The following is a 53311-nucleotide window of genomic DNA, read 5'->3' as shown; positions in this document are numbered from 1 at the left end:
CTGGCGTGATCCAGAACCATCCGAACCGCTCGGGTCCGGACCTCGGGTGAAAACTTGTTCGTCGTCTTGCTCGTCATGGCTCCATTCTCTCAGGAGTTGGAGCCTCCGGCAAACCCGGGGCGGTTCACCTCGTTGATGAGGTCGTTAGTCGCATGATTATCGCCGCGGCCTCCGATTGTCGGTTTGGCGTGGCCGCCACTGCAATTGGTTGAGAGCCCGCGCCTAAATTCCTCGACTTTCGTTCATGAATGATGGTGAGCTTGCGGGCGAACGCCTTGCTCCCGTTCCAGCGATCCGTGACTTCCATGTATCGCTGCAAAGTCGCAGCAGTGTTATGCGCTCGGCTATACGTTGTCCTATGCCTCTTAGGGAGAACTCACCTACCCATTTCGGGGTAGGCTGCGAACCCGCCAGCCTCAAGAGACATGTTCCGCGTCTCCATCCTTTGGACTCAAGGTTCGCGTTCGGGACTGTTTGCTAGGATGTCCCTTCCGCGTCGCTATGGAAGCTGCGGCACGATGTACGGCAGCACTGCTGCGGGCATGGGGATCATAGAATGAAGCGGCGCGAATTCATCACTCTGATTGGAGCGTCAGCGGATCGATCGAGGGCCGCAACGTCCCCGTCGACTGGCCAAGGGCGAGGCTGCCGGCCTCGTCCAGCTCGCCGGAGAAGTCAGTAAGGGCGGATACGATGAGATCGCAGAGACCGCACCAGTGAACGCAAACCGAACACAATCGGTACTGCATAAGATGTTCAGTCTAGCGGGGACGAAGTCCCCTATAGGAACGTGACAGCGAAACTCGCGGTCTCCCTCGCTCCGCTCGGTCGCTTCGCTCCTGGGGGGCTGCCGCCCCCAAACCCCCGCCGGCCTGCGGCCAGCTTTTTATGATCTCGCTCCCGGAGATGAATGCTTCCGGTCGTGAAGTATCTCCGACTTTGAGGATGCTCCCGGCCGATCGCCGGCCCCGCCGGCTCACTTCCTGGTCGACAAACCCCTCCGGCCATGCTCGCCGCCTCCGGCGGCTCACCAAGGGCCACCGGCCTGACCAAGGGCGTTCCGCGCCCGCGCCGCGAATTAAAACAGGCCCAGGATTTGTTATTTCGACATACCCGCTACCCGACAGCGGCCGGCGCCTCAATGCGTCAGCGGGCTTTTAATCGAGTCCTGACCACCCTGGGAAATTTCCCAGGGTGCCCGCTCTGAGGCTGCTCGCTATGTTGCATCTTTTGAATGCCGGCGAGTGGGACGTTACGGATGGAAGAACTGATTGGTCTGCTCGAGAAGTTTCGGGCGGAGGCGGACCTCTGTGCTCGATCGGCCAGAACAGCGCCGGACAGGCAGACGCGCGCGCTGTTCGAACGGCTCGCCGAAGGGCTGCGGGAAATGGTCCAAGAGATCGAGACGACGATCGCCGCGCGGACAAAGCTGAGTGGTCGCTGGGAATAGTTGCCAGATAGGCGGGTGCCCCAGAGCACCTGCGATGTTGTGACGCAACGCAGATCGGGGAGTCGCCGAATAACGATAGCCAAAAATCGGGAGGGCTGCTGAATAACGGCAGGCTTCTTATTAAAGCGCTAACCATTCAAGCGTCAGATTGTGATCGTAATACTACGCTGCATTTTTTCATAAAGCCGATTCCATGTCCCAAGTTATCAATTTTCCCCGCGCGGCAGGCGAGCACTCCAGGCTGCATCCCGCGGTTCTTCGGCTTCAAGGGCTCGCAACCGTCATGTCTGAACTGAACGGAATGAACCTCCGTAGCCAAGATGACATGAAGCGCGCGCTGTGGATTCTGGATCTCACTAACCGTTGCATTAAAATTATTCTGTCCGAGTTCCGCGATGATCCCTCTATCAACGAACTCATCAAGCGAGCGGGGGAGCTGGCGGATTCAGTAGAGGGTGCTCGCCGAATGGTTCATCATTTGGGATTGAGCCCAAGTAGTGCAACCGTTCTCCGTCATTGAAACTGCAGGCGCATCGCTAGGCGACATTCATACCTCCCCGTTAGACCATGGCAGGGACTCTCGGAATGAGGCTTATCGCTAGACGGAAGTATTCATTTATCGACGCCGAGACTTTGATCGAGCGTCAAGCGCTCGATACGCTTTTCCGATTCGGTGAGCAGTCTTTTCTACTGCACATCACTCCCGGCGAAGGGGACCACGATCAAATTGTTTGGTTGGATTGCCGCGAGGCGCTTCTCTGGATCAACCAGAGCACTGATGATTTCGGGACCAATTTCCGAGCAGCAGAGTGAAGCGAATGGTGAAGACTCGGCAGGCACCCCGCTTTCGCGTGTCCAAGCCAGCGCTGATCGAGCGTGGGGGCGACACAACTCGCTGCACGATACGTGACATCTCCACGACGGGTGCAGCGCTCCAGTTCTCTGACTGGACCGATAGAATCCCCTCGGCCTTCACGTTGATTATTCCAGAAGACAATTTGAAGCTGGCTTGTCGCGTAGTCTGGCGATCCTCATTTAGGATGGGGGTGACGTTTGATTAGAAACGAACAGGTTGATTGCATCGCGGGCGCTTCGTAAGTCAGCACTGACTTACAACCGCCAGTAGATATTCCAGTTGACGCCACTTCGCGAATATGAGTCTAGTGGCGCCACACCGCCAATGGTGGGCCTTAAGGGGAATACCAATGCTGATTGCCGACGACCGTTACCTCGCACTCGTGAAGGCACTGACCGAGCTGGATCAGGAGCAATGCCCGTTCTCAAGCGCCAACGATCGGCGCACCTGGGCGGAGAACCAAATTCAGGTGGCGTTGTGCGCGGCCGACATTTATCCGGCATCGAGCGCCGATTGCGATTCCGACCAGCCGTCGATCGCCATGCATGGCGAAGAGCCATCGGCCGAATTGGTCGGGAAGGTGGAGCTGATGCTTGCCGGCCTGGGCAGCGCGAGCGTGCATTAGAGGGACGCCGATCGCGCGAGGCCGATATGCAAATTTGCCGCGCGCGATCCTGATCGCCATCGCTATAGCCGGATTAGCGACCGCTTAACTGCGGTTCGTGTCTCCTCTGTCAGTGCAACCAGCCGGCGCAACACTCGCCGGCTGGTTTTTCGTCAGGGGAGATAATTCCAACCACTGACATGGAGAGAGATTATCGTATGAGCGAGACGGACAACTACCCCGGCGTAACCGAGTTTGCAGCTGTCCCTTCCACTGTTTCGATCGACACGATCGCCAAGATCAGAGAGGAGGCAAAGAACCTCCAGCCGATCGGCACAAAAAAGCTGCTTGTATCTATGGGAGATCATCCCGAGCTTGGCGCAGTGCTGATCCTGGATCAGGACGATGGCAGCGGTGGATTCGTGTTTGCAGATTGGGTCCGGTTCACTTGACTGATAAAGGGCGCGGATCACACCGCGCCCTTTTGTCGTTTCAGTCGCCGGTCTTGCGGACAATCACCGAGCGCATGATCTCCATCTGGCGCTGCAATACTTCAAGGCTGGGGAGCGCGTGGTTCAAATCGTCCGCCGTTAGCGCCAAGGTAAGCACGCTCTCCATCATCGCGAGGTGGCTTAGCAGTTCGTCCTTTAGTTCTTCGCGGTTCATAACCTTGTCCCTGTAGGCTGCGCTTTTCACGCGCAAATCTCGATCTCGTCGCTATAGGCCGAACATCAGTAACGGCCAGGATGATCGGACGTGCAACCCACCAAGCGCGGACTAACGAAACAGGAGGCGGCCGAATACTGCGGCTGCAACACCCTGTCCGCGTTTGATCGCTGGGTTCAGAAGGGACTTATCCCCAAGGCAATGCCCGGGACTAACCGTTGGGATCTCAAGGCGCTCGACTCTGCCCTAGACCGGGCATCGGGCCTTGTGACAGAATCTGCCTCGGAATTGACCCCATACCAGCGTTGGAAGGCTGAGAATGCGCGTAAGACCCAAGCCGCTTAAGCTTAAGGGCATCAACCGCGTTCCCAAGCGTCAGGCGGACGGCACGGTCAAAATCTACTTCTACCACCGCGCCACGGGCATTCGCCTGGACCCCGACCGGCTTGCCGAGACCTATGCGGATGCAGAGAAGCGATCGCGCCGTAAGAGCGCAAAGACGCTCACCGATCTCATTCGCCTATTCGACACGTCCAGCACGTTTGCTGCGCTGAGCGAAGAGTCCCGCAAGCAGTATCCGTGGAAGCTCAAGCGCATTGAGCAGCAATGGGGAACGGTCCCAGAGGATACGTTCAACAACGCCGACGACGCCGACGCATTCGCGGCGGATGCCCTCGCCTGGCACCAGGAGCTAGGTAAGACCTCGCGCCGATCCGCGGACAACCTCATGTCGGCGCTGTGCCGCGTTCTCTCGTTCGCCAAAGAGCAGCGCCGGATCAAGCACCACCCCATTCCTACCTTCCACCGGCTCTACAAGAGCGACCGGGCCGACAAGACGTGGTCGGAAGAGCTACAGCAGCAATTCATCAAGGCCGCCCGGCCGGCTATGGCGACGGCCATGATCCTGGTGCGAAACACTGCCATGCGCGCCAGCGACGTCCGCAAGTTCGCCTGGACGCGATACGACGGTCAGCGCGTGCAAATCCGTTCGAGCAAGACCGGCAAGATGCTTTGGATCCCCGCCACGCGGGAGTTGAAAGCCCACTTGGACGCCCTGCCCCGCACCGGCGCCCTGGTTATGCTGACCCCGACCGGCAAGGCCTACACCAAGCGCTACTTCAACGATCACTGGCGCGAGGACGCTGACACGGTTGGAGCTGGCAATCTCAACTTCCACGACAACCGCGGCACGGTTGCCACGTTGCTGGCTGAGGCGAGCGCGACGGCGCCGGAGATTGCAGAGGCCCTAACCTGGACCGTGGACAAGGCCCAGCGCATCATAGATTCGTATTTGGCCCGTCGCGGCGTCCTTGCAGCGAACGCCTACGCAAAGCTTGAGGACTACAGGGACCGAAACAAAGAGGCCGCCAACTGAGGCGGCCTCCGGCATTCCGCCGCGCCTCCTTTATTTGGCGGTTTTGAAAACGTCCAACGCGATCAGAACGACGTTATCCGTGCCGACGTTGCGGTGGTAATGGGTCGTGCTGCTGGGCGTGGCCGAGGTGTCGCCCGAATGCATTGTTTTCGTGGTGCCGTCGGCGAGCCCAACCTCGTCTGTTCCTTGCATGAAATAAACGACGGCGGGCCGGTCCTTGTGGCTGTGCAATCCGATATAGCCGCCCGGTTCGATGGTGAGGACGCGCATCCGAAGTTGCCGGCCGGTCATGCCTTCAATCTCGGGGCCCAAATCGACCACTGTAGTTTTGCTGACCGTGAAGCCCTTGTTGCCTTTCGGCGCGTCTTCGGCACTGATGGTGTTTGATGCCCATCCAAAGAAAATGACCGAAGCGAGCAGTGGGTAAAAAATCTTTCGCAAATTCATCACTGGCTCCCATGCTGTTAACACGGCATAAATGGCCGGCATGTGGACAGTCCGCCCGGGCGCAGCTTCAGTCAAACGACCTGGCTCTCCACATCTGCTTCAAATCAGGCCACTGCCAAAACCAAACTAGGCCACCGCGCTCGGAAACAGGCCAGCACCCGAATTTGCGAACGAACAGACCAGGCCCAAGGAACGGCAGGCGAACAAATTTGCAAACCAAATGCAAACCGGCGGTTGGGTGCAAACCAGCCGCCTCAAGTCGTCATTGATCCTATTGAGAAAAATGGTCGGAGCGAGAGGATTTGAACCTCCGACCCCTAGTCTCCCAGACTAGTGCGCTAACCGGGCTGCGCCACGCTCCGAACGTCGTTCCATTAGCTAGGATCGCCGGTTTGCGCAAGGCGAGGTGCGCACCATTTTGGTGATCGCCCTGTCTCCGGAACTGGCCGCCAAGCCGCCGAACGCGGCCGCTAGCCGTCCTTCAGCGCCTGATCCAGCATTTCGCGGCAGGCGACGAGGTCGGCGAGCACCCGTCCGAGGCGCTCCCGATCGATGGCGCTGGGGCCGGCGGGCGCGGCGGGGGTGCCGCCCTTGCGGAAGGTGGTGAGGATTTCCTCGTCGTCGGTCTCCGAGAAGCGGAAGTCGATGCCTTCCTCCTCGCCCTGATAGTCGTCATCGTCGCTGTCGCGGGCGCCGCGGACGCCGGTCTCCTCCTCGGGCTCCATCAGGCTCGCGCCGACGGCGTCCTCGATGGCGCCGAACGAGACCGCGGCCGCACCGTCGGCCAGGCCCTGCACCGATTTGACGCCGTGCTCCTTGAGGATCCGCTGCACCCCGCGGATGGTGTAGCCCTCCCCATAGAGGAGACGGCGGATGCCCTTGAGCAGGTCGACGTCGTCGGGACGGTAATAACGGCGGCCGCCGCTGCGCTTCATCGGCTTGATCTGGGAGAATCGGGTCTCCCAGAACCGCAGCACGTGCTGCGGAATGTCGAGTTCCTGCGCTACTTCGCTGATGGTTCGGAACGCATCCGGCGCCTTGTCCAAATGCCAAATCCTTCGCGCGAGGCGTTATGCCTCGGGTTGAGCCTTGCTGGCGTCGCCATTAGTGCGGTGCTGGGCGTTGATCCGCTGCTTCAGGATCGCCGACGGCTTGAACACCATGACCCGGCGCGGCGAGATCGGTACTTCGGTGCCGGTCTTGGGGTTGCGGCCGATGCGCTGGCCCTTCTTGCGGACCATGAAGGAGCCGAACGAGGACAGCTTCACCGTCTCGCCCTTCTCAAGGCAATCGGTGATCTCCTTCAGCACGAGTTCCACGAAGGCGGACGATTCCGTGCGCGACAGGCCCACCTTCTGGTAGACGGCTTCGCACAGATCGACACGCGTTACGGTTTTACTTTGATCGGTCATCGCCCTGCCCCACATCACGGCGAACAATTGTTGTCTGAAATTATGAGGTTACGATACGCCGGTCAACAGCGCTCATCAATGCAGACGCATCGATAATCCGGGCTGATTCGGGCAAAATTTTATCGACTGTGGCTTACCAGCGCACCAGCGCGGAGCCCCAGGTGAAGCCGCCGCCCATGGCTTCCAGCAGAACCAGGTCGCCGCGCTTGATGCGGCCGTCCTTGCGTGCCACCGACAGCGCCAGCGGAATCGAGGCCGCCGAGGTGTTGCCGTGACGGTCCACCGTCAGCACCACCTTCTCCGGCGCGATATGGAGCTTGTGCGCGGAGGCGTCGATGATTCGCTTGTTGGCCTGGTGCGGCACGAACCAGTCGATGCTGTCGGCGTTGAGCCCGGTCGCCTCGAAGGCGTCGACGATCACGTCAGTGATCATGCCGACCGCGTGCTTGAAGACCTCGCGGCCCTCCATGCGCAGATGGCCGACGGTCTGGGTCGAGGACGGGCCGCCGTCGACGAACAGCTTCGCCTTGTGGCGGCCGTCGGAGCGCAGATGCGTGGTCACGATCCCGCGGTCGGTTGCGGCTTTTCCTGGCTGCTCCTGCGCCTCCAGCACCACCGCGCCGGCGCCGTCGCCGAACAGCACGCAGGTACCGCGGTCGTTCCAGTCGAGGATGCGCGAGAAGGTTTCCGCGCCAATCACCAGCGCGCGCTTGAAGGCGCCGGTGCGCAGGAAATTGTCGGCGGTGGCGAGCGCGAACACGAAGCCCGAGCACACCGCCTGAAGGTCGAAGGCCGCGCCATGATTGATGCCGAGCCCGTGCTGCACGGCGACCGCGCTCGCAGGGAAGGTGTTGTCGGGCGTCGAGGTCGCGAGCACGATCAGGTCGATCGACTGCGCGTCCACGCCGGCGTCAACGAGCGCAGCCTGCGCCGCCTTGAGCGCCAGATGCGAGGTGAACTCGCCCTCGGCCGCGATACGCCGCTCGCGAATGCCGGTGCGCTGCACAATCCACTCGTCGGACGTGTCGATGCGCGCCGCCAATTGGGCGTTGGTCACCACCTGCTCCGGCAAATAAGAGCCGCAGCCCAGCACGACCGAACGAATTTGAGTCACGAAACAGCCTCCTGCGCGGCCTGCACGGAACTTAGTGCACCACCTTCGCGGTTGAGCATCTGATTGATCTTGTTGAGGAGATCGAATTTGACCATCTCATAGCCAACATCGATCGCATAGGCAAAGCCTTCGGCGCTGATTCCGCCATGGCTCTTGACCACGATCCCGTTCAATCCGAGGAGCACGCCGCCGTTGGACTTGTTCGGGTCCATCTTGTTGCGCAGCGCCTGGAAGGCGCCGCGCGCAAGGAGATAGCCGAGCTTGGACATCCAGCCGCGCATCATCTCGTTGCGGAGCAACTCCGCCATCTGCCGCGCGGTTCCCTCGGCGGCTTTCAGCGCGATGTTGCCGCTGTAGCCTTCGGTGACGATGACGTCCGCCACCCCCTGGCCGATGCCGCCGCCCTCGACGAAGCCGAGATAGTCGAGCTCCGGCAGGTTCCTGGCACGCAGGATTTCGCCGGCCTCGCGAATCTCCTCGTGCCCCTTGATCTCCTCGACCCCGATATTGAGCAGGCCGACCGTGGGACGCTTCTTGTTGAACAGCACGCTCGCCATCGCCGCGCCCATGATGGCGAGCGACACCAGATGGTGCGCATCGCCGCCGATGCTGGCGCCGAGGTCGAGGACGACGGAATCGCCGCGCTTGGTCGGCCACATGCCGGCGATCGCCGGACGGTCGATGCCGGGCAGCGTGCGCAGGTGGAAGCGCGACATCGCCATCAGCGCGCCGGTATTCCCGGCAGAGACCGCAACATCCGCCTCGCCCTTTTTCACCGCATCGATGGCAAGCCACATGGAGGAGGTCTTGCGGCCGCGCCGCAGCGCCTGGCTCGGCTTGTCCTCCCCACTGACCGCGACGTCGGTATGGATGATCTTCGAGGCGGCCTTCAGCGCGGGGTGGCGGTCGAGCTCGGGCTCGATCTTGGCGCGGTCCCCGACCAGCAGGAACTCGATCTCGCGATGCCGATGAAGCGAGATGGCGGCGCCTGGAATGACCACGGCGGCGCCGGCGTCGCCTCCCATGGCGTCAAGCGCGATGCGTACCTTGCTTGGCATAAAAGTCCTGGAAACCTGGTCTGGTGCGGTCTTGAACGAGCGGGGCCGCAAATGGGTCCGCCATAGACATGGCGGCCGGTCAAGCGCCACGCCGCACCCGGACCGGGGCGCGACAATAGCGTTTTGTTGTCCTGAAACAACCTCTTGCCCCCAGCCTTTTGCATTCGGGAATAACCGGCCGCGGACGGGCGAATTCACAAGAAGCAGATAGAAATCAAACAGATAATTGGACCTTTCAAACCACCGCCGCAAACACCTCGCGCCCCGTAGCAAAGCGGTCCTATGGGGAAGACGGCACCTATTGGTCCTTCTTCTTGTCCTGGAGTGCCTTCAGGACTGCAAAGGGATGGTCCTCCGGATCGGAGGCGATGGCCTCGGCCTCAAACACGGCCCCCGGCTTCCGCGGATAGGGATCGACCGCAAGGAACAGGGCGTCGGTGGCGAGCCGGCCGAGATCGATGATGCCATTGACGATCGCCTCCGGCGGGTCGGCGACATGCTCCTTATCGTCCTGCCCCTCCTCGATCAGGTCGGCCAGGCGGCGTACCTCGGCCTCGGGGGCAAATATCAGGTCCACCTCCTCCTCGATCTCGCTCTCCATGGGGTCGAGCGTGACCACGCAGGTCTGGCCGATCCGGGCGCGGACGTGCCCCGTGACCTGGATCCGGTTGCCGCTTTTCGGCACGACATCGAAGGCGGCCTGGACAGAGAGGACCTCCCGCAAGCCTGCCATCTCGGCTATGGCCTGCCGCTCGGCGACCGATGGCTCGAGCTTGCGATGCAGGCCAGTGTCGGGGATCTGTGCAACGATGACGGGCGCCCGCCAGGGATCGGGCGCGGATCCTGTAATCGGTCGGCTCATGGCGTAACATCCTCAGGGAACGCTGGAGGAAACTTGAAGGACGCACCCAGCAGTGCGGCCTCGCCGGTCCGGCCGAGATCGGCCTCGGTAGCCCTGGCATAGGCCGCCAGCCGCTGCGCCTGGTCGATGCCGGCCCCATTCAAGATATTCTTGCAGATCGCCGATGCCAGCGCCTCGCCGCCGCCGTCCATCGCCTGATCGTAGGCCTGGACCCGGCCATAAAAGGCCTCGCCGAAGGCCCGCATCCGCTTCGGCACGGTCTGGTCGCCTATCCCCATCTCGCGCAGATTGTCGTCCATGTCCTCGCAGAAGCGGTCGAACAGCGCCTGCGACAGCTCGGTGGCGCCTTGTTGGGGAGCGCCCTGGACCGTGCGCAGGCGGCGCAGCAGCAGCCAGAGATGCAGCAGCAACAGGTCGAAACGCCCATTAACCGTATCCGGCACGCCCAAGTCGCGGTAAAATATGGGTTCTCGCGCCTGCGTCACGATCATGCCATAGATGGCTTCAATGGTGCCCGGCGAGGCTAGGCGGGGTTTCCTGAAGTGATTGAACGGCCAAAGCATTGTGGTTTCCGCAAGCGGGCGCGCGCGTGTTGCATTCAGAGCCCCTGCCCGGTACTTCAGCGCCTCGCGCGACGCAAGGGGACGGAATCAGTTCCGCTATGACGATAACGAAGCAGACCAACCTGCGCGCAGACAAGCGGCGCGGCTTTCAAGCACGTTGGCGCGGCTTGCGCCTGTTCGCGGCCGCGGCGCTGGTTGGCGTTGCGCTTGCCGGCTGCACCGGCGAGCAGTTCCAAAAGGGTTACATCCTGCCGCCCGGCGCGCTGGAGCAGATTCCGATCGGCGCGAGCCAGGACCAGGTGCTGATCGTGATGGGCACGCCCTCCACGGTCGCAACCCTCGACGGCGAAGTGTTCTATTACATCTCGCAGCGTTCGGAGCGCGTGGTCGCCTTCATGAACCAGAAGGTGGTCGACCAGCGCGTCATCGCCGTCTATTTCGACAAGAACCGGCGCGTGCGCCGGCTTGCGAATTACGGCCTCCAGGACGGCAAGATCTTCGACTTCATCAGCCGCACCACGGCGACGTCGGGCCAGGAGATGAGCTACCTCACGCCGATCTTCAAGCTCCTCAGCTTTAACTGAGCCTTCAGCCTGCGGCGTCGTGCCGCTTCGTGCGACTTGCCGTTGCGCATCCGGTTCCATACGCTCCCTGCAAAACAAGAAGCAGGGAGTGGATTCATGTCCAATAGATTGCTGTCCCGCCGTCGCGTGCTCACCGGTGCTGCCGGCCTCTCGGCCGCAGCGATCCTGCCGCGATCGAGCCTGGCAGACTGGAAACCCACCGAAAACGTCCGCCTGGTCGTGCCGGCTGCCGCCGGCGGTTCGACCGACGTGATGGGCCGGCTCCTGGCCGCGCATCTGCAAACGGCCTGGGGCCAGTCGGCCGTGGTGGAAAACCGCTCCGGCGGCGGCGGGACGATCGGCACGGCCGAGGTGGTCCGCGCCAAGCCGGACGGCCACACCATCCTGATCGGCAATCCCGGTCCGAACGCGATCGCCTACAGCATCTTCAAGAACCTCACCTACAAGCCGGACCAGCTCCAGCCGGTCTCCAACATGATCCGGATCCCGAACATCGTCTCGGCGCATCCGAAGACCGGCATCAAGTCGATCGCCGAGCTGATCGCCTATCTCAAGGCCAATCCGGACAAGCTCAGCTACGCCTCCTCCGGCGTCGGCCAGAGCCCTCACCTCACCGGCGCCTGGTTTCTCCAGCTCACCGGCCTGAAGATGACGCATATCCCGTTCCGCGGCGCCGGGCCCGCGCTCCAGGCAGCCCTCGCCGGCGACATCCAGATCCTGTTCGACAACCTCTATCCGAGCCTGCCGCAGGTGCAGAACGGCACCCTCACCGGCCTCTGCGTCACCACGACCGAGCGTAGCGACCTCGCACAGAGCCTGCCGACCATGCGCGAGAGCGCGCCGGAGCTCGCGGCTTTCGACGTCTCGTCGTGGTTCTCGGTTTTCCTGCCGAAGGGCGTACCGGCGCCGGTGCTCGAGGCGCTCAATCTCCAGGTGAAGGCGATGCTGGAGCGCGACGACATCAAGAAGAACATCGCCGCCATGGGCGCCCGCGCCGACTACGGCACCCCCGACCAGTTTGCCGCCTTCGTGGACGCCGAGACGAAGAAGTTCGCCGGCATCATCCAGAAGGAAGGACTGCAGATGGACGTGCAGTGATGGGTTCGGTCTGCGGCGCCGGGGCTTTGATCCAGTTGAAAACGAGGAGCACCGCCGCAGCCAATGCGACCGCCAAGAGGGTGCGTGGCTGAAGCGACCCTGATCTCCTGGCTCCGGTTTGCGCTTTACCGCAGCTTGGACAGAGGGTCGCGCCCATCGGCATATCGCTGCCGCACTGATTGCACCTGGTCATCTCGAACTTCATGGTGACCAACCTCTCCGGAAATCGCCGCATCCGACTGGCAGCCGACAAAAAACCCGCGGCTTGCACCGCGGGTTTGTCGCAGCAACGCTGCCTCTGGTTCAGTGCGCGAGGATCGCGAGCAGCAGCAGGGCCACGATGTTCGTGATCTTGATCATCGGGTTCACCGCGGGGCCGGCCGTGTCCTTGTAGGGATCCCCGACGGTGTCGCCGGTCACGGCCGCCTTGTGAGCATCACTACCCTTGCCGCCGAAATGACCGTCCTCAATGTACTTCTTGGCGTTGTCCCAGGCGCCGCCGCCCGAGGTCATGGAGATCGCGACGAACAGACCCGTCACGATCACGCCGAGCAGCATCGCACCGACGGCCGAGAACGCCGCCGACTTGCCGGCCGCGCCGCCGCCCGCGATGGCGTAGATCAGGAAGTAGACGACGATGGGCGACAGCACCGGCAGCAGCGAGGGGATGATCATCTCCTTGATCGCAGCCTTGGTCAGCAGGTCGACCGCCTTGCCGTAATCCGGCTTGTCGGTGCCCTGCATGATGCCCGGCTTCTCGCGGAACTGTCGGCGCACCTCCTCGACGATCGCGCTCGCCGCGCGCCCCACTGCGGTCATGCCCATCGCGCCGAACAGATACGGCAACAGGCCACCGAACAGCAGGCCCACCACGACGTAGGGGTTGTTGAGCGAGAAGTCCGGTTTGACGCCGGCGAAGTAGGCGTGGTGCGCGGAATCCGCAACGAAGAACTTGAGGTCCTCGTTGTAGGCCGCGAACAGCACCAGCGCACCGAGACCGGCGGAGCCGATCGCGTAGCCCTTGGTCACCGCCTTGGTGGTGTTGCCGACCGCATCAAGCGCGTCGGTCGACTTGCGCACCTCCTTCGGCAGGCCCGCCATCTCGGCAATGCCGCCGGCGTTGTCGGTCACCGGGCCGAACGCGTCGAGCGCGACGACCATGCCGGCGAGCGCCAGCATGGTGGCTGTCGCGATCGCGATGCCGAACAGGCCGGCGAGGCTGTGGGTGACGAGGATGCCGGCGATGATGACGATCGCGGGCAGCGCGGTCGCTTCCATCGAGATGGCAAGGCCCTGGATCACGTTGGTGCCGTGGCCGGTCACCGAGGCCTGGGCGATCGACTTCACCGGACGATAGTCGGTGCCGGTGTAGTATTCGGTGATCCAGATGATCAGCGCGGTGACGACGAGGCCGACCACGCCGCACTCGAACAGCGCCATGCCGGTGTAGTCGACGCCGTCGAGCTTGCCGAAGCCGATCAGGGAGTAGATCACCCCGGCGATGCCGACCAGCGACAGGATGCCGGTTGCTATCAGGCCCTTGTAGAGCGCGCCCATGATGGACTGGCTCGGCCCGAGCTTCACGAAGAACGTGCCGATGATCGAGGTGATGATGCAGATGCCGCCGATCGCGAGCGGCAGCGTCATCATGTTGGAGAGGATCGGCGTCTTGGCGAAGAAGATCGCCGCCAAGACCATGGTGGCGACCGCGGTCACCGCATAGGTCTCGAACAGGTCGGCGGCCATGCCGGCGCAGTCGCCGACATTGTCGCCGACGTTGTCGGCGATGGTGGCCGGATTGCGCGGATCGTCCTCGGGGATGCCGGCCTCGACCTTGCCGACGAGGTCGCCGCCGACGTCCGCTCCCTTGGTGAAGATGCCGCCGCCGAGACGGGCGAAGATCGAGATCAGCGAGGCGCCGAAGCCGAGCGCCACCATGGCGTCGACGACGACACGGCTGTCAGGCGCGAGCTTCAGCGAATGGACCAGGAAGCCGAAATAAAGGGTCACGCCGAGCAGCGCGAGACCCGCCACCAGCATACCGGTGATCGCACCCGCCTTGAAGGCGAGCTCAAGGCCGCCGGCGAGTGATGTCGTCGCGGCCTGGGCGGTGCGCACATTGGCGCGAACCGAGACGTTCATGCCGATGAACCCGGCCGCCCCCGACAGGATGGCGCCGATGGCAAAACCGACCGCGACGTAGAGACCGAGGAGATAGGCAAGCAGCACGAAGATGACGATGCCGACCATACCGATCGTGGTGTACTGACGCCGCAGGTAGGCCTGTGCGCCTTCGCGCACTGCCTCCGCGATCTCCTGCATGCGCGGCGACCCCGCATCCGCACTCAAAACCGAAGACGTCGCCCAGATCGCGTAGACGACGGAAAGCACTCCGCAGAGCACAATCAACCATAATGCTGTCATGTGATTTTATGCCTCAGATCCTTGATGAACGTACCCCCGGCGCCTTTTGTTCTTCCGTCGTGCGGTGCGGCGCCTTGATTGTGAACAAGACCGCCCCCTGCCCGAAGGGGCGGCCCTAGTCGGTCACGAGCTTGCCAAAATCAAATTGAGGGTGCAACGCCGGATAAGGCCGAAAAGCCGATCTCGGCAGGTATTTAGGCTGAGAGCCCGGACGCCGGTTTGGAGCAATTCCTAGAAGTGGCTGTAGGACAGCAGCTTCAAGGCCAGTTCCTGGCCCTGCCCGTCCAGGAAGCGCGGCCTCTCATGGCCCGCGACGATCGTGCCGATGGCGGTGACGGCAAGACCTGCAGCCCGCCCCAAGGCAATCAGCGTGTCGCATTGCGCCGGCGGAACGGTGCACAGCACCTCGTAATCGTCGCCCCCGGCAAGCAGCGTCTCGACGCAAACGACGTTGCCCGCGATCAGGCCGGCCGCAGCAGCCGAGAGCGGCACGCTCGCCACGTCGATCGTGGCCGAGACGCCTGATGCCGCACAGAGCTTTGTCAGATCTCCGGCAAGGCCGTCGGAGACATCCATCGCAGCCGTCGCATGGTCCCGCACGGCCTGCGCGAGAGCATTGCGCGGCTGCGGCACGCGATATCGCGAGATCAGCATCTCGCGCGCGTGCGGATCGGAGGCCAGCACACTCGCCACCGTGCCGCCCTTGAGCACGTCGAGGCCAAGCGCGGCGTCACCAATCGTCCCCGTCACCAGGATGCGGTCGCCCGGCTTCGCGCCGGTGCGGCCGACCATCCGCCCCCGCGGCACGCGGCCGAAGGCCGTGATCGAGATCATCTGCGGCCCCGGTGTGGAGACCGTATCGCCGCCGAGCAGCGGGCAGGCAAAGGTTTTCGCGTCTTCGCCCAGAGCATCCGCGAACGGCCTGAGCCAGGAATCCTCCTTGCTGCGCAGCGCCAGCGTCAGCACGAAGCCGGCAGGGGTCGCACCCTTGGCCGCGAGATCGGACAGATTCACCCGCAGCGCCTTGCGCGCGATGGTGTCGGGCGGATCGGTGGCAAGATAATGCACGCCCTCGACCACCGCGTCGGTGGTGACGACGATGTCCTCGCCGAGTGACTGCAGGATGGCGGCATCGTCCACCAGCCCCAGCGCGCCGGGATCAGTCGCAAGCGGCTTGAAATAGCGCGCGATGAGGGTGTCTTCGCCGGAGGTTTCTGGTGCGTTGGTCATCGGCGCTAGCCCCAAACTCCACTGTCATCGCCCGGCTTGACCGGGCGATCCAGTACGCCGAGACGCCCGATATCAATAACCGCTGCCGCGGCGTACTGGATCACCCGCCTTCGCGGGTGATGACAGCGGAATGTGTGATTACCCCCGCCCGAACTCGTCACCGCGAAACTGGCGGCCGATCTGGTCGAGCACCGCGTTGACCATGCCGGTCTCTTCGCGATCGACGAAGGCGTTGGCGACGTCGACATATTCGGAGACCACGACGCGGCCCGGCACGTCCTTGCGGTGCTCCAATTCGTAGGCCCCGGCCCGCAGCACCGCGCGCAGGATCGCTTCGATGCGCTTCAACGGCCAACCCTTCGACAACGCCTCGTCGATCAGCGGATCGAGCTTCTTCTGGTCGCGCACGACACCGGAGACGACGTCGCGGAAGAACGCCGCTTCCGCCGGGAGATAGGTGTCGCCCTCGACCTCGTTGCCGAGCCAGTGGCTCTCGAACTCCGCAAAAATATCGTTGATGCCGGCGCCCGCGATGTCCATCTGGTAGAGCGCCTGCACGGCTGCGAGCCGCGCCGCGCCGCGCCGGTTCGCCTTCTTCTCCGTGCCGACCGGAGGCTTTTTGCTGTTGTCGGCCATGATCAAGCCCGCGCTAGGCGGCGCTTGATGCGCAACATCGCAAGTGCGGCGCGCGCGGCATCGCCGCCCTTGTTGAGCTCGCTGGCGCGCGCTCGCGCCCAGGCCTGCGCCTCGGTGTTGACGGTGAGGATGCCATTGCCGAGCGGCAGCTTTCGCGCCACCGCGAGGTCCATCAGCGCACGCGAGGATTCCTGCGAGACGATCTCGAAATGGATGGTGTCGCCACGGATCACGCAGCCGAGCGCGATCGCGGCGTCATAGGGCCTGCCATTGGCAACCGCGGCATCGATGGCGATCGCCACCGCCGCCGGGATCTCCAGCGCGCCGGGAACCGTGATGATATCATGGGTCAGGCCCGCCGCCTTCAGCTCGGCCACCGCGCCATCCAGCAGCGCGTCCTGGAGATCGTCATAGAACCGCGCCTCGACAATCAGCGCGCGTGCGCCGGAGATGTCGGTCTGGTCCTTCAGGGGTGCGCGCCGCGCGTCTGCCATCGTCAAATCCGTTTCACAGGGGTTGGCGCTATGTAGTCGCCACCAGCGGGTAAGCCAAGTTTAAAGACGCAGTCACTTCATTTCCGTCAGCCGCGCCGCGTAGCGAGCCATCAGGTCGACCTCGATATTGACCTCGGTGCCCGCCTTCCAGCCGCCGATCGTCGTGACCGTCAGGGTGTGCGGGATGATCAGCACCGAAAAGGTCACGTCCTTCACCGTATTAACCGTCACCGACACGCCGTCGAGCGTGATCGAGCCCTTGGTCGCGATGAACCGCGCCAGCTCCCGCGTCGTCGCGAGCTCGAACCGCGCCATGTCGGGCAAGTCCTCGCGGCTGACGAGGGTCGCGATGCCATCGGCATGGCCGGCGACGATATGCCCGCCAAGCTCGTCGCCGATCTTGAGCGCACGCTCGAGGTTAAGCCTCGTGCCGACCCGCCAGTGCTTTGCGGTCGTCAGCGCCAGCGTCTCGGCCGCGGCATCGACCTCGAACCAAGTCCTTTGAGCAGAGTCTTTGCCGCCTTCGACGCCGGAAGCAACCACCGTCAGGCAGACGCCGTTGCAGGCGATCGAGGCGCCGTCGGCTATGGTGGTCTGATCGTAGCGGCAGGCGATGCGCAGCCGGTGCAACTGGCCCTGCGCCGTCGGCTTGAAGCCGACGATCTCGCCGATATCGGTGACAATGCCGGTGAACATGTCAGGTGCGCTCGTAGATGGTGAGAGTATCGTTGTCGAATGTCTCGCTAGCACGAACCTTGTAGGCCTGCGACTGCGTGATTTTCGACAGGGGCAATGCATCGAGCGCATCGACGCCGCTACTGCCGACCTCTTCCGCGCCGCGGAACAGCCAGACCTCGTCAACGAGGTCAGCGGCGATGAAGGACGCCGCAACGCGGCTGCCTCCCTCGACCATTAGCCGCGTGATGCCCTTCCCGGCCAATGCATGCAGCACGGCCGGAAGATCGAGCCCCGAGGCGTTGCCGGGCGGCACGCGGGTCACCTGCGCGCCTGCAGCGCCGAGCCGCGTGGCGGCCGCGGCTTCTGCGAGCTCAGAACCCACCACCCACAGCGGAATCTCACGCGCGGAGCCCACGAGCTTGGTCGCGCCGGAAATGCGCAGGCTCTGGTCGAGCACGACGCGCACGGGAGAACGTGCTTCCATGCCCGGCAGGCGGCAGTTGAGCTGCGGATCGTCCGCCATCACCGTGCCGATGCCGACCAGGATCGCATCGCTCTGCGCACGCAGCAGATGCACGCGGTTGCGCACGGCCTCGCCGGTGATCGCGACCGGCTTGCCGCCGGCCGCACCGATCTTGCCGTCGGGCGAGACCGCGAGCTTCAGGATCACATGCGGGCGGCGATCGCGGATGCGGCGGAAATGCCCGGCGTGGTCGAAGGCGGCCTCCGCCGCGCACCGACCCACATCCACCGTGATTCCGGCGGCGCGCAGGCGCGCATGGCCCTGACCGGCGACTTCCGGATTGGGATCCTCGATCGCTGCCACCACCCGCGTGATGCCAGCCGCGATCACCGCGTCGGCGCAAGGTGGCGACTTGCCGAAATGCGAACACGGCTCCAGCGTGACGTAGAGCGTGGCGCCGCGCGCGGCCTCGCCTGCACGCCGCAGCGCTTCAGGCTCGCCATGGGGACGACCGCCAGGTTGGGTCCAGCCGCGGCCGACGATGACGCCATCCTTGACGATGACGGCACCCACGGCCGGATTGGGCCAGGTGCGCCCCTGCCCGCGCCGGCCGAGCGCAAGCGCCAACTGCATGAAGCGCCGATCGGTATCCTTGGACTCGCGGGCCTTCTGCGCGAATTGATCCTCCAGGATGCGGAAGATCATTTGCGGATCGCGGCGAGCCGCGCTTGCTCCTCACCGGAGAGCTCGCCGAGCACGTCGGCGAAATCCTTGGCCTCGCGGAAATTGCGGTAGACCGAGGCAAAGCGCACATAGGCGACGTCGTCGAGCGTGCGCAGGTGCTCCATCACGGTCTCGCCGATCACCTCGGAGGAGATTTCGGCCTCACCCCCGGTCTCGAGCTCGCGCACGATGGTGGAGACCATCTTTTCCACCCGCTCCGGCTCGACCTGCCGCTTGCGCAAGGAGATCGACACCGAGCGCATCAGCTTGTCGCGGTCGAACGGCACACGACGGCCGTTGCGCTTGATCACCGTGAGCTCGCGCAATTGCACGCGCTCGAAAGTGGTGAAGCGAAAATTGCAGGCGACGCACACGCGCCGCCTGCGGATCACGGAAGAGTCCTCGGTCGGACGCGAGTCCTTTACCTGCGTATCGAGACTGTTGCAGTTCGGGCAGCGCATCCGTTTAGCCCAACCTTACTGGTAGATCGGAAACCGATCAGTGAGCGCCTTGACCCGTTCCTTGATCGCGGCTTCGACCAGCGGCGCCTTGCCGTCGTCGGACTGCGCGATCGCGTTCAGGACTTCGGCGATCATGCCACCGACCTGCTGGAATTCAGCGACGCCGAAACCGCGGGTGGTTGCCGCCGGCGTGCCCAGCCGAATACCGGAGGTGACAAACGGCGACGCGGGGTCGAAGGGAATGCCGTTCTTGTTGCAAGTGATGGCGGCGCGGACCAGTGCCTTCTCCGAGGTGTTTCCCTTCAGGCCCTTCGGCCGGAGGTCAACGAGCATCAGATGGTTATCGGTGCCGCCGGAGACAATGTCGAACCCGTGGCTCTTCATCGCCTCAGCCAGCGCCTTGGCGTTCTCGACGACGTTCTTGGCATAGACCTTGAAGTCCGGCCGCAGCGCCTCGCCAAAGGCGACCGCCTTCGCCGCGATCACGTGCATCAGGGGCCCGCCCTGCAAGCCGGGGAAGATCGCCGAGTTGAGCTTCTTGGTCAGCGCCTCGTCATTCCACAGCATCAGGCCGCCGCGCGGACCGCGCAGCGATTTGTGCGTCGTGGTGGTGGTGACGTGGGCATGCGGCACGGGCGAGGCATGCACGCCGCCGGCCACGAGGCCCGCGAAGTGCGCCATGTCCACCAAGAGGTACGCGCCGACGCTGTCCGCGATCTCGCGGAACCGTTTGAAATCCCAGGCGCGCGAATAGGCCGAGCCGCCGGCCACGATCAGCTTCGGCTTGACCTCCTCGGCCTGCTTGGCGACCGCGTCCATGTCGATGATCTGGTCCTCGCGGCGCACGGTGTAGTGCGCCGCCTTGAACCACTTGCCGCTCATGTTGACGGGCGAGCCGTGGGTGAGATGGCCGCCGGCCGCAAGATCGAGGCCCATGAAAGTGTCGCCGGGCTGAAGCAGCGCCAGAAACACCGCCTGGTTCATCTGGCTGCCGGAGTTCGGCTGCACGTTGGCGAAGTTGGCGCCGAACAGCTTCTTGGCGCGATCGATCGCGAGGTTCTCGGCGACGTCGACCCACTCACAACCGCCGTAATAGCGCGCGCCCGGATAGCCTTCCGCGTATTTGTTGGTCATCACCGAACCCTGCGCTTCCAGCACGGCACGGCTGACGATGTTCTCGGAGGCGATCAGCTCGACCTCATGGCGCTGCCGGCCGAGCTCGCCCTTGATGGCGGCTGCGATTTCCGGGTCGGCCTGCTCGAGCGAGGCGGTGAAAAACGAATCGGGTGCGGAGGCGGTTTTGGCGAAGGTCATCTTGCGAATATCTCCACCGCCGCAGCCTGTTGGCGGGCTACGGGCGGGTCTGGTGTGGCGATCGGAAGCGGCGAGCGCGATCTACCACATCGCCCGCCCCCGGCCAAGTAGTTGCGGGTCGGGCCTGAGATTTATGCAAGATATGGTGGGGTCGAGGGTTTCGGCGCTGGGGCGGTCCTATGGAACCACCCCGTTCGCAAACATCCGGAATGGGGCCGCTTTGAGCCTCAAACTTCGCACCGGCACCGCCGGCCGAAGCCAGCGTCCCGTCACAGCCCGGTATACCCCGCCTTCACCGGGTCCACGCTGCCGTCGAGCTGGCGCAGATAGGTCAGGCCGCACACCGTCAACCTGTGGGTGTCCTTCTCGCCGGCTTCCATCAACGTGTTCAGATAGTTCGTCACCTTGACTCGCGCCTCCTCGCTCGCCGCAGAGGTGCGGTTGGCGAGCAGGTCATAGGTCTGCATGATGCGGTCGATGGCAGCTTCCATGGCACCCTCTGGTTCCAGCCGAGTTTGGGAGTTTAGATCAGGCAACCGCTTTGGCCTCGGACTGCGCCTCGAACCTGACGATGGCTTTGTTGGCCAGCCTGATCTTGTTGAATTCGCCGTGCTGGAGCAGCTTGATGACGATCTCCAGCAGGCGCTCGTCGGTGACGAGGGTGTCGGGGATCGCGCCGGAGCGGCGAAGATAGTTCGCGGCGATGGCATAGGCCTCGCTCACGAGTTCCACCTTCATCGTCCCCAAGCCACGCTCGACCAGCATCGACAGCCTCCGATCCGGAGGGGATAAGCGCCGAACCGGGAACTCGTTCCCAACGGTTGGCGATTTTTTTCGCAACCGCGAAATGACAAAACGCACCGGTCCGGGCAGAGCCGGGCCGGCGCGCTTGGGGAAGTTCAGGCACGTTTCGGGAGGCTTGCCGGTCTTGTTGTGGGCCGGCTTGGCCAAGTCCCGTCGAAAGAGCTCAGAGACGATACAGGATCTGGTCGGTCCAGAACCGCTCGAGGCGGTGCAGCGACTTGTTGAGGGTCGAGAACTCCTCGCCCGAGATGCCGCCGACCTGCTCCACCGTCTTGACGTGCTTCTGGTAGAGCGAATCGACGATGCGACGAACTTCCTGGCCCTGCGGCGTCAGGCGGATGCGCACCGAGCGGCGATCGACGCGCGAGCGCTGATGATCGAGGAAGCCGAGCTCGACGAGCTTCTTCAGATTGTAGGAGACGTTGGAGCCGAGGTAATAACCGCGCGTGCGCAGTTCGCCCGCGGTCAGCTCCTTGTCGCCGATGTTGTAGAGCAGGAGCGCCTGCACCGAGTTGATGTCCGCACGGCCGCGGCGATCGAACTCGTCCTTGATGACGTCGAGCAGCCGGCGATGCAGCCGCTCCACCAGAGTCAAAGCTTCCAGATAGAGCGTCTGCACCGAACCCTGCTGGCCGGAGACGCGCTCTGCGGTATCTGCCGCAGTTGCGACGGCTTTCATCATGACACTTCCCCTGTTGTCGTTTTTATCGACACTCATTCGACGAAACTTGTGTCCCGTCTGATAGGTGCAACTTAAGGGGCTCGTTTGAAGATCGGCTTAAATAAGAGAATAAAGAGATCATGAATTTAAGACAGTGAATTGCGGATTAAGCCTGTGCCACAAGCACTTTTCGCAACCCTCTGTTGACTCTCGCAAGGTCTTGTTCACCCTCCGTCCGCCCCGATTGTCGCATTCCAGAACAGCCCCGCCCCGTTTCGAAACGACCGCGTAAGAGCTGTGGCGGAATGCATGGAGTCAACGAAAAGTTACCTCGAATTTTAGGCAACCAGCGGTCAACCAAGCGCGACATTCTCGTGTCCCGGACCAGCACAGCGAAGCGGAGCGCAGAGTCGGGACCCAGACACAAGGCGAGATCGCCGAGAAATGGGCCCCGGCTCTGCGACGCACCACGCCGCAAGAGCGGCACGCTGCATCGCGTCCGGGGCACGAGAGTATTTTTGCTTGGGACGGCTTCGCCTATGGCGGCCGTTCGCGTGCGGCCATCCAGGCGAGCGCGAGATAGGCGGCCAGCATGAAGGCTTCGACCCCGACCACGATCAGGCTGCCGCCGTAGATGCCCGGGAACATCAGCTCGATCACCGCCATCGACACCACGGTCGTCAGCCACACCACCGCGCCCCAGGGCGTGGCGAGCCAGAGGCCAACCGCGGCAACGAGCTCGATCACGGCGAAGTAGACGGTGGCGGCCTGCCAGGCCATCGCCTGGTTCTCGAACGCCTCGTCCTCGCCGCCGACGAAGCCGGTGACCTGCGCCCAGTGATAGAGACCTTTCAGGATCGAGAGCAGCGCCATCATCCGCAGGAACAGCACGAGCCGGCGCGTCCAGACATTGTCGTCGGACTCAGTCCGCTCCGACGAGATCGCCGCCACCGACATTGCGTTGTCTCTGGCATTGTCTCGGACGGCGTCCCTGGCAGTTTCGCGGGCCGCATCGCGCGTGGAGATCTCGGACATGGCCCCTTCTGGCTGCTTTGCCCCGCAAAATCAATCGGCTGCCCAGGTCACTTCGGCTGCCCAGGTCACTTCTTTGCCTTGCGGCAGGTCAAGCCGCGGTGACGGGAACCATGCGAGCTGGTATAAGAATAATTCCAGCCGGAGGAAGAGTGATGGCGATCAAATACGGACGTCCGATCGAATTGCGCGAGATTTCGCGCCGGGATGGCGCTGGCGCCTCCCCTGCCCTCGATCTGACCGTCCGCCCGCGCCGCAACCGCAAGGCCGAATGGGCCCGGCGCATGGTGCGCGAGAACGTGCTCACCACCGACGATTTGATCTGGCCGCTGTTCCTGATCGACGGCAACAACAGGCGCGAGCAGATCGCCTCGATGCCGGGCGTCGACCGCCTCAGCGTCGACCAGGCCGTGCGCGAGGCCGAGCGTGCAATGAAGCTCACCATCCCCTGCCTCGCGCTGTTTCCCTACACCGACCCGTCCCTGCGCGACGAGGAAGGCTCGGAAGCCACCAACCCGAACAATCTGGTCTGTCAGGCGGTGCGCGCGATCAAGAAGGAGTTTCCGGAGATCGGCATTCTCTGCGACGTCGCGCTCGATCCCTTCACCAGCCACGGCCATGACGGCCTGATCTCCGACGGCAAGATCCTGAACGACGAGACGGTCGCGGTGCTGGTGCGTCAGGCCCTGGTGCAGGCCGAAGCCGGCTGCGACATCATCGCGCCCTCCGACATGATGGACGGCCGCGTCGCCGCGATCCGCGAGGGCCTGGATCACACCGGTCTGCTTGACGTGCAGATCATGGCCTATGCCGCAAAGTACGCCTCGGCCTTCTACGGCCCGTTCCGCGACGCCATCGGCTCGGCCAAGACGCTCACCGGCGACAAGCGCACCTACCAGATGGACAGCGCCAATACCGACGAGGCATTGCGCGAGGTCGAGCTCGACATCGCCGAGGGCGCCGACATGGTGATGGTGAAGCCCGGCATGCCCTATCTCGACGTGGTCCGCCGCGTGAAGGACACGTTTGCGATGCCGACCTTCGCCTACCAGGTCTCCGGCGAATACGCGATGATTGCGGCAGCCGCCAACAACGGCTGGCTCGACGGCGACCGCGCCATGATGGAGAGCCTGCTCGCCTTCAAGCGCGCCGGCGCGGATGGTGTGCTGAGCTACTTCGCGCCGAGGGTGGCGGAGAAGCTGCGGGCGCAAGGGTAAGCCCCATCGCCGGGACGACTGATGCGAGGCGCCAGCATCGCCCCTCACGACCAGGCCCCACCGCCCCCGAATCGCCGGAATATTTCGGCTTGTTAATCCCGGCGCCCTTGGCACGCGGACTGCCTGTTCCCATGTCCAGCCAGGGAGTTTCCCTCGGGAGGACGGTCATGTCGTATTCGGATTCGGGCAATGCCTGGCGCAATGACGGCGGGGCGCAGCCGCACGCTTACGATCCCTATCTGCACCCGGAACTGTTCCGCGGCGTTGCGACGCGGCGGGTGTTCGCCTTCCTGATCGACATGATCGTGATCTCGGTGCCGGTAATCCTCGGCTACCTCTTCATCGCAGTGTTCGGCGTGGTCACGCTCGGCATCGGCTGGGCGCTGTTCTGGCTGGCCTGGCCGGCCTCCGTGATCTGGGCCATCGTCTATTACGGCGCCTGCATCGGCGGCCCGTCGTCCGCGACCATCGGCATGCGCTTGATGGATCTGGAGTTGCGCACCTGGTACGGCGCACCCGGCTATTTCGTGCTCGGCGCCACCCACGCGGTGCTGTTCTGGGTGACCGTCTCGTTCCTGTCGCCCTTCGTGGTGCTGGTCGGGCTGTTCAACGGCCGCAGGCGCTTGCTGCAGGATTTCGTGCTGGGAACGGTCGTGATCAACAATTCCGTTCGTGCGCCGGTGCCTCAAGGCGCCAGGAGCTGATCAAGGACCTAATGATCAAGAACCTATCAACCTGGACCCGCTATGCTGACCGATCCGACCTGCCGAGTAGACCGATTGACCGGGGGCTTTCGTAGCGCGATGCTGATACTCATTTTGGAGGCCCACGACGTCCCTTGACCCAGCACTCGCGCGACACCCCCCAATTTTACCTCACGGCGCCCTCCCCGTGCCCGTATCTGCCGGGCCGGCACGAGCGCAAGGTGTTTACGCACCTCGTGGGTGAGCGCGCCGGTGACCTCAACGACCTCCTGACCCATGGCGGCTTCCGTCGCAGCCAGTCGATCGCCTACCGGCCGGCCTGCGACCAATGTCGCGCCTGCGTTTCGGTCAGGGTGATCGCCAACGAGTTCCGCCCCTCCCGCAACTTCCGAAAAGTTATTGCGCGCAACGCCGACATCATCGGCGAGCAGCGCAGCGCGGTGCCGACCTCCGAGCAATATTCGGTGTTCCGCGCCTATCTCGATTCCCGTCACCGCCATGGCGGCATGGCCGACATGACCGTGCTCGATTACGCCATGATGGTCGAGGACAGCCATGTCGAGACCCGCATCATCGAGTACCGCAAGCGCGGTCCCGACAGCGGCATCACCGGCCGCGGCCAGGAGCTGATCGCGGTCGCGCTGACCGACGTGCTCAGCGACGGCCTGTCGATGGTCTATTCGTTCTTCGAGCCCGGCGAAGTCAGCCGCTCGATGGGCACCTTCATGATCCTCGACCACATCGCCCGCGCTCGCCGGCAAGGGCTGCCTTACGTCTATCTCGGCTATTGGATCGAAGGCTCGAAGAAGATGGACTACAAGGCCCGCTTCCTGCCGCAGCAGCGCCTCGCGCCGTCAGGTTGGCTGCGCGTCGACGCGCAAGGCGATGCGGCGTCCGAGCCGCAGGATTAGCTCTCTGTCATGCCCCGGCTTGACGGGGCATCCAGTACGCCGCGGCGCCTCGGCTCAGTCACAGCTGTCTCTGGAATACTGGGTCGTCCGGTCAAGCCGGACGAAGACAGCGGTGCTGTGGTCACCCGAACAGCGTATCCGCCAGCAGCTTCACGTTCAAAATCACGATGATGCCCGCGACGATCCACGCGATCGCCGCCACCCACACCGGTATGACGAACTGGCCCATCTTGCGGAGGTCGGAGACGAAGCGGACCAGCGGGATGACGGCGAAGGGAAGCTGCATCGACAGCACGACCTGGCTGAACACCAGGAGATCGGCCGTGCCGCGCTCGCCATAGATCGCGGTGACGACGATCACGGGAACGATGGCGATGCCGCGCGTCAGCAACCGGCGCGCCCAGCTCGGCAGGCGCAAATCGAGAAAGCCTTCCATCACGATCTGGCCGGCGAGCGTCGCCGTCACTGTTGAATTCAGGCCCGAGGCGAGCAGCGCCACCGCAAATAGCGTCGAGGCGATGCCGAGACCGAGCAGCGGCGACAGCAGCTCGAACGCCTGGCCGATCTCGGCGACGTCGGAGTGGCCGCTCTTGTGGAAGGTTGCGGCAGCCACGACGAGGATCGCGGCATTGATGAACAGCGCCAGCATCAGGGCGACGGTCGAATCCGTCGTCGCCCATTTGATCGCCTCGCGCCGGCCGGTGTCGTTGCGCTCATAGGCGCGCGTCTGCACGATCGAGGAATGCAGATAGAGATTATGCGGCATTACGGTGGCGCCGATGATGCCGATCGCGATGTAGAGCATCTCGGGGTTGGTGAAGATCTCGGTCTTCGGCACAAATCCCCTCAGCATCTCGGCAACCGGCGGTGCTGCCGCGGCAAGCTGGACCGTGAAGCAGACTGCGATCACAACCAGCAGTGCGATGACGAAGGCTTCGAGGAAACGGAAGCCACGATTCATCAGGATGAGCAGCAAGAAGGCATCCAACGCGGCAATCAGCGCGCCGCCGATCAGGGGAATGCCGAACAGCAGTTTGAGGGCGATCGCCGTGCCGATGACCTCGGCGAGATCGCAGGCGATGATCGCCGCCTCGCAGGCGAGCCACAGCATGAAGTTCACCGCCGGCGAATAGGTCGCGCGGCAGGCCTGCGCGAGGTCGCGGTCGGTGACGATGCCGAGCCGTGCCGCCAGCGATTGCAGCAGGATCGCCATCAAATTCGAGAGCAGGATAACGGAGAGCAGCGTGTAGCCGAACTTGGACCCGCCGGCGAGGTCGGTCGCCCAATTGCCGGGATCCATGTAGCCGACCGAGACCAGATAGCCCGGGCCGACGAAGGCGAGCAGGCGCCGCCACCACACCCCCGCGATGGGGACGGCAACCGTGGAATTCACCTCGGCCAGGCTCTTGGTAGCAGGCGCGTCGGAGCGCCAGCCGGCGGTGTCTCGGGTCAGATCGGGAGAGCGAGCATCCATAGGGCGAGAATACCGAAGTCGAACCTTATTGCAACTCATTTGCAACTGCATCTAGCCGCCTGGGTTCCCCAAGCGGCCGTTCCCCTGTCGGGAAGCGGGTGGGTTTGGCCGTCCCCGGAGGCGGATACTGGCGCCAACTCGACTTTGCAGGAAATGAGCCATGTCAACTCCCCCGCGCCTCCCCGAGACCTTCAACCGCCTCGCCTGGTCCAACCTGGCGGCACAGTCGGCCGAACAGATCGCGCTGGCCGCGGCCCCTATCGTCGCGGTGCTGACGCTCGGCGTCGCCGAAGGTCAGACCGGCCTGCTCCAGACCGCCCTCACGCTGCCTTTCGTCCTGTTCGCCATTCCGGCCGGCCTGCTCGCCGACCGCATCTCCCGCCGCTCGCTGATGGCGGGCGCCGAGGCGCTGCGGGCCGCGGCCCTTGCGGCGATCGTGCTGCTGCTCGCGCTCGGCGCGCTCAATCTGGCGCTGCTGGCGCTGCTCGGCTTTGCCGCCGTGTGCGGCACCGTCGTCTACAGCGTGGCCGCGCCGGCACTGGTGCCCTCGCTGGTGAGTTCGGACCTGTTGCCGGCAGCCAATGCGCGGATCGAGCTCGCACGCACCATCGCCTTCGCCAGCGGCCCTGCGCTCGGCGGCGCGCTGGTAGGGTGGTGGGGCGCGAGCCCGGCCTTCGGCTTTGCGGCCGCGCTCTCGGCCATCGCCGTCGTGCTGCTCTCCGGCATCTACGAGCCCGCCCGCACACCGGCTCCACGGCGGCATCCGTTCCAGGACATCCGCGAGGGCGCGGCCTTCGTGTTTCACCATCCGCTGCTGCGGCCGGTCTTCATCACCCAGTTCATCTTCAACACCGGATGGTTCCTGCAGATCGCGGTGTTCGTGCCTTACGCCGTACGTCACCTCGGCCTGACCGCGGCCGGCGTCGGCACCGTGCTGACGATGTACGGCGTCGGCATGGTCATCGGCGCGCTGTTCGCCACGCGCGTAATGAAGCGCATCGCGTTCGGCACGGTTGTCGGCCTCGGCCCCGTCACCGGCTTCGTCGCCGCGGTGGTGATGGCACTGACGGTGCTGGTCCCCTCACCCTGGCTTGCGGGCTTGAGCTTCTTCCTGCTCGGCGTCGGGCCGATCCTGTGGGTGATCTCGACCACGACGCTGCGCCAGTCGGTGACCCCGCCGCGCCTCTTGGGCCGCGTCTCCGCCATCAACATCATGAGCTACGGCGCCCGCCCGGTCGGCTCGGCGCTGGGTGCGATCGTCGGCGGCATCTGGAGCGCGGAAGCGTGCCTCTATCTCGCCGCCGCCGTGTTCGGCGTGCAGGCGCTGGTCATTTGGCTCTCGCCCGCCGTGGCGCTGGATCGGCAGCCGGAAATGGTGGGCGATGAGGCGGCGGCGCGGTGCTAAAGCATGATCCGGAAAAGTGCGAAGCGGTTTTTCGAAAAGATCATGCTCAAACAACAACCTAAAGCGCGATGATGATTCATCCTCATCTCATCGCGCTTTAGCGTCGCCCTCGCCTCCAACTCGCAATGACGGAGTACGCAAAGACTGCCGGCCTAGTTCGCCAGATACCGCTCGTAACTCCCCGTCACCGGCTCGCTCGCGTCGACCTCCGGATCGAGCGTGTAGAGATCCTGCGCGCGGCCGATGCCGCGGAGCGCGTAGCGGCCGGTGGAGACGAGGTAGCGGCGGCCGGCGGCGTCGAGGCCCTTGTAGAATTCCGCCGACGCCAGCAGTTCGCGATCGACAGAACGGCTCATCGAGGCGATGCGACTGACCTCGTTCACGGTCGGGCCGACCACGGTGAAATCAAGCCGGTCCTCGCTGCCGATATTTCCGTAGAGGACCTCGCCGACATGCAGGCCGATATAGGCGGACGTGGTGGGACGGCCCTCGGCCTCCCGCCGCAGGTTCAGCGCCGCGACGTTCTTGCGGGAGAGGTGCTCGGCGCGCAGCGCCGCGCGCCGCGCATGCGCCATGTCTTCACCGGTGAACATCGCGAGCACGCCGTCGCCGATCAGCTTCAGCACATCGCCGCCAGCGTCGTGGATCGCATCGATCACGGCCTGCGCATAGTCGTTGAGGAACGGGATGATCTCGTCGGGGCCGATGCTCTCGCTGATCCCGGTCGAGCCGCGCAAATCCGAATACCACAGCACGGCGTTGATGCGCTCGGTGACGCCGCGCGAGATGCGCCCGCGCAGCACCTGCTCGGAGGCATCGCGGCCGAGATAGACCCGGCCGAGCGTGCGCACGATGTCGACCTGTTGCGCCGACTTGATCGCGAGCCCCAGCACCGGCACGAGATCGCGCAGCGCGACGAGCTCCGGTTCGCTGAAGCCGCTTTCACGCCGCGTGGTCCAGCCGGAGTAGAGGCAGTCCATCTGCCCGAGCGCGCCGGTCTCGCCGAAACGATGCACGAAAGCGAGGAAATGCCGGTGGCCTTTCTCCGCAAGTTCGCCGATCTGCGAGAAATCGAGCGACGGCGCGTCGGCGAGGTCGATCACCATCTCGTCGTCGCCATGTTCGAGCAGATGAAAGAACACCGAGCGACGCCAGTTCTTGGCCGCGTCGCCCTCCGCGGTCGAGCCGTATTCGAGGACGTCGCTCTCGTTGGTCGGCGTATCGCTCCAGCGGAAAGCGCGGCCCTCGTAGATCGGATGCAGCGTATCGATGACGACGAGCCCGCGCGAGAGTTCCAGCCCTTCGGCGCGGCAGCGCTCGCAGAAGCCGCGCAACAGATCGGATTCGGGTAGGCCTGTAAGACCCTGGCCGGCCAGCCAGTTCATCAGGTCGAGGCGCGAGGTCAATTGCATACGCCATTATGCCGTGCATTCGTGACGAGCGAAAGGCGCAAGCCACGCGCGGGCCGTGCGCAAGGCTCCCGTCCCTTGCAGGTCGAACATGCCGTGGCCGCGGTTGACGCATCCACTACGCGGGCGGCAAATGCCGGCGATGATGACTTTGTCGGCCAGAATCGGACGCACGCGCGGATGAGCCAGCGCCAGCTTCCGATCATCCTGGCGCTCGGCACCACGCAGACCCTGGCCTGGGCCTCGAGCTATTATCTGCCGGCGCTGCTCGCCGATCCCATGGCGCGCGACCTCGGGGTCTCCTCCAACTGGATCTTTGGCGCGTTCTCGGCCTCGCTGGTGATCTCGGCACTGCTCGGCCCGCGCATCGGGCGACAGATCGATCTCGTCGGCGGCCGGCAGGTCCTCTCGGTTTCGAACCTGACGATCGCCGCCGGCCTCATCCTGCTCGGCGTCTCGCAATCGGTGGCGGTGATGGCGATTGCCTGGCTGGTGCTCGGCATCGGCATGGCGATGGGGCTCTATGACGCCGCCTTCGCCGGACTCGGCCGCATCTACGGCACCGAGGCGCGCAGGCCCATCACCGGCATCACGCTGATGGCGGGCTTTGCCTCGACCGTCGGCTGGCCGCTCACCGCCTGGGGCCTCGCCCATATCGGCTGGCGCGACACCTGCTTCGCCTGGGCGGCCGCCAACATCCTGATCGGCCTGCCGCTGAATTTCTTTATGCTCCCGGCGATCAAGGGCGCCAGGCAGGCCGCAGCGACAGCGGCAAAGCCGCATTTGCCGCTCGACCGCACCATGATCCTGCTCGCCTTCATCTTCGCCGCGGTCTGGACCGTCACCGGCGCGATGGCCGCGCATTTCCCGCGCATCCTGGAGACAACCGGCGCGACGCCGGTCGAGGCGATCGCGGCCGGTGCGCTGATCGGCCCCGCGCAAGTGGCCGCGCGGATTCTGGAAGCGGGCTTCCTCAGCCGCTTTCATCCGCTGTGGTCGACGCGGCTCGCCTGCCTCACCCACCCGATCGGCGCGGTGGTCGTGGCGATCTTCGGCGGCGCCGCGGCGAGCGCGTTTGCGCTGTTCCACGGTTCCGGCAACGGAATCCTGACCATCGCGCGCGGCACGCTGCCGCTCTCGATCTTCGGCCCGAAGGATTTCGGCTACCGCCTCGGAATCATCGGCGCCCCGGCACGGATGGCGCAGGCCGTGGCGCCGCTGGCCTTCGGCCTCCTCATCGACGTCATGGGAGCCAGGGTGCTGATCGTCTCGTCCGCGCTCAGCCTCTCGGCGCTGGCCGCGCTGTTCCTGATCCGCGCGGAACCGCGGCCGGAATTGACCACGCCGGAGCTTTCGCGCACAAGCGGAACATGACCGAAGACACAAGCCCGCCCCGCACATTCAAAGGCCTCTTGCGTTGGGCGACCACGCCGCCGCAGGCCTGGGGTGTCTATCTCCTCGTCATCATCCTTGTTTGGCTGCTTTCGTTCTACGCCGGCATGCTGAAGCCGAAGAAGACGCCGGAAGCGAGCCCGCCCGCAGTGACCGCACCGCGCAGCTAGGCCGTCTTCGCTTCGCCGGTCGCGATCCAGATGCCGGCGAACACCGCGATCAACCCGATCAGAAGATTGGGCGTGACCGGCTCGCCGATCAGCAATGCGGCGAGCAAGGTGGCGGCGATCGGGTTGACCGTCATCGTATTGGCGACGCGGGTCGGCGTTGCCCGCGCCAGTGCCATGACCCAGAGGATGAAGGCGAGCGCGCCGCCGCCAATGCCTAGATAAATGCCGGCAATCCACTGCCCCATCGTGAAGTGATCAAGCGCTGCAAAGCTGCCCTTCACGAAACCCGCCAGCACCAGCACGGCGGCGCCCGCGCCCATGCCGACCGTGAGAAAGCCGAGCGGGCTCGAGCGCTGCATCAGGGGGCGCGACCATACATTGTAGAACGCCATGCAGAACACGGCGCCGGTCATGATCAGCTCGCCGCGCCAGGCCCCTGGCGGGCTTTGCGCCAGGCCCGCGGCCAGCGCCGCCGCCACGCCGAGCACCGCGATGCCGACACCCACGATCTTGCGCGCCGTCAGCCGCTCCACGCCGAGGATCGCGCCGACCACCATGGTGTGGAGCGGCAGCGTCGCCAGCGCGAGACTGGCCCGCGCCGCGGTCGTGTAGGACACCGCGATGTTGTAGAGGATGAAGAACAGCCCGAAGAAGCAGATGCCGAGCAGCGCCACGGCCGGCCAGTCGGAGCGCTGCGGCCAGCGCACGCCGAGCATCAACGCAGACGGCAGCAGGCAGAGAAACCCGATTCCCCAGCGCAGGACCGCGAGCAAGATCGGATCGGCGCCGCCGACGAGATAGCGGGTGATCGCCGCAGCCGTGCCGCCGAGACTGCTCGACACCAGTGCGATCGCGACCCCGGCCCACTCGCCCACGATGATCCCCCGTCGCGGAGTCTAGCGGGCCCTAGCACGGCGCTGCTGCCACCATCATGGCAGCAGCATCTGCGCGGGCCTCAGTCGTAAAACTCCGGCGCCATCTTCTGGCTGTCGCGCTGGGCCTTGTCGTGGTTGATCCAGAGCTGCGCCTTCTCCTTAGCCAGCGTGTCGGCGATCTTCTGCATCGAGGCCGCGCTCTGGTCCTTGTTGGCGTTCATGCTGGGCACGCGGCGGTTGTCCCAATTGTCTTTGAAATGGACGGCATCGCCGGACAGCACCACTGCGCCGGTCTTCGGCAGCTTCACCAGCAGCGACTGGTGTCCCGGGGTATGGCCGGGCGTCGACAGGATGGTCACGCTGCCGTCGCCGAACACGTCCTTGTCGCCCGCAAGCAGCTCGACTGGATGCGACGGCTTGAAGCGCGGCTCGTTGTTGGCGCCTGGCCAGTCATATTCGGCCTTCTGCACATAGAGCGTGGCCTGCGGGAACAGCTCGACATTGCCGGTGTGATCGGGATGGGTGTGCGAGACGGCCATCACCTTGACGTCGCCAGGCTTGACGCCGAGCTGTTCGAGCTGGGCGGCAAGCGTCTTCGGCCGCCGCCAGGTCACGGCCTTGGGATCAGCGGGCGTAAGTCCATTCGGCATCGCGGCGACTGCGTCGGCGATGCCGGTGTCCCACAGGAACCAGCCCTTGGTGTGCCTGATGAGGTAGCAGCTGTCGACGAAGTCCATCGTCTTGCCCTCGTTCAGGCCGGGCGTCCAGCGCGAGATGTCGCCGGCGGTGCCCTCCCCGCAATTGAGCACGTAGAGCTTTTCGACGCCGGCCTTTTCGGACTGCGCCAGCGCCGCATGACCGGACAGAACGAGTGCAGCGATGGCGAGAGCGAGCTTGATCCTTTTGATCCTTTTGATCCTTTTGATCCTTTTGATCCTTGGCATCATTCGTTCCTCCCTTGCAGCCATGTCGGCTGTGACCGAGGATCAACCCCGGCCAGTTCGCAGAATTCCCGTAAAGCCATCGTCAATGCGGGCAGGTCTCGACCTCGACCGTGACGTGGCTCAGCCCCTTTAACCCGGCGAGCCGCCTCTTGTAGACGGCCGGCTGCTTCGGCTGGTCCGACACCACCGACAGCAGCACGGCACAATGGCCGGGGCCGACCTGCCAGAGATGCAGGTCGGTGACGCGGTCGTCGCCGATCTCCATGCGCGCCCGGATCACCCGCTCGAGCTTCTCGTCGGCGCGCACGTCGAGCAGGACCGCGCCTGATGTCTTGATCAGGCCGAACGCCCAGCTTGCGATCACGGCACTGCCGATCAGGCCGACGGCCGGATCGGCCCAGACCCAGCCGGAATACATCGCAACGGCGAGCGCGGCGATCGCCAGCACCGAGGTCGCCGCATCCGCGATGACGTGGACGTAGGCGGCGCGGAGATTGTTGTCGTGGTGATGGTGGTGGTGGTGATGGTGGTGGTGGTGATCATGGTCATGATCATGATCATGATGCTCATGGTCATCATGCGCATGGCCGTGATGGTGGTGATCGTGGCTGTCGCGCAAGAGCCACGCACTGGCGAGGTTGACGCAAAGCCCAAGGACAGCGACCGCAATCGCCTCGCCATAGACGATCGGCACCGGCGTGAACAGCCGGAGCACGCTCTCATAGGCGATCTCGACCGCGATCAGGCCGAGGATGATCGCGCTGGCGAAGGCGGCGAGATCGCCGAATTTGCCGGTGCCGAAGGTGAAGTGCGAGTTCCCGAGGTGCCGCCGCGCAAAGCGATAGGCGAACGCGGCAATCCCCAGCGCCGCCGCATGCGTGCCCATGTGCCAGCCGTCGGCGAGCAGCGCCATCGAGCCGAACAGCGAGCCGGCGACGATCTCGCCGACCATCATGACCAGCGTCAGGACGACAACGAGCCAGGTGCGCCGCTCGTTCTCGTCGTGCTTGTCGCCCAGAAAGGCGTGGTCATGGGTCCATTGTTCGACGGAATGGGAATGCATCGAAATTCTCCGGAAAGGTCTGGTCGGTTGACCCGCAATATAGACCTGCGGGGTCTCCGGACAAAATCGGCGAAACGAGCCGATTGACAGGTCGGTGCCGTTTCGGTGTAATGAAGTCTATGGGGATTTGAGCGATCTCCCCACGAGGCGACATGCCCAAGTATCGCGTCCCGTTGTTTTTTACGAGGGCGCATCATGTCTTCCTACACGACGATATCATCTGACAAATTGGCACGGCTGATCGGCACGGCGAACGCCCCTGCCCTGATCGACGTCCGCACCGACGAGGATTTTGCCGCCGACCCGCGACTGATCCCCGGCTCGATCAAGCTCAGCCACAGCAACGTTCCGGACTGGGGCAGCGAATTTGCTGGCCGTTCCGCGATCGTTTCCTGCCTGCGCGGCGAAAAGCTCGCGCAGGGCACCGCGGCTTGGCTCCGCCAGCTCGGCGTCCAGGCCGAGACGCTGGAGGGCGGTTTCGAGGGCTGGAAAGCGGCGAAGCTGCCGCTTGTCGACACCCGCAAGCTGCCGCCGCGCGATGCCAAGGGGCGCACCGTGTGGGTGACGCGGGCGCGGCCCAAGGTCGACCGCATCGCCTGCCCCTGGCTGATCCGCCGCTTCGTCGACCCCAATGCGGTGTTCCTGTTCGTCGCACCCTCCGAAGTGGTCGCCGTCGGCGAGCGCTTCAACGCAGCCCCCTTCGACATCGAGAACGTGTTCTGGAGCCATCGCGGCGAGTTCTGCACCTTCGACGTCATGATCGAGGAGTTCGGGATTGCCGCGCCGGCGCTGCTCCGGCTGGCAACGCTGGTGCGCGGCGCCGACACCGCACGGCCCGACCTCGCGCCGGAAGCCCCCGGCCTGCTCGCGGCCTCGCTCGGGCTGTCGCGGATGTATGACGACGATCTCGAACAGCTCGAAGCCGGCATGCTGCTCTACGACGCGTTCTACCGCTGGTGCCGCGACGCCACGGCTGAGACCCACAACTGGCCGACCAACAAGGCGAAGGCGTAATGGATACTCGCAATCTCCAAGCAGAAGCTGATGCCGGTCACGGCATCAGCTTCAGTGAAGCCTTTCGCGTCTGGCTCCGTGTCGCCTGCCTGAGTTTTGGCGGGCCCGCGGGCCAGATCGCGGTGATGCACCGCATCCTGGTCGAGGAGAAGAACTGGATCTCGGAAGGCCGCTTCCTGCATGCGCTGAACTACTGCATGCTGCTGCCGGGACCGGAGGCGCAGCAGCTTGCAACCTATATCGGCTGGCTGATGCATCGCACCGCCGGCGGGCTGATGGCGGGCGGGCTGTTCATCCTGCCCGGCATCATCGCCATCATGGGCCTCAGCTACGTCTATGCCGCCTTCGGCAATGTCAGCTTCGTCGAGGCGCTGTTCTTCGGGCTCAAGGCCGCCGTGCTCGCCATCGTCGTCGAGGCCGTGGTGCGCGTCGGCAAGCGCGCGCTGAAGAGCCGCATCATGATCGCGCTCGCCGCGATCGCCTTCATCGCCATTTTCTTCTTCGCGGTCCCCTTCCCGATCATCATCATCGCCGCCGGCGTAATCGGATATATCGGCGCCAGGCAGGGCCGTCCGGAATTCGCGCCGGCCGGTCACGGCCCCGGCGGCAGCAGCGCCTTGGTCGACAGCATGCTCGGCGAAGCCGTGCCCGATCACGTCCGACCCAACACAGCCCGCACGATTCGCGTCGGTGCGCTGTGGCTGGCGCTCTGGCTGGTGCCGGTGATCGCGCTGTTGCTCGCTCTTGGCCAAGCCAACGTGTTCAGCCAGATCGCCCTGTTTTTCTCGAAAATGTCGCTGGTCACCTTCGGCGGCGCTTACGCCGTGCTGGCCTATGTCGCCCAGCAGGCGGTCGAGCATTATCACTGGCTCAAGCCGCACGAGATGCTCGACGGTCTCGGCATGGCCGAGACCACGCCAGGCCCGCTGATCATGGTGCTCCAGTTCGTGGGCTTCATGGCCGCCTACCGCGATCCGGACGGCCTTTCGCCGATGCTGGCGGCAACGTATGGCGGACTGCTCGCAACCTGGGTCACGTTCACGCCCTGCTTCCTCTGGATTTTTGTCGGCGCCCCTTACGTCGAACTGCTGCGCGGCAACAAGGGCCTCGCCGGCGCGCTCAGCGCGATCACGGCCGCCGTCGTCGGGGTGATTCTCAACCTCTCGATCTGGTTCGCGCTGCACACGCTGTTCCGCGAGACCGTCCCGGTGCACGGCTTCCCGTTTGCCTTCGACATGCCGGTACTGACGAGCGTCGATGTCCCCGCGCTGGTGCTGTCGATCGCGGCCGCAACTGCGATCTTCCGGTTCAAGCTGGGAATGCTGACGGTGCTGGCGGGCTCGTGTGCCGCCGGCCTGGCGCTACGGATGGTGGGGGTGATCTGAAGCTCGTTCTCATTGGACGATTGGCCGACCCAGGTCCGCTCAACTCTCAACAGCGGCAAAGCAGCGGCATTGCCTCATGTCGCAGAAGCGCCAGAAGCGGTCATCATCGCACATCAATCAAAGTGAGGGCTCGCGGTGTCAGGCAGCCAAAGATGAATGTGCTTTCTTCCCGAATTGGATAGCCTGAGCTATGCCTGGGGAATTGGCCAATTGCCATCTCTCGGGAGACCACGAATGAAGTGGATAGTCACTGCCACCATTGCGCTTATTGCTTCGGTAATGTTCGCAGCCGCGCAGCCAGCAAAAGAGCCCTACCAACCGGGCCTTGGCGAATTCATGACAGCTACGCAGCTTCGCCACGCCAAGCTATGGTTTGCTGGAAAACAAAATAACTGGGACCTCGCTGCTTATGAGATCGACGAGATCAAGGAAGGCTTAGAGGACGCCGCAAGGCTTTTTCCAACCCATGATGGCATCCCTGTCGCTGAGATGATCAAGACCATCATCGATCCACGCATAGAGGAGCTTGAAAAGGCCGTTAGAGCAAAGAGCAGTACCAAATTTACGGCCGCCTTCGATGAGCTTACCGGCGGCTGCAATAGCTGCCACGCGGGAGCCAGCAAGCCGTTTATACGCATTCAGCGTCCAATCGCGTCTCCACTGACCAACCAGGATTTTGCGCCAGAAAAATAATGGGAGTTGCGCGCATCGACCACATGACTTCCGAAAAGGGTCAAAGCGGCGTCTTGACGCTCGAACGGTCACTTTCGGTCTACTCTTGTCCTCGGACAAGCTCGGCCCTATCCGACACTTCGCATTAGGGCCACAACCGGACATCGGGCTTTCATTTTTCTGGCTCAGACCTTCCGGTCAATCTGATTGAACCGGGATAGGCTGTCGGCTTGTGCTTCACATACCCGATTTCTTCGGACAACTTCTTACCCGCTTCCGTCCAGCGCCCAAAGCGGCTGTCAACAATTTCCATCAGTCCAAAGTCCGCGAGTGCCTGAATTGCAAGTTGTCCGGCGCTCTCCGCGAGAGTGTCAACGTCATCCTCGTACTCGTACTGAGGTTGGTGAACCATGGCGACGCATCAGCACGAAAATCGTCGGCGCTGCCCCAACAAGGACAAATGCCAAAGCCGCGTTGTTGATGCTAGCTCGACCGGCATCCTGCTAAGCGTGACCCTCGCCGTCATTTTCGATAAAGCCGCCCTTCGGAGCTTTGTGAGGCATATCCCATCCAAAGTAGACTTCCACCCGAACGATCTTGTCTCCGCGAGCGGTGGTTACCTCACAATTACGAAACCTGTGACCTCCTGCAGCAGCTGCCTCATAGACGATGACTGCTCGGTTTCCATCATCGGTCGCGATGACTTCATCGAACGAACTGGTTTTTTCGCTGTTGGGCCAGCAGCGGCGCAGATAAGTCGCACGATCCAACTCATTGTCGATTGGACTTGAGAAGTGATAATCGTCCGCAAGAAGCGCTTCGATCGCTGTCCGATCCTTATGGACGTATGCCTTTAACCTGGCACGTGCCAAATCGAGCGTGCTTTTCGTCATGCCATCTTTCCTTTTAGAGTTCGACCGAACGAAGGCCGACCGCAACTCCTCAACAAAGAGCTCGGGGGCCTCAAGCTGGACGAAGTGCCCTCCCTTGCTGGCCTCATGCCCGGATAGAAGCGACATCAGATAACTTGAGCCTCAACAACCTTCGGTAAAAATCGTTCCGGGCTCTCGCTGCGCGCGCTTGGCCAGAGTTCCGTGATGGAATTTCGAGGCTTCTGTTGAATGTCCGCTCAGGGTCCAGGCCGCCTGGGTCACAAGCCGACAATGACCCGTCGGGCAAAACACCCGCGCAATTCTCCACCTCGCATGTCAACCCCCGCCCGCAGAAATATTCCTCTTTACCGAAATTCGGATTTGTCGTACACACGAGCCACCCTGGCCCGAGACAAGGGGCGGATCGCGATCGTCACGAACCGCGGGCTGGGCAGCGATGGACGCGACGGCGTCGGGCGTAACAGGCATTGCAGGGCGGCTTCGGCTGTGAGCGATCGCCTTCGCGCCTACGACACGGCGCCGACAGCGTCTTCGCATGGCTTCGGGCGTGAGCACACGCCAGCACTCGAAGTCCCAGCGAAGACGTGCGCGGACGAAGAAGTCGTGTGGTCCTGACGCCCGGGGTCTGTGCGTCAAGTCCTGCGGTGATGTGGCGGCCCGACCGGGCGCGCGCATCAGTCATCTGCATGGCGACGGGGGCAATAGTGCATCGCTCCCCGGGGAGAGCACGAAGGACACCGTTAAAACCATTGCGCAGGGAAGGCCGGGCGATCCGGCGAAACCTGTGGTCCACCCCGTGTGCATTTTTCGTAGCGCACGGATCTCGGGTGCCAGCCGGCGCCCGGCCTTCCCTGCGCCCTTGTCTCTGCGTGGGCGCCGCGAGAGACAAAACTCGGGCGAAAGGCGCCGCGAGAACGCGAGCTCTTGCCCGCTGTTTGAAACGTGTATCGGAACGGCGGGCTAGTCTAGCCGCATCTCGGTGTCATCGTCCGCGAAGGCGGACGATCCAGTACTCCGCGGCGGGCATTGTGCGAACCCACTAGCGCCTCGGAGTACTGGATGCCCCGCGTTCGCGGGGCATGACACCTGTGTTGTGACAGCTAACGCAGCATCATCCGCGCGATGGCTTCCCCGATCACCACCGTCGTGAAGTGGGTGTTGGCCCGGCAATCCGACGGCATGATCGAAGCGTCGGCGACGCGCAAGCCGGAAATACCCTTCACCGTGCCGTCAGGATTGACCACGCCGTCGGCATCCCCAACGCCGGTCATGCGGCAGCTGCCGGCGGCATGCTGGATGTCGCCGGTTTCACGGCGCAGCAGCGCGTCGAGCTCGTGATCCGGCAAGGCCGCAGCCTGCGGCAGCGTCAGATCGGTGTCGGTCAGCCTGATCCAGTCGGCGATGCCTGATAACGCCGGCTGGGCGGTGATCACGGCCAGCCGTTTCACCGCATCCTTCATGCGCAGCATGTCGCGGGGATCGGCCAGCATGTTCTCCTCGACAACAGGATCGATCGCGGGGTCGATCGAGGCCAATTTCAGCGTTCCACGAGAATACGCGTTGAACAGCCCGGCGCCGATCGCTCCTGATACGCCGATGCCGCGGTGGTTGAAGGCGATCAGGATCATGTCGCGCTTGCCGCCATCGGCGAGGCCCGACGAATAGGTCACGCAGCAATTGGTGTGGCGGGTGTCCGGATCGGTCGGCCGCAGATTTTCGTGGAGCTGGATCGTGGCTCGGAACAGCGGATGATCGAAGAAGTGCTTGCCGACCGGCAGGTCGCGCTCGACCGCGATCCCCATCGCCTTCAACTCATCCGCAGGCCCGATGCCCGAGCGCAGCAGGATCGCAGGACTGTGGATGGCGCCGGCGCAGAGCACGATCTGGCGCGCGCTGATCTCACTGGTGCCCTGCCCCTCGATGTGAACACGAAGGCCGGTCGCCCGGCCGTCGCTGATCAGCACGCGATCGACCGGCGCATGCCCGCGAATTTCCAGATTGGCGCGGCCGCGCGCGGGCTCGAGATAACCCTCATTGGTGGTGATGCGGCGGCTGTCGCGGCTGTTGATGGGATAGCAGGCGACGCCCTCGCCGTCCGGGCCGTTGACGTCGGCGCACCAGAGATAGCCGCTCGTCAGCGCCGCATCGCGCAAGCCGCGATCGATCGGGCCCCATTTTTCCGGAGGCGCGCGATAGACCGGCAGCGGTCCGCCACGTCCGTGGCCCACGGCGTCGCCGAATTCCAGATCATCCTCGATCACCGAGAACAACGGCATCACGTCTTTCGCGGACCAGCCGGTGCAGCCATTGGCGGCCCATTCATCGAACGCATCGGCGACGCCGCGGATCGCGATCTGACCGTTCATCATCGACGAGCCGCCGAGCCCCTTGCCGCGCCAATAGAAGCGCGGCTCCTGCCCCGCCACACGGCGCGTCAGAAGATCAGGCCACTGCCATTTCTCCTGATACTCGCGCTTGTGGATGATCGGGATGGGATTCGGCGTCATCACCTCCCATGGCGCCTCGTCGGCGCGCCAGTCGAGACCCGCCTCCAGCAGCAGGACGCGCCGTGCGGGATCTTCGGAGAGCCGTGCCGCGACAGCGGCGCCGGCTGAGCCGCCGCCGACAACAATGACATCGTACATCGCGCTACTTCTCAACGTTCCAGAAAACCGGGATGGCGGACGGTATCAGACCGCGCAAACCGGCGCGATAGGCGGCAGGCTGGGCGAATTGGCCCCACGGTATAGCGGGTGCCTGATCGTACATGACGGTCTGGATCTCGCCTGCGATCTTCTTGCGATCCGCCTCGGCGGGCGCCTTGGCAAAGGCCTCCATCAGCGGCGTGATGCGCGCGTCGCACTGCCAGCCGGTGAAATCGGCGCAATTGAAGGCGACCATGACGTTGGTCAGCGGCGAGCCGAGGTCAAAACCGCCGGCGTGAACGCCATAGACGCTCCAGCCTTCCTTCTTGGCGCGGCGCGCCAGCACGCTCGCCCAGTCCATCACCTGGAGGTCGACGTTGAATCCGGCCTGCTTCAGCCGCTCGGCCAGCACCTGCGCCGAGACGCGCGGGGCTTCGAGATCGTTGGCTTCCATCACGACCACCGGCTCGCCGGCATATTTCGTCGCCTTCAGCGCGGCCTTCGCCGCCTCGATCGACGGCTTGGCGGCGGCTTCCGTGCCGGCCTTGCTGTCATAGGTGGTGCCGCAGGTGAAGTAAGTCGCGCAAGGCGCGGCGTATTTGGCGTCGAGGCCGAGTGCGTCCAGCACCTCGCGTTGATCGACCAGCTTCCACAGCACGCGGCGAATTTCCGGATCGTCGAACGGTTTCGATGCGGCGTTGAGGCGATAGGCGCCTGCGAACATGTTGCCGCCGGTGAAATTGACGAGTTTGACCCGTGAGTTCTTTTCCATGGTCGGCAGCAGATCGAACGGCGCGTATTGCATGAAATCGACTTCGCCGGCCTGCAGCGCGGAAGCGGCGGTCGCACCATCGGGAATGACGCGGATCTCGAGCGTGTCGACGTTGACGCGCTTGCCGCCGGCGAGGAAGTCGGCAGGCTCGGGACGCGGCACATAGTCGGTGAACTTCTTCAGGATCATGCGATCGCCGGTGCGGTGATCGGCCTTGCTGTAGACGAACGGGCCGGAGCCGACGATCTCGGCGATGCGCTGGTCGCCGGGCGTCCTGGCAATACGCTCGGGCATCATGAAGGCGACCGGGCTGACGGGATTGCCGAGCGCGTCGATGACCAGACCGGACGGCTCCTTCAGTGTCAGCACGAAGGTTTTTACGTCCGCCGGCTCGAGCGACGCCGTGATCGCGAAGATGCGGCGGCCGAGTGCACTGCGGGTGCCCCAGCGGCGCAGCGAGGCCACGCAATCGGCCGCCGTGACCGGCTGGCCGTCATGCCACTTCAAGCCGTCGCGCAGCGTGAAACCGTAGGTCAGCCCGTCCGGCGACACTTTCCAGTCCTGCACCATCTGCGGCTTGATCTCGCCCTTCGAATCCTTCGCGAACAGCGTGTCGAACACCATGTAGCCGAACGTGCGCGAAATGTAGGCCGTGGAGAAATGCGGATCGAGCGTGACGATTTCCGCCTCGAGCACCGCAACGAGATTGCCAGCCGCATGCGCCGGCGGCGCAACCAGCGCGAGCCCGAGCAGCGCCGGAATGAAAGCCTTCAGTTTGGACATTGGTGCCTTTGCCGTTTTGACTGAAACGTTTGCAGTCGCCAGGAAAAGGCAATGTTCGTGCCGCATGAAGGAAGCACGTATGCGCTCACGGCTGTCTGCCGCGCGTTTGCGCATCACATCTTCGCTGTCATCGCCCGGCTTGACCGGGCGATCCAGTATTCCAGAGGCCGTGTAACGATACGGAAAAGCTGCGGCGTACTGGATGCCCCGGTCAAGCCGGGGCATGACACCTGTGGTTGGGAGAGCAGTCGTCCTACCCGATCACCTTGCCGAACTTGTTCGACTTCGGGAATCCCTTCGGCGGCAGACGGCCGGCGTCGGCGCGGGTGCCTTTCCACTCGGCGAGTTCTTTCATCGTCGCGGAGAATTCGCGTCCCGCGGAGTCTTTCCAGGTCAGGCCCGCCTTGGCGTCGAACACGGCAATGTCGGACAGGCCGCCATCCTTGTACTTCTGCAGGCGGACGCCGCGGCCGCGGGCCATCTCCGGCACCTGGTCGAGCGGGAACACCAGCATCTTGCGGTTCTCGCCGATGACCGCGACGGTGTCGCCGAGCACCTCGGTGACGGTGCGCGCCTCGTTCGGCATGTCGACGTTGAGGACCTGCTTGCCCTTCTTGGTGGTGCCGACGCAATCGTCCTCGTTGACGACAAAGCCCTGGCCCTCGTGGCTCGCGACCAGGAATTTGCGCCCGCCCTTGTTGACGAACAGCGCGACCGGAGCCGCCTCCTGCTCGAGGTCGATGAACAGGCGGATCGGCTCGCCGTGGCCGCGTCCGCCCGGAAGCTTGGCGACATCGAGGGAGTAGAACTTGCCGTTGGTGGCAAACAGCAGCAGCTTCGAGGTCGTCTCCGCGAAGAAGGCGAGACCGAGCTTGTCGTCCTGCTTGAAGGTGAGGCCCGAGAGATCCTCGACATGGCCTTTCATGGTGCGGATCCAGCCCTTGTCGGAGACGACGACGGTCACCGGCTCGCGCTCGACCAAGGCCTCCTCCATGGCGGCGAGATCGTGCTCGGGCGCGTCCGCAAAGGTGGTGCGGCGCTTGCCGAGCGGGGTCTTCGGTCCGAACATGTCGCGAACCTTGCCGACCTGCTCGGCGACTTTCTTCCACTGCTCCGGCTCGGACGCGAGGATCGCGTTGATGCCCTTGAGCTCGTTGCGGAGGTTCTTGTCCTCGGTGCGGATTTCCATCTCTTCGAGCTTGCGCAAGCGACGCAGCCGCATGTCGAGGATGGCCTCGGCCTGTACTTCGGTAAGCTTGAACGTCTTCATCAGAACCGGCTTCGGTTCGTCTTCGGTGCGGATGATCCTGATCACCTCGTCGATGTTCAGGAACGCGATCAGATAGCCACCGAGGACCTCGAGCCGGTTCTCGATCTGCGTCTTGCGGTAGTTGCTGCGCCGAATCAGCACATCGCGCAGATGGTCGAGCCATTCGCGCAGACACTCCGCAAGTCCCACCACCTTGGGGACGCGGCCCTTGATCAGCACGTTCAGGTTCAGCGGAATCTTGTTTTCGAGCTCCGTCAGCCGGAACAGCGATTCCATCATCAGTGCGGGATCGACATTCTTCGACTTCGGCTCGATCACGATACGGACGTCTTCGGCCGACTCGTCCCTGATATCGCCGACCAGCGGCAGCTTCTTCTGGTCCAGCAGCTCGGCGATCTTCTCAATCAGGCGCGACTTCTGCACCAGAAAGGGTATCTCGGTGACGACGACGACCCAGGTGCCACGTGTGCCCTCTTCCTGCTCCCATCGGGAGCGGACGCGGAACGAGCCGCGGCCGGTGGTGTAGGCTTCAGCGATCGCCTGCTTGGAATCGACGCAGATGCCGCCGGTCGGGAAATCCGGCCCCTTGACCCATTTCAGCAGCGCCTTGGATTTCGCGTCGGGCTTCTCGATCAGATGCAGCGCGGCGTCGCAGAGCTCAGCGGCGTTGTGCGGCGGGATCGAGGTCGCCATGCCGACCGCGATACCTTGCGCGCCATTGGCGAGCAGGTTCGGGAAGCCGCCGGGCAGCACGACCGGCTCTTTCGACTGGCCGTCGTAGTTGGGACGGAATTCGACGCCGTCCTCATCGATGCCCTCGAGCAGAAGCCGCGCGACGTCGGTCATGCGCGCTTCGGTGTAGCGGTAGGCGGCGGGATTATCGCCGTCGATATTGCCGAAATTGCCTTGGCCGTCGACCAGCGGGTAGCGCGAGGAGAAGTCCTGCGCGAGACGCACCATGGCGTCGTAGATCGCCTGGTCGCCATGCGGATGGAACGAGCCCATCACGTCGCCGACGATTTTTGCGGATTTCTTGAAGCTGGTGCCGGGGTCGAGCCGGAGCAGGCGCATGCCGTAGAGGATGCGCCGGTGCACCGGCTTCAGGCCGTCGCGCGCATCCGGCAGCGCGCGGTGCATGATGGTGGAGAGCGCGTACGCGAGATAGCGCTCTTCCAGCGCCTCACGCAGCGGCACCTCGTGAATTTCGGCCGGTTCCTCCGGCGGAATCAATCGTTTTCCCATGCCGCCCGGTTAAACCGTGGAAGCGAATCGGGCAAGGATGGATTGGTTCCCTGTGGGCGGCTACTGCCCGGCCCAACCGGCGGTCACGGTCGATTGGGTCTCGGCCTGTGCCGTCACCGGCGCATTGGTCAGGCAACGCCGGGCCGTCTCGATCTCGGCCTCGCTCGCCCCCTTGGACCGGGCCCATGCCTCTGCTGCCGCAGCCGAATATTTGGCCACATAGAACCTGACGACGGTGCAGGAGGCACGGCGAAAGACGCCCGGTTGCTCACCTGCGAGTGCGTCCGGCGCCAGCGCGATCAGCGCTGCCGATATCACAAGTCCCTTGATCAGCATGAGGCTATCCCCGGTTGGAACCCCGACGGCAAGTCCAGGAAACCCGATTTCGTTCCAGAAAGACCGGCCTTATTAGGGCAATGCAGAGCCGCGCCATGCTCATGGCGCGGGAACTGCGGCCTTCGCCTGCTGTCGCGTCAGCGCGTTGATGAAGCCCGCCCGCGCGTCGGAATGGCCCTGCCCGCGCGGCTCCAGCACGTGGCGCAGCAGGAACAGGCCGGTGAGCCGAAAGCCGTCTTGGAGATCCTGGTCGGTGACGTCGCTCGCGGCTTCGCCATGCCGCAAGAAGGGCGGCAACCGCAACAGCCGGTCCCGCCACGGCTCGCCCGCCCCGCGCGACACCGCCCCGCCGGACTTCGGCGAGACATAGATCAGGTCTGTGGTCTCCCCGGTCACCGCGCAGTTGTCCAGCGCCAGCCCGAAGCCGAGCTCGCCGAGCATCGCCAGCTCGAAATGGATCACGTGCACGGCGGCGCTGCCGATGTCGTCGAAATCGTCGAGCGAATGTTCGAGCTGTGCAAAGATGTTCTCGTGCGGATCGCGCTCCGGCAGCAACCGCGCAATCGAGGCGAGATGAGTAACGCCGTAGACGCCGTGGGATGATCCCAGCAGCGTCGCCGCGCGCAGCTTGAGGCCTTCGATGGCATAGGTGCCGAGATGCTCGTCGAGCCGCGCCCGCCACACCACGCTGAGGCTGTTGCCGGGCTGCAGCAGCGGCCGCATCCGCGAGCCGGCGCCGCCGCGGACGAGGCCGAGATGCCGGCCGTGCGCGCGGGTCAGCAGCTCGACGATGGCGCTGCTCTCGCCATGCCGCCGCACCCCCAGCACGATGCCTTCGTCGGTCCATTCCATGGGTGAAGTCTAGCGGATTCCGGTCTTCAATCGTAGGGCGGATTGGCCGAAGGCGTAATCCGCCAAACACGTGTGCACCCCTAGGCGGGATTGCGCCCCGCTAATCCACCCTACGCAGCCTTACGCGTTGAACCAGCCCTGCGCGTCGCCGCGGAACGAGAAATACAATCCCATCGCCGTCAGCACGCAGGAGACGATCTCGATGGCGCTGTCGAGCTCCATGCCCTTTTCGCCCATGATCTGGCCGAGCGAGATCACCGACAGCACGAGCGCCGCCGCCAGCACCCAGCGCGGCCAGTTCTTGCGCCAACGCGCCGCGAGCCAGACGAAATAGACCAGCAGCAGGATCATGCCGCCGGCGAGCAGCGTCGCCGTCATGATCATCTGGTCAGTCATCTCGGCATTCGGCGTGCGGTCCTGCACCGCGACCGACAGGGCATCCAGCATCAACGATGCATAGAGCAGCGCTTCGAAGCGCCGTACGTTGCTGGGTACGCTCATCGGTGACCGATCTTTTCTTGGTTATTCTCTGGGGAATTCCAGGCCCATCTCGCGATAGCGATCGGGATCGTCACCCCAGTTCTCGCGCACCTTCACGAACAGGAAGAGATGCACCGGCACGCCCAGGATCTCGCCGATCTCCTTGCGCGAGTCCGCGCCGATCGACTTGATGGTGGCGCCGCCCGCGCCAAGCACGATCTTGCGCTGGCTTTCGCGCTCGACGAAGATCGTCTGCTCGATGCGCACCGACTTGTCCTTGCGCTCCTCCCACTTGTCGGTCTCGACCGTGGACTGGTAGGGCAATTCCTGGTGCAGCTTGCGAAAGATCTTCTCGCGCGTGATCTCGGCCGCAAGCTGCCGCATCGGCGCGTCCGACATCTGGTCCTCGGGATAGAGGAACGGCCCCGGGGGAACGATCTCGGCCAGTGTATGCCTGAGGTCGTCGACGCCGTCGCCGGAGATCGCCGCGATCATGAAGGTCTTTGCGAAGGCCATGCGCTCGTTGGCGGCCTGCGCCAGCGCCAGCAGCTTCTCGCGCTGGACCAGGTCGACCTTGTTGATGACCAGAATCTTCTCGTGCTTGACGCTGGCGGCCTTGGCGAGGATCGCCTCGGCTTCCTCGTCGATGCCGGCCTTGGCATCCAGCAGCACGCAGACGAGGTCGGCGTCATGCGCGCCGCTCCAGGCGGTCGAGACCATGGCGCGGTCGAGCCGGCGCTTGGGCAGGAAGATGCCGGGCGTATCGACCAGGATGATCTGCGCGTTGTCCTCGATCACGATGCCGCGGATCAGCGCGCGCGTGGTCTGCACCTTGCGCGAGACAATCGTGACCTTGGCCCCGACCAGCGCATTGACCAGAGTGGATTTGCCGACGTTCGGCGCGCCGATCAGCGCGACGAAGCCGCAGCGCGTAGCAGTGGGCGCCTCGCCGCTTGCTTCAACCGTCATTGCCGCCGCCAACGCCTTCGCGTTCGATCATCACTGAAGCTGCTACCTTCTCTGCCGCGCGCTTGCTGCCACCGATGCCTTCCGCCGGCGCCAGCCCCGGCAGGTCGACCGCGACGCGGAATTGCGGATCGTGATGCGGGCCGGTGCGCTCGACCTCGCGGTAGACCGGCGTCGGCAATCCCTTGCCCTGCGCCCATTCCTGAAGAACGGTCTTGGGATCGCGCAAGGGACGCCGCGGCTTGTGCATGCGCTCGGTCCAGTTGCGCTTGACGAACTCGGACGCCGCCGCGTAGCCGCCGTCGAGGAAGACGGCGCCGATCACGGCCTCGCAGATGTCGCCGAGCACGCTCTTGCGCAGGCGCGCGTCGGCGCTGGGGCCGACCGAGCCGAGCTTGATGTCGTCGAGCAGACCGAGCGACTTGGCGACATCGGCGCAGCTCTCCTTGCGCACCAGTTCGGCAAGTCGCTTGGACAGCTCGCCTTCGTCGGCGTTCGGGAAGGCGTGATAGAGCATGTCGGAGACGACGAGCCCGAGCACGTGGTCGCCGAGGAATTCCAGCCGCTGATAGCTGTCGCCGCGCTTGCGCCCGGACTTCAGCGCGGAGACGTGCGTAATCCCCTGCATCAAGAGGTTCGGATCGGCGAAGCTGTAGCCGATGCGGGCTTCGAGCGCCGCGTTCGCATCCGTGCCCTTGGCCTTGATGCTCCGCACCCGCTTCTTCTTCGCGGGCGTCTTGATCTCAAGGGTCTTGGTCGCAGCTTCGCCGTCGGGGCCCGCTTGCGCCTCGGTCGGTTGGGTCGCGATGTCCTTGGCTTCGTCTTTCATCGGACGATTTTGAAGAAGCGAGTCCAGCGCACCGCCCACGGCCAGCGCCAGAACATCCAGGCATGCTCGCCTTCGGCGATCGAGAAGAAGATCATCTGGGCACGCCCGATCAGGTTCTCCTGCGGCACGTAGCCGACCTGACCGAGGAAGCGGCTGTCGGTGGAGTTGTCGCGGTTGTCGCCCATCATGAAGAAGTGGCGGGCCGGCACGGTGTAGACGTTGGTGTTGTCCACGTAGCCGTTGTCGGCGCAGTCCAGCGTCTCGTAGGACACGCCGTTCGGCAGCGTCTCCTTCCAGCGCTTGACCCGGGAGACACCGCCGCCTTCGGAGCCGCAGGGATCCTCGCCGACAAATTCGCTCATGCGCTGCCGCTCGACCGGCGTGTCGTTGATGTAGAGCAGCCCGTCCCGCATCTGGATGCGGTCGCCGGGAAGCCCGATCACGCGCTTGATGTAGTCGGTGGAGTCGTCCTTGGGCAGGCGGAATACGACGATGTCGCCGCGGTTCGGGTCCGAGCCCCAGATCCGCCCCGAGAACAGCGGCGGCGAGAACGGGATCGAGTAGTGGCTATAGCCGTAGGAATATTTCGAGACGAACAGATAGTCGCCGACCAGCAGCGTCGCCTTCATCGAGCCGGATGGGATGTTGAACGGCTGGAACAGGAAGGTGCGGATCACCAGCGCTATCAGGAGAGCGTGGATCACGACCCGGATCGTTTCGCCGACGCCGCTCTCAGTCTTCGTTCCTGAAGTCACGCTCATTGCTCTCTCAATTCCGGCCGGCGGTCACAGCGCGCCCCCCTCCCGCGAACGGTCCGTCGGTTCGCGTCCCAAGGAGATTGTCCTGATTCTGATAATGAGGGCCAATTCCGGCGTAAAGCCGAATTCGCCCAGGCTGATTTGCGTCCGCGGACTTTTAGACGGTTGTCGGAGGCCACGCAATCAAGGAACGCGTCAAAACTATATAAGTCTTTGATTTTTAATGATAATTATAAAATCGCCAAAGCCCGATCAGGATTTGGCCAGCGGCACGGCGGAAATGATGACGAAGGCCTGTGCCAACGGCCAGTCATCGGTGATCGACAGGTCGATCTGCGCCTCGAACCCCTCCGGCGTCAGGGCCTGGAGCCGGGCCAGCGCCCCGCCCGTCAATTGCATGGTCGGCCGTCCTCCCGGCAGGTTGACCACCCCCATGTCGCGCCACCACACGCCGCGCCTTATGCCGGTGCCGAGGGCCTTGGAGCAGGCCTCCTTGGCGGCAAAGCGCTTGGCGTAGGTCGCCACCACCATTTTCTCGTTCTTGGCGCGCCGCTCCGCCTTGGCCCGCTCGGCCGCGGTGAAGATACGATCGAGGAAGCGCTCGCCATGGCGCTCGATCACCTTGCCGACGCGGGTGATGTCGATCAGATCGGAGCCGATGCCGATGATCATGCCCGGCCCCGGCCGCGGTCCATCGCCGCGCGCATGCTGCGCACCGTCTCGGCAAGGCCGACGAACAGGGCTTCGCCGATCATGTAGTAACCGATGTTGAGCTCCATGATCTCCGGCAAGCCTGCGATCGTCTCCGCCGTCGCGTAGTCCAGCCCATGCCCGGCGTGAACCTCCAGCCCCGCTTCCTTCGCGAGCTTCACTCCCGCCACGATACGCTGCCATTCGGCCTCGGCCTTGTCGGCGTCGCCATCGACGACCGCGTCGCACCAGGCGCCGGTGTGGATCTCGATCACGGGCGCGCGCAGCCGCGCCGCCATCTCGATCTGGGCGGGATCGGCGGCGATGAACAGCGACACCCGGATGCCGGCATCGTTCAGCCGCGCGATATAGGGCGCCAGCGCATTGTGCTGGCCGACGACGTCGAGCCCGCCTTCGGTCGTCACCTCCTGGCGCCGCTCCGGCACGAGGCACACCGCGTGCGGCCTGGTGGCGAGCGAGATGCGCATCATGTCGTCGGTCGCCGCCATCTCGAAATTGAGCGGCTTGGAGATCTCGGCTTTCAGCCGCGCCATGTCCTCGTCGCGGATGTGCCGGCGATCCTCGCGCAAGTGAGCGGTGATGCCGTCGGCGCCGGCCTCGATCGCCAGCAGCGCCGCGCGCACCGGATCGGGATTGCGGCCGCCGCGCGCGTTACGCAGGGTCGCGACATGGTCGACATTGACGCCGAGGCGGAGCGGAGGTGCGGGCATTTCAGGACTCACGAAATCATTGGGACAGACCAAGACAGAAGGCGTCTATCCATTAACACGTTCGACGCGGGCGACGACCGCCTTCGCGCGCAGTTGGGCCAGGATCGCGCTCAAATGCTTCAGATCGTAGACTTCGAGATCGATCGTCGTCTCCGTGAAGTCCGGTGAGCGGCGCTGCATGCTGATGTTGTCGATGTTGCCGTCGTGCTCGGCGATCACGGTCGCGATCTGCGCCAGCGCGCCGGGCTCGTTGACGTTCTCGACCTTGATGCGGGCGGGGAAACGCTGCGGCGCGGAGTCCTCGATGTCCCAGCGCACGTCGAGCCAGCGCTCCGGCTCCTCCTCGAAATCCTTCAGGGCCGGCGCCTGGATCGGGTAGATGGTGATGCCCTCGCCCGGCGTGACGATGCCGACGATGCGGTCACCGGGCACGGCGCCGCCGTTCGGCGCGAACTTCACCGGCAGGTCGGAATTGATGCCGCGGATCGGGATCGCGACCGAGCTGCGCGGCGGTTCCGACGATTTCTCCTTGAGCTTGCCGGCAAGCCCCTTCTTGATGCCATAGCGCGCTATGCGCTCCTCCTTGTAGTCGGGATACATCGCACGCGCGACGTGGGAGGCCTTGATCTCGCCGCGCCCCACAGCAGCCATGACGTCCTCGATCGAGGTGCGCGCGAGCCGCGGCAGCGCGCCCTTGAGCTTGTCGTCGGCGTATTCGATCTTGGCGCGCTCGAACAGGCGCTCCACGATGCGCCGGCCGAGACCGACATATTGATCGCGCACCGCAGTCCTGGTGGCGCGGCGGATCGCGGCGCGCGCCTTGCCGGTGACCGCGAGCGTTTCCCAGGCGGACGGCGGCGCCGCCTGCGCTTCCGAGGTCAGCACCTCGACCTCGTCGCCGTTCTGGAGCTCCGAGGACAGCGGCGCGAATTGGCCGTTGATCTTGCAGCCCACCGCGCTGTTGCCGACGTCGGTATGCACGGCATAGGCGAAGTCGATCACGTTGGCATGGCGCGGCAGCGCGATCAGCTTGCCCTTCGGGGTGAAGCAGAACACCTGGTCGTGGAACAGCTCGAGCTTGGTGTGCTCGAGGAATTCCTCGGGATTGGCGCTCTCCGAGAGGATGCCGATGGTGTGGCGCAACCAGGCGAACGCATTGGACTCGCGCTTGAGAAATTCGGTCGGCGAGCCCACGCCTTCCTTGTAGAACACGTGCGCGGCGATGCCGCGCTCGGCGATCTGGTCCATCGCCTCGGTGCGGATCTGCAGCTCGACGCGCTGGTTGCCTGGGCCGATCACGGTGGTGTGAATCGAGCGGTAGTCGTTCTGCTTCGGCGTCGAGATGTAGTCCTTGAAACGCCCGGGCACGACCGGCCAGTTGGTGTGGACGATGCCGAGCGCGCGATAGCAGGCCTCGATGTCGTTGACGACGACGCGGAAGCCGAAGATGTCGGACAATTGCTCGAAGCCGATCGACTTGCGTTCCATCTTGGTCCAGATCGAGAATGGCTTCTTGCGGCGGCCATAGACCCGCGCCCCCAGGCCCCGGTGGCGCAGATTGTTGGAGAGCTGGTCCTCGATTTCGCCGATCAGATTGCGGTTGCGCTCGGCGAGCGCATCAAGCCGCTGCATCACCACCGAATACGCTTCGGGATCGAGGGTACGGAACGACAGGTCCTCCAGCTCCTCGCGCATTTCCTGCATGCCCATGCGCCCCGCCAGCGGCGCATAGATGTCGAGCGTCTCCTCGGCAATGCGCCGTCGCGATTCCGGCGGCACGAAGTCCAGCGTGCGCATGTTGTGCAGGCGGTCGGCGAGCTTCACCAGGAGCACGCGGACATCGTCGGCAATGGCCAGCAACAATTTGCGCAGATTCTCGGCCTGCTTGGCCTCCCGCGACACCAGCTCCAGCCGCTTCAGCTTGGTGAGGCCCTCGACCAGCGCGCCGATCTCGGGCCCGAAGATCTGGTCGATCTCGGCCCGCGTCGCTTCGGTGTCCTCGATCGTGTCGTGGAGCAGCGCAGCCACGATGGTGGCGTCGTCGAGTTTCAGGTCGGTGAGAATCGCCGCCACTTCGAGCGGATGCGAAAAATACGGGTCGCCCGATGCGCGGGTCTGCGAGCCGTGCGCCTTCATGGCGTAGACATAGGCGCGGTTCAGCAGGTCTTCGTCGGTGTTGGGATTGTAGGACCTGACGCGCTCGACGAGGTCATATTGACGCATCATGCGCGCGCGGGACTTCGCCGGGCGCGCGACCGGCGCAGTCGGGGCCACGGCAACCGATTCGGTTGCGGCCTGCATCTGCATTGGTCTGCGGCGCCGATATACCATGCCGTCCTGCCTTCAAACGGGCCACGAGACAGCCCGTTGTATACATCTTAGCTCCGATCGCGCGCGTGTCCGATCAATTCAGTGACAGG

The 53311-nt window shown here is 64.2% G+C and carries 57 protein-coding genes and 1 tRNA gene; 18 read left to right on the top strand and 40 right to left on the bottom strand.

The window, feature by feature from the left end:
• The first annotated feature begins 1258 nt into the window (after nt 1-1258).
• From QCM77_RS07095 to QCM77_RS07070, 6 genes are all read left to right on the top strand, one after another.
• Entirely contained in the window at nt 1259-1450 is a 192-nt protein-coding gene (locus tag QCM77_RS07095; protein ID WP_279682570.1) for a hypothetical protein, read from the top strand.
• A 193-nt stretch (nt 1451-1643) separates the two neighbouring features.
• A complete protein-coding gene (locus QCM77_RS07090) occupies nt 1644-1970 on the top strand; it encodes a hypothetical protein (RefSeq protein ID WP_279682569.1) in 327 nt (108 codons plus the stop codon).
• Between the two features lie 65 nt (nt 1971-2035).
• Nucleotides 2036-2263: a hypothetical protein gene (locus tag QCM77_RS07085; protein WP_279682567.1), complete on the top strand. Its 228-nt coding sequence runs from the start codon at nt 2036-2038 to the stop codon at nt 2261-2263.
• A gap of 5 nt (nt 2264-2268) precedes the next feature.
• Nucleotides 2269-2511 (top strand): PilZ domain-containing protein, encoded by a 243-nt coding sequence (locus QCM77_RS07080; protein ID WP_279682566.1) that lies wholly within the window; start codon nt 2269-2271, stop codon nt 2509-2511.
• A gap of 144 nt (nt 2512-2655) precedes the next feature.
• The gene (locus tag QCM77_RS07075) at nt 2656-2931 is read left to right on the top strand and encodes a hypothetical protein (protein ID WP_279682565.1); all 276 of its coding nucleotides are present in this window, start codon (nt 2656-2658) and stop codon (nt 2929-2931) included.
• Between the two features lie 197 nt (nt 2932-3128).
• Nucleotides 3129-3362 (top strand): hypothetical protein, encoded by a 234-nt coding sequence (locus QCM77_RS07070; RefSeq protein WP_279682563.1) that lies wholly within the window; start codon nt 3129-3131, stop codon nt 3360-3362.
• 40 nt (nt 3363-3402) lie between these two features.
• On the opposite strand, the gene QCM77_RS07065 is transcribed toward QCM77_RS07070, so the two are convergent.
• The gene (locus QCM77_RS07065) at nt 3403-3576 is read right to left on the bottom strand and encodes a hypothetical protein (protein WP_279682561.1); all 174 of its coding nucleotides are present in this window, start codon (nt 3574-3576) and stop codon (nt 3403-3405) included.
• 319 nt (nt 3577-3895) lie between these two features.
• Between QCM77_RS07065 and QCM77_RS07060 the strand changes: the two genes are divergently transcribed.
• Nucleotides 3896-4951, top strand: coding sequence for a tyrosine-type recombinase/integrase (locus QCM77_RS07060; RefSeq protein WP_279682559.1), 1056 nt, complete (start codon nt 3896-3898; stop codon nt 4949-4951).
• 30 nt (nt 4952-4981) lie between these two features.
• On the opposite strand, the gene QCM77_RS07055 is transcribed toward QCM77_RS07060, so the two are convergent.
• The 8 genes from QCM77_RS07055 to QCM77_RS07020 all read right to left on the bottom strand — a co-directional run bounded on the left by QCM77_RS07055 (nt 4982) and on the right by QCM77_RS07020 (nt 10407).
• The gene (locus QCM77_RS07055; protein ID WP_279682557.1) at nt 4982-5440 is read right to left on the bottom strand and encodes a cupin domain-containing protein; all 459 of its coding nucleotides are present in this window, start codon (nt 5438-5440) and stop codon (nt 4982-4984) included.
• Between the two features lie 242 nt (nt 5441-5682).
• Nucleotides 5683-5760 (bottom strand) — tRNA-Pro (locus QCM77_RS07050).
• 108 nt (nt 5761-5868) lie between these two features.
• A complete protein-coding gene (locus QCM77_RS07045; RefSeq protein ID WP_279667577.1) occupies nt 5869-6444 on the bottom strand; it encodes a MerR family transcriptional regulator in 576 nt (191 codons plus the stop codon).
• A gap of 24 nt (nt 6445-6468) precedes the next feature.
• Entirely contained in the window at nt 6469-6810 is a 342-nt protein-coding gene (locus QCM77_RS07040; protein WP_018456841.1) for an integration host factor subunit alpha, read from the bottom strand.
• A 133-nt stretch (nt 6811-6943) separates the two neighbouring features.
• Nucleotides 6944-7924 (bottom strand): beta-ketoacyl-ACP synthase III, encoded by a 981-nt coding sequence (locus QCM77_RS07035; RefSeq protein WP_279682555.1) that lies wholly within the window; start codon nt 7922-7924, stop codon nt 6944-6946.
• Nucleotides 7921-8982, bottom strand: coding sequence for a phosphate acyltransferase PlsX (gene plsX, locus QCM77_RS07030; RefSeq protein ID WP_279667579.1), 1062 nt, complete (start codon nt 8980-8982; stop codon nt 7921-7923). The genes QCM77_RS07035 and plsX overlap by 4 nt, the downstream gene beginning before the upstream one ends.
• A gap of 298 nt (nt 8983-9280) precedes the next feature.
• Nucleotides 9281-9844, bottom strand: a complete 564-nt coding sequence (locus tag QCM77_RS07025) for a YceD family protein (RefSeq protein WP_279682554.1) — start codon at nt 9842-9844, stop codon at nt 9281-9283.
• Nucleotides 9841-10407 (bottom strand): ubiquinol-cytochrome C chaperone family protein, encoded by a 567-nt coding sequence (locus QCM77_RS07020; protein WP_279682552.1) that lies wholly within the window; start codon nt 10405-10407, stop codon nt 9841-9843. Before QCM77_RS07020 ends, QCM77_RS07025 begins: the two co-directional genes overlap by 4 nt.
• Nucleotides 10408-10505: 98 nt before the next feature.
• Here QCM77_RS07020 and QCM77_RS07015 point away from each other — a divergent pair, with 98 nt between their 5' ends.
• Nucleotides 10506-10991: an outer membrane protein assembly factor BamE gene (locus QCM77_RS07015; RefSeq protein ID WP_279667582.1), complete on the top strand. Its 486-nt coding sequence runs from the start codon at nt 10506-10508 to the stop codon at nt 10989-10991.
• A gap of 96 nt (nt 10992-11087) precedes the next feature.
• On the top strand, nt 11088-12089 hold the full coding sequence (locus QCM77_RS07010) for a Bug family tripartite tricarboxylate transporter substrate binding protein (RefSeq protein WP_279667583.1): 1002 nt from the start codon (nt 11088-11090) through the stop codon (nt 12087-12089).
• 303 nt (nt 12090-12392) lie between these two features.
• On the opposite strand, the gene QCM77_RS07005 is transcribed toward QCM77_RS07010, so the two are convergent.
• From QCM77_RS07005 to QCM77_RS06950, 12 genes are all read right to left on the bottom strand, one after another.
• On the bottom strand, nt 12393-14513 hold the full coding sequence (locus QCM77_RS07005) for a sodium-translocating pyrophosphatase (RefSeq protein ID WP_279667584.1): 2121 nt from the start codon (nt 14511-14513) through the stop codon (nt 12393-12395).
• A gap of 231 nt (nt 14514-14744) precedes the next feature.
• Nucleotides 14745-15743, bottom strand: a complete 999-nt coding sequence (gene thiL / locus QCM77_RS07000; protein WP_279682551.1) for a thiamine-phosphate kinase — start codon at nt 15741-15743, stop codon at nt 14745-14747.
• A gap of 138 nt (nt 15744-15881) precedes the next feature.
• Nucleotides 15882-16379, bottom strand: a complete 498-nt coding sequence (nusB, locus tag QCM77_RS06995) for a transcription antitermination factor NusB (protein WP_247321681.1) — start codon at nt 16377-16379, stop codon at nt 15882-15884.
• Between the two features lie 2 nt (nt 16380-16381).
• On the bottom strand, nt 16382-16873 hold the full coding sequence (ribH, locus tag QCM77_RS06990) for a 6,7-dimethyl-8-ribityllumazine synthase (RefSeq protein ID WP_279667586.1): 492 nt from the start codon (nt 16871-16873) through the stop codon (nt 16382-16384).
• A 72-nt stretch (nt 16874-16945) separates the two neighbouring features.
• A complete protein-coding gene (locus tag QCM77_RS06985; RefSeq protein WP_279682549.1) occupies nt 16946-17569 on the bottom strand; it encodes a riboflavin synthase in 624 nt (207 codons plus the stop codon).
• A 1-nt stretch (nt 17570) separates the two neighbouring features.
• Nucleotides 17571-18719, bottom strand: a complete 1149-nt coding sequence (ribD, locus tag QCM77_RS06980; RefSeq protein ID WP_279682547.1) for a bifunctional diaminohydroxyphosphoribosylaminopyrimidine deaminase/5-amino-6-(5-phosphoribosylamino)uracil reductase RibD — start codon at nt 18717-18719, stop codon at nt 17571-17573.
• Complete coding sequence (gene nrdR, locus QCM77_RS06975) at nt 18716-19198, bottom strand: transcriptional regulator NrdR (RefSeq protein WP_247349424.1); 483 nt, start codon at nt 19196-19198, stop codon at nt 18716-18718. Before nrdR ends, ribD begins: the two co-directional genes overlap by 4 nt.
• Nucleotides 19199-19213: 15 nt before the next feature.
• Nucleotides 19214-20512: a serine hydroxymethyltransferase gene (gene glyA / locus QCM77_RS06970; protein WP_279682546.1), complete on the bottom strand. Its 1299-nt coding sequence runs from the start codon at nt 20510-20512 to the stop codon at nt 19214-19216.
• Nucleotides 20513-20781: 269 nt separating this feature from the next.
• On the bottom strand, nt 20782-21003 hold the full coding sequence (locus tag QCM77_RS06965) for a hypothetical protein (RefSeq protein ID WP_279667590.1): 222 nt from the start codon (nt 21001-21003) through the stop codon (nt 20782-20784).
• A 37-nt stretch (nt 21004-21040) separates the two neighbouring features.
• Nucleotides 21041-21277, bottom strand: a complete 237-nt coding sequence (locus QCM77_RS06960; protein ID WP_279682544.1) for a hypothetical protein — start codon at nt 21275-21277, stop codon at nt 21041-21043.
• 202 nt (nt 21278-21479) lie between these two features.
• On the bottom strand, nt 21480-21998 hold the full coding sequence (gene ldtR / locus QCM77_RS06955; protein ID WP_007603420.1) for a transcriptional regulator LdtR: 519 nt from the start codon (nt 21996-21998) through the stop codon (nt 21480-21482).
• A 516-nt stretch (nt 21999-22514) separates the two neighbouring features.
• On the bottom strand, nt 22515-23012 hold the full coding sequence (locus tag QCM77_RS06950) for a DUF6163 family protein (RefSeq protein WP_279667592.1): 498 nt from the start codon (nt 23010-23012) through the stop codon (nt 22515-22517).
• A 152-nt stretch (nt 23013-23164) separates the two neighbouring features.
• On the opposite strand from QCM77_RS06950, the gene hemB reads away from it, so the two are divergent.
• The 3 genes from hemB to QCM77_RS06935 all read left to right on the top strand — a co-directional run bounded on the left by hemB (nt 23165) and on the right by QCM77_RS06935 (nt 25841).
• Nucleotides 23165-24226, top strand: coding sequence for a porphobilinogen synthase (hemB, locus tag QCM77_RS06945; protein WP_279667593.1), 1062 nt, complete (start codon nt 23165-23167; stop codon nt 24224-24226).
• A 167-nt stretch (nt 24227-24393) separates the two neighbouring features.
• Nucleotides 24394-24930 carry an RDD family protein gene (locus QCM77_RS06940; protein ID WP_279682542.1) on the top strand — a complete coding sequence of 179 codons (537 nt, stop codon included), beginning with the start codon at nt 24394-24396 and terminating at the stop codon, nt 24928-24930.
• 134 nt (nt 24931-25064) lie between these two features.
• The gene (locus QCM77_RS06935) at nt 25065-25841 is read left to right on the top strand and encodes an arginyltransferase (protein WP_279682541.1); all 777 of its coding nucleotides are present in this window, start codon (nt 25065-25067) and stop codon (nt 25839-25841) included.
• A 121-nt stretch (nt 25842-25962) separates the two neighbouring features.
• On the opposite strand, the gene QCM77_RS06930 is transcribed toward QCM77_RS06935, so the two are convergent.
• Nucleotides 25963-27315, bottom strand: coding sequence for an Nramp family divalent metal transporter (locus QCM77_RS06930; RefSeq protein WP_279682540.1), 1353 nt, complete (start codon nt 27313-27315; stop codon nt 25963-25965).
• A gap of 160 nt (nt 27316-27475) precedes the next feature.
• Here QCM77_RS06930 and QCM77_RS06925 point away from each other — a divergent pair, with 160 nt between their 5' ends.
• Entirely contained in the window at nt 27476-28720 is a 1245-nt protein-coding gene (locus tag QCM77_RS06925) for an MFS transporter (RefSeq protein WP_279682538.1), read from the top strand.
• A gap of 152 nt (nt 28721-28872) precedes the next feature.
• Here QCM77_RS06925 and QCM77_RS06920 read toward each other — a convergent pair whose 3' ends face one another.
• A complete protein-coding gene (locus QCM77_RS06920) occupies nt 28873-30132 on the bottom strand; it encodes an adenylate/guanylate cyclase domain-containing protein (protein ID WP_279682537.1) in 1260 nt (419 codons plus the stop codon).
• A 177-nt stretch (nt 30133-30309) separates the two neighbouring features.
• Between QCM77_RS06920 and QCM77_RS06915 the strand changes: the two genes are divergently transcribed.
• Complete coding sequence (locus QCM77_RS06915) at nt 30310-31503, top strand: MFS transporter (protein WP_279682535.1); 1194 nt, start codon at nt 30310-30312, stop codon at nt 31501-31503.
• The gene (locus QCM77_RS06910) at nt 31500-31691 is read left to right on the top strand and encodes a hypothetical protein (protein ID WP_279667600.1); all 192 of its coding nucleotides are present in this window, start codon (nt 31500-31502) and stop codon (nt 31689-31691) included. The genes QCM77_RS06915 and QCM77_RS06910 overlap by 4 nt, the downstream gene beginning before the upstream one ends.
• On the opposite strand, the gene QCM77_RS06905 is transcribed toward QCM77_RS06910, so the two are convergent.
• From QCM77_RS06905 to dmeF, 3 genes are all read right to left on the bottom strand, one after another.
• Entirely contained in the window at nt 31688-32566 is an 879-nt protein-coding gene (locus QCM77_RS06905) for a DMT family transporter (RefSeq protein WP_279682533.1), read from the bottom strand. The genes QCM77_RS06910 and QCM77_RS06905 overlap by 4 nt on opposite strands.
• A gap of 80 nt (nt 32567-32646) precedes the next feature.
• Nucleotides 32647-33510, bottom strand: a complete 864-nt coding sequence (locus QCM77_RS06900) for an N-acyl homoserine lactonase family protein (RefSeq protein WP_279682531.1) — start codon at nt 33508-33510, stop codon at nt 32647-32649.
• Between the two features lie 82 nt (nt 33511-33592).
• Nucleotides 33593-34573, bottom strand: a complete 981-nt coding sequence (gene dmeF / locus QCM77_RS06895; RefSeq protein ID WP_279682529.1) for a CDF family Co(II)/Ni(II) efflux transporter DmeF — start codon at nt 34571-34573, stop codon at nt 33593-33595.
• Between the two features lie 195 nt (nt 34574-34768).
• Between dmeF and QCM77_RS06890 the strand changes: the two genes are divergently transcribed.
• The 3 genes from QCM77_RS06890 (at nt 34769) to QCM77_RS06880 (ending at nt 37665) form a co-directional block, all read left to right on the top strand.
• Nucleotides 34769-35587: a chromate resistance protein ChrB domain-containing protein gene (locus QCM77_RS06890; RefSeq protein ID WP_279682527.1), complete on the top strand. Its 819-nt coding sequence runs from the start codon at nt 34769-34771 to the stop codon at nt 35585-35587.
• Nucleotides 35587-36972 carry a chromate efflux transporter gene (chrA, locus tag QCM77_RS06885; RefSeq protein WP_279682525.1) on the top strand — a complete coding sequence of 462 codons (1386 nt, stop codon included), beginning with the start codon at nt 35587-35589 and terminating at the stop codon, nt 36970-36972. Before QCM77_RS06890 ends, chrA begins: the two co-directional genes overlap by 1 nt.
• Nucleotides 36973-37206: 234 nt before the next feature.
• The gene (locus QCM77_RS06880; protein WP_279667606.1) at nt 37207-37665 is read left to right on the top strand and encodes a hypothetical protein; all 459 of its coding nucleotides are present in this window, start codon (nt 37207-37209) and stop codon (nt 37663-37665) included.
• A gap of 151 nt (nt 37666-37816) precedes the next feature.
• Here the strand turns inward: QCM77_RS06880 and QCM77_RS06875 are convergent, their stop codons facing one another.
• The 14 genes from QCM77_RS06875 to QCM77_RS06810 all read right to left on the bottom strand — a co-directional run bounded on the left by QCM77_RS06875 (nt 37817) and on the right by QCM77_RS06810 (nt 53222).
• Nucleotides 37817-38056 carry a hypothetical protein gene (locus tag QCM77_RS06875; RefSeq protein ID WP_279667607.1) on the bottom strand — a complete coding sequence of 80 codons (240 nt, stop codon included), beginning with the start codon at nt 38054-38056 and terminating at the stop codon, nt 37817-37819.
• 91 nt (nt 38057-38147) lie between these two features.
• The gene (locus QCM77_RS06870) at nt 38148-38537 is read right to left on the bottom strand and encodes a nuclear transport factor 2 family protein (RefSeq protein WP_279667608.1); all 390 of its coding nucleotides are present in this window, start codon (nt 38535-38537) and stop codon (nt 38148-38150) included.
• Nucleotides 38538-39637: 1100 nt separating this feature from the next.
• Nucleotides 39638-41182, bottom strand: a complete 1545-nt coding sequence (locus tag QCM77_RS06865) for a GMC family oxidoreductase (protein ID WP_279682524.1) — start codon at nt 41180-41182, stop codon at nt 39638-39640.
• Between the two features lie 4 nt (nt 41183-41186).
• Complete coding sequence (locus QCM77_RS06860) at nt 41187-42737, bottom strand: ABC transporter substrate-binding protein (protein WP_279682522.1); 1551 nt, start codon at nt 42735-42737, stop codon at nt 41187-41189.
• A gap of 253 nt (nt 42738-42990) precedes the next feature.
• On the bottom strand, nt 42991-45249 hold the full coding sequence (parC, locus tag QCM77_RS06855) for a DNA topoisomerase IV subunit A (protein ID WP_279682520.1): 2259 nt from the start codon (nt 45247-45249) through the stop codon (nt 42991-42993).
• A gap of 60 nt (nt 45250-45309) precedes the next feature.
• Nucleotides 45310-45585: a hypothetical protein gene (locus QCM77_RS06850; protein ID WP_279682519.1), complete on the bottom strand. Its 276-nt coding sequence runs from the start codon at nt 45583-45585 to the stop codon at nt 45310-45312.
• Nucleotides 45586-45684: 99 nt separating this feature from the next.
• Nucleotides 45685-46437: a DNA repair protein RecO gene (recO, locus tag QCM77_RS06845; protein ID WP_279682518.1), complete on the bottom strand. Its 753-nt coding sequence runs from the start codon at nt 46435-46437 to the stop codon at nt 45685-45687.
• A 120-nt stretch (nt 46438-46557) separates the two neighbouring features.
• Nucleotides 46558-46938: a hypothetical protein gene (locus QCM77_RS06840; RefSeq protein WP_279682517.1), complete on the bottom strand. Its 381-nt coding sequence runs from the start codon at nt 46936-46938 to the stop codon at nt 46558-46560.
• 21 nt (nt 46939-46959) lie between these two features.
• Nucleotides 46960-47886 (bottom strand): GTPase Era, encoded by a 927-nt coding sequence (gene era / locus QCM77_RS06835; RefSeq protein WP_279682516.1) that lies wholly within the window; start codon nt 47884-47886, stop codon nt 46960-46962.
• Nucleotides 47876-48712 (bottom strand): ribonuclease III, encoded by an 837-nt coding sequence (gene rnc / locus QCM77_RS06830; RefSeq protein WP_279667616.1) that lies wholly within the window; start codon nt 48710-48712, stop codon nt 47876-47878. Before rnc ends, era begins: the two co-directional genes overlap by 11 nt.
• Entirely contained in the window at nt 48709-49473 is a 765-nt protein-coding gene (lepB, locus tag QCM77_RS06825) for a signal peptidase I (protein WP_279667617.1), read from the bottom strand. The genes rnc and lepB overlap by 4 nt, the downstream gene beginning before the upstream one ends.
• Nucleotides 49474-49722: 249 nt before the next feature.
• A complete protein-coding gene (acpS, locus tag QCM77_RS06820; protein ID WP_279667618.1) occupies nt 49723-50142 on the bottom strand; it encodes a holo-ACP synthase in 420 nt (139 codons plus the stop codon).
• A complete protein-coding gene (locus tag QCM77_RS06815; protein WP_279682515.1) occupies nt 50139-50891 on the bottom strand; it encodes a pyridoxine 5'-phosphate synthase in 753 nt (250 codons plus the stop codon). Before QCM77_RS06815 ends, acpS begins: the two co-directional genes overlap by 4 nt.
• A 45-nt stretch (nt 50892-50936) precedes the next feature.
• A complete protein-coding gene (locus QCM77_RS06810; RefSeq protein ID WP_279682514.1) occupies nt 50937-53222 on the bottom strand; it encodes a RelA/SpoT family protein in 2286 nt (761 codons plus the stop codon).
• Between the last annotated feature and the right edge of the window lie 89 nt (nt 53223-53311).

The organism is Bradyrhizobium nivariense, assembly GCF_029846695.2.
GTDB lineage: Bacteria > Pseudomonadota > Alphaproteobacteria > Rhizobiales > Xanthobacteraceae > Bradyrhizobium.
Note: the sequence above shows the minus strand (reverse complement) of the source record. Positions and strands in the feature narration are given on the sequence as shown.

Bases quoted from the DNA above. Each gene is read 5' to 3' on its own strand.
- QCM77_RS07015 (WP_279667582.1), top strand. From the start codon at position 10,506: ATGACGATAACGAAGCAGACCAACCTGCGCGCAGACAAGCGGCGCGGC.
- QCM77_RS06840 (WP_279682517.1), bottom strand. From the start codon at position 46,938: ATGAGCGTACCCAGCAACGTACGGCGCTTCGAAGCGCTGCTCTATGCA.
- lepB (WP_279667617.1), bottom strand. From the start codon at position 49,473: ATGAGCGTGACTTCAGGAACGAAGACTGAGAGCGGCGTCGGCGAAACG.
- ribH (WP_279667586.1), bottom strand. From the start codon at position 16,873: ATGGCAGACGCGCGGCGCGCACCCCTGAAGGACCAGACCGACATCTCC.
- QCM77_RS07095 (WP_279682570.1), top strand. From the start codon at position 1,259: ATGGAAGAACTGATTGGTCTGCTCGAGAAGTTTCGGGCGGAGGCGGAC.
- nusB (WP_247321681.1), bottom strand. From the start codon at position 16,379: ATGGCCGACAACAGCAAAAAGCCTCCGGTCGGCACGGAGAAGAAGGCG.
- era (WP_279682516.1), bottom strand. From the start codon at position 47,886: ATGACGGTTGAAGCAAGCGGCGAGGCGCCCACTGCTACGCGCTGCGGC.
- QCM77_RS07085 (WP_279682567.1), top strand. From the start codon at position 2,036: ATGAGGCTTATCGCTAGACGGAAGTATTCATTTATCGACGCCGAGACT.
- QCM77_RS06860 (WP_279682522.1), bottom strand. From the start codon at position 42,737: ATGTCCAAACTGAAGGCTTTCATTCCGGCGCTGCTCGGGCTCGCGCTG.
- recO (WP_279682518.1), bottom strand. From the start codon at position 46,437: ATGGAATGGACCGACGAAGGCATCGTGCTGGGGGTGCGGCGGCATGGC.
- QCM77_RS07075 (WP_279682565.1), top strand. From the start codon at position 2,656: ATGCTGATTGCCGACGACCGTTACCTCGCACTCGTGAAGGCACTGACC.
- ribD (WP_279682547.1), bottom strand. From the start codon at position 18,719: ATGATCTTCCGCATCCTGGAGGATCAATTCGCGCAGAAGGCCCGCGAG.
- acpS (WP_279667618.1), bottom strand. From the start codon at position 50,142: ATGATCATCGGCATCGGCTCCGATCTGATCGACATCACCCGCGTCGGC.
- QCM77_RS06900 (WP_279682531.1), bottom strand. From the start codon at position 33,510: ATGCCAAGGATCAAAAGGATCAAAAGGATCAAAAGGATCAAAAGGATC.
- QCM77_RS06810 (WP_279682514.1), bottom strand. From the start codon at position 53,222: ATGGTATATCGGCGCCGCAGACCAATGCAGATGCAGGCCGCAACCGAA.
- QCM77_RS07080 (WP_279682566.1), top strand. From the start codon at position 2,269: ATGGTGAAGACTCGGCAGGCACCCCGCTTTCGCGTGTCCAAGCCAGCG.
- QCM77_RS06940 (WP_279682542.1), top strand. From the start codon at position 24,394: ATGTCGTATTCGGATTCGGGCAATGCCTGGCGCAATGACGGCGGGGCG.
- QCM77_RS06915 (WP_279682535.1), top strand. From the start codon at position 30,310: ATGAGCCAGCGCCAGCTTCCGATCATCCTGGCGCTCGGCACCACGCAG.
- QCM77_RS07020 (WP_279682552.1), bottom strand. From the start codon at position 10,407: ATGCTTTGGCCGTTCAATCACTTCAGGAAACCCCGCCTAGCCTCGCCG.
- QCM77_RS07040 (WP_018456841.1), bottom strand. From the start codon at position 6,810: ATGACCGATCAAAGTAAAACCGTAACGCGTGTCGATCTGTGCGAAGCC.
- QCM77_RS07025 (WP_279682554.1), bottom strand. From the start codon at position 9,844: ATGAGCCGACCGATTACAGGATCCGCGCCCGATCCCTGGCGGGCGCCC.
- QCM77_RS07060 (WP_279682559.1), top strand. From the start codon at position 3,896: ATGCGCGTAAGACCCAAGCCGCTTAAGCTTAAGGGCATCAACCGCGTT.
- ldtR (WP_007603420.1), bottom strand. From the start codon at position 21,998: ATGATGAAAGCCGTCGCAACTGCGGCAGATACCGCAGAGCGCGTCTCC.
- QCM77_RS06865 (WP_279682524.1), bottom strand. From the start codon at position 41,182: ATGTACGATGTCATTGTTGTCGGCGGCGGCTCAGCCGGCGCCGCTGTC.
- QCM77_RS07010 (WP_279667583.1), top strand. From the start codon at position 11,088: ATGTCCAATAGATTGCTGTCCCGCCGTCGCGTGCTCACCGGTGCTGCC.
- QCM77_RS06870 (WP_279667608.1), bottom strand. From the start codon at position 38,537: ATGACGAAAAGCACGCTCGATTTGGCACGTGCCAGGTTAAAGGCATAC.
- thiL (WP_279682551.1), bottom strand. From the start codon at position 15,743: ATGACCAACGCACCAGAAACCTCCGGCGAAGACACCCTCATCGCGCGC.
- QCM77_RS06960 (WP_279682544.1), bottom strand. From the start codon at position 21,277: ATGCTGGTCGAGCGTGGCTTGGGGACGATGAAGGTGGAACTCGTGAGC.
- QCM77_RS06925 (WP_279682538.1), top strand. From the start codon at position 27,476: ATGTCAACTCCCCCGCGCCTCCCCGAGACCTTCAACCGCCTCGCCTGG.
- rnc (WP_279667616.1), bottom strand. From the start codon at position 48,712: ATGAAAGACGAAGCCAAGGACATCGCGACCCAACCGACCGAGGCGCAA.
- chrA (WP_279682525.1), top strand. From the start codon at position 35,587: ATGGATACTCGCAATCTCCAAGCAGAAGCTGATGCCGGTCACGGCATC.
- QCM77_RS06815 (WP_279682515.1), bottom strand. From the start codon at position 50,891: ATGCCCGCACCTCCGCTCCGCCTCGGCGTCAATGTCGACCATGTCGCG.
- QCM77_RS06880 (WP_279667606.1), top strand. From the start codon at position 37,207: ATGAAGTGGATAGTCACTGCCACCATTGCGCTTATTGCTTCGGTAATG.
- QCM77_RS07065 (WP_279682561.1), bottom strand. From the start codon at position 3,576: ATGAACCGCGAAGAACTAAAGGACGAACTGCTAAGCCACCTCGCGATG.
- hemB (WP_279667593.1), top strand. From the start codon at position 23,165: ATGGCGATCAAATACGGACGTCCGATCGAATTGCGCGAGATTTCGCGC.
- glyA (WP_279682546.1), bottom strand. From the start codon at position 20,512: ATGACCTTCGCCAAAACCGCCTCCGCACCCGATTCGTTTTTCACCGCC.
- QCM77_RS06965 (WP_279667590.1), bottom strand. From the start codon at position 21,003: ATGGAAGCTGCCATCGACCGCATCATGCAGACCTATGACCTGCTCGCC.
- parC (WP_279682520.1), bottom strand. From the start codon at position 45,249: ATGGGAAAACGATTGATTCCGCCGGAGGAACCGGCCGAAATTCACGAG.
- QCM77_RS06850 (WP_279682519.1), bottom strand. From the start codon at position 45,585: ATGCTGATCAAGGGACTTGTGATATCGGCAGCGCTGATCGCGCTGGCG.
- plsX (WP_279667579.1), bottom strand. From the start codon at position 8,982: ATGCCAAGCAAGGTACGCATCGCGCTTGACGCCATGGGAGGCGACGCC.
- QCM77_RS07090 (WP_279682569.1), top strand. From the start codon at position 1,644: ATGTCCCAAGTTATCAATTTTCCCCGCGCGGCAGGCGAGCACTCCAGG.
- QCM77_RS07005 (WP_279667584.1), bottom strand. From the start codon at position 14,513: ATGACAGCATTATGGTTGATTGTGCTCTGCGGAGTGCTTTCCGTCGTC.
- QCM77_RS06950 (WP_279667592.1), bottom strand. From the start codon at position 23,012: ATGTCCGAGATCTCCACGCGCGATGCGGCCCGCGAAACTGCCAGGGAC.
- QCM77_RS07070 (WP_279682563.1), top strand. From the start codon at position 3,129: ATGAGCGAGACGGACAACTACCCCGGCGTAACCGAGTTTGCAGCTGTC.
- QCM77_RS06875 (WP_279667607.1), bottom strand. From the start codon at position 38,056: ATGGTTCACCAACCTCAGTACGAGTACGAGGATGACGTTGACACTCTC.
- QCM77_RS06930 (WP_279682540.1), bottom strand. From the start codon at position 27,315: ATGGATGCTCGCTCTCCCGATCTGACCCGAGACACCGCCGGCTGGCGC.
- QCM77_RS06985 (WP_279682549.1), bottom strand. From the start codon at position 17,569: ATGTTCACCGGCATTGTCACCGATATCGGCGAGATCGTCGGCTTCAAG.
- QCM77_RS06920 (WP_279682537.1), bottom strand. From the start codon at position 30,132: ATGCAATTGACCTCGCGCCTCGACCTGATGAACTGGCTGGCCGGCCAG.
- dmeF (WP_279682529.1), bottom strand. From the start codon at position 34,573: ATGCATTCCCATTCCGTCGAACAATGGACCCATGACCACGCCTTTCTG.
- QCM77_RS07055 (WP_279682557.1), bottom strand. From the start codon at position 5,440: ATGCCGGCCATTTATGCCGTGTTAACAGCATGGGAGCCAGTGATGAAT.
- nrdR (WP_247349424.1), bottom strand. From the start codon at position 19,198: ATGCGCTGCCCGAACTGCAACAGTCTCGATACGCAGGTAAAGGACTCG.
- QCM77_RS06890 (WP_279682527.1), top strand. From the start codon at position 34,769: ATGTCTTCCTACACGACGATATCATCTGACAAATTGGCACGGCTGATC.
- QCM77_RS06910 (WP_279667600.1), top strand. From the start codon at position 31,500: ATGACCGAAGACACAAGCCCGCCCCGCACATTCAAAGGCCTCTTGCGT.